At 65.6% G+C, this 50,125-nt stretch carries 43 protein-coding genes, 1 tRNA gene and 1 pseudogene; 31 read left to right on the plus strand and 14 right to left on the minus strand.

Features of this window, described 5'->3' with window-relative positions; genetic code table 11:
• Positions 1-17: 17 nt before the first annotated feature.
• Together cysK and VML93_RS27295 are read right to left on the minus strand one after the other, a co-directional pair.
• Positions 18-950 carry a cysteine synthase A gene (gene cysK, locus VML93_RS27290; RefSeq protein WP_325615377.1) on the minus strand — a complete coding sequence of 311 codons (933 nt, stop codon included), beginning with the start codon at positions 948-950 and terminating at the stop codon, positions 18-20.
• Between the two features lie 29 nt (positions 951-979).
• Positions 980-2,233, minus strand: a complete 1,254-nt coding sequence (locus tag VML93_RS27295; RefSeq protein ID WP_325615378.1) for a TQXA domain-containing protein — start codon at positions 2,231-2,233, stop codon at positions 980-982.
• 331 nt (positions 2,234-2,564) lie between these two features.
• Here VML93_RS27295 and VML93_RS27300 point away from each other — a divergent pair, with 331 nt between their 5' ends.
• On the plus strand, positions 2,565-3,488 hold the full coding sequence (locus tag VML93_RS27300) for a family 2A encapsulin nanocompartment shell protein (protein WP_325615379.1): 924 nt from the start codon (positions 2,565-2,567) through the stop codon (positions 3,486-3,488).
• Positions 3,475-5,358: a family 2A encapsulin nanocompartment cargo protein cysteine desulfurase gene (locus VML93_RS27305; protein WP_325615380.1), complete on the plus strand. Its 1,884-nt coding sequence runs from the start codon at positions 3,475-3,477 to the stop codon at positions 5,356-5,358. The genes VML93_RS27300 and VML93_RS27305 overlap by 14 nt, the downstream gene beginning before the upstream one ends.
• Before the next feature lies 1 nt (position 5,359).
• On the opposite strand, the gene VML93_RS27310 is transcribed toward VML93_RS27305, so the two are convergent.
• Positions 5,360-6,481 carry a YeiH family protein gene (locus tag VML93_RS27310; protein ID WP_325615381.1) on the minus strand — a complete coding sequence of 374 codons (1,122 nt, stop codon included), beginning with the start codon at positions 6,479-6,481 and terminating at the stop codon, positions 5,360-5,362.
• On the minus strand, positions 6,475-6,633 hold the full coding sequence (locus tag VML93_RS27315) for a hypothetical protein (RefSeq protein ID WP_325615382.1): 159 nt from the start codon (positions 6,631-6,633) through the stop codon (positions 6,475-6,477). Before VML93_RS27315 ends, VML93_RS27310 begins: the two co-directional genes overlap by 7 nt.
• A gap of 479 nt (positions 6,634-7,112) precedes the next feature.
• Between VML93_RS27315 and VML93_RS27320 the strand changes: the two genes are divergently transcribed.
• The 13 genes and pseudogenes from VML93_RS27320 (at position 7,113) to VML93_RS27380 (ending at position 20,730) form a co-directional block, all read left to right on the plus strand.
• Positions 7,113-7,880, plus strand: coding sequence for an ABC transporter permease (locus VML93_RS27320; protein ID WP_325615383.1), 768 nt, complete (start codon positions 7,113-7,115; stop codon positions 7,878-7,880).
• Between the two features lie 59 nt (positions 7,881-7,939).
• Complete coding sequence (locus VML93_RS27325) at positions 7,940-8,737, plus strand: ABC transporter permease (RefSeq protein ID WP_325615412.1); 798 nt, start codon at positions 7,940-7,942, stop codon at positions 8,735-8,737.
• 94 nt (positions 8,738-8,831) lie between these two features.
• Complete coding sequence (locus tag VML93_RS27330; RefSeq protein ID WP_325615413.1) at positions 8,832-10,016, plus strand: MCE family protein; 1,185 nt, start codon at positions 8,832-8,834, stop codon at positions 10,014-10,016.
• On the plus strand, positions 10,013-11,044 hold the full coding sequence (locus tag VML93_RS27335; RefSeq protein WP_325615384.1) for an MCE family protein: 1,032 nt from the start codon (positions 10,013-10,015) through the stop codon (positions 11,042-11,044). The genes VML93_RS27330 and VML93_RS27335 overlap by 4 nt, the downstream gene beginning before the upstream one ends.
• Positions 11,041-12,243 (plus strand): MCE family protein, encoded by a 1,203-nt coding sequence (locus tag VML93_RS27340; protein ID WP_325615385.1) that lies wholly within the window; start codon positions 11,041-11,043, stop codon positions 12,241-12,243. Before VML93_RS27335 ends, VML93_RS27340 begins: the two co-directional genes overlap by 4 nt.
• A 2-nt stretch (positions 12,244-12,245) precedes the next feature.
• Positions 12,246-13,604, plus strand: a complete 1,359-nt coding sequence (locus tag VML93_RS27345; protein ID WP_414686459.1) for an MCE family protein — start codon at positions 12,246-12,248, stop codon at positions 13,602-13,604.
• On the plus strand, positions 13,601-14,722 hold the full coding sequence (locus VML93_RS27350) for an MCE family protein (protein ID WP_325615387.1): 1,122 nt from the start codon (positions 13,601-13,603) through the stop codon (positions 14,720-14,722). The genes VML93_RS27345 and VML93_RS27350 overlap by 4 nt, the downstream gene beginning before the upstream one ends.
• Positions 14,723-16,192, plus strand: a complete 1,470-nt coding sequence (locus VML93_RS27355) for an MlaD family protein (protein ID WP_325615388.1) — start codon at positions 14,723-14,725, stop codon at positions 16,190-16,192. It begins immediately after the preceding gene.
• Positions 16,193-16,247: 55 nt separating this feature from the next.
• The gene (locus VML93_RS27360) at positions 16,248-16,856 is read left to right on the plus strand and encodes an Mce protein (RefSeq protein ID WP_325615389.1); all 609 of its coding nucleotides are present in this window, start codon (positions 16,248-16,250) and stop codon (positions 16,854-16,856) included.
• On the plus strand, positions 16,853-17,449 hold the full coding sequence (locus VML93_RS27365; protein WP_325615390.1) for a hypothetical protein: 597 nt from the start codon (positions 16,853-16,855) through the stop codon (positions 17,447-17,449). Before VML93_RS27360 ends, VML93_RS27365 begins: the two co-directional genes overlap by 4 nt.
• Complete coding sequence (locus VML93_RS27370; RefSeq protein WP_325615391.1) at positions 17,446-17,928, plus strand: CAP domain-containing protein; 483 nt, start codon at positions 17,446-17,448, stop codon at positions 17,926-17,928. The genes VML93_RS27365 and VML93_RS27370 overlap by 4 nt, the downstream gene beginning before the upstream one ends.
• A 24-nt stretch (positions 17,929-17,952) precedes the next feature.
• Positions 17,953-19,314 (plus strand): annotated as a pseudogene (locus tag VML93_RS27375) (MBL fold metallo-hydrolase); the annotation flags it as partial.
• Positions 19,315-19,392: 78 nt separating this feature from the next.
• Complete coding sequence (locus VML93_RS27380) at positions 19,393-20,730, plus strand: molybdopterin-dependent oxidoreductase (RefSeq protein ID WP_325615414.1); 1,338 nt, start codon at positions 19,393-19,395, stop codon at positions 20,728-20,730.
• 9 nt (positions 20,731-20,739) lie between these two features.
• Here the strand turns inward: VML93_RS27380 and VML93_RS27385 are convergent, their stop codons facing one another.
• Positions 20,740-21,339: a rhodanese-like domain-containing protein gene (locus VML93_RS27385; RefSeq protein WP_325615392.1), complete on the minus strand. Its 600-nt coding sequence runs from the start codon at positions 21,337-21,339 to the stop codon at positions 20,740-20,742.
• 398 nt (positions 21,340-21,737) lie between these two features.
• Here VML93_RS27385 and VML93_RS27390 point away from each other — a divergent pair, with 398 nt between their 5' ends.
• Both VML93_RS27390 and VML93_RS27395 read left to right on the plus strand, forming a co-directional pair.
• Positions 21,738-21,908 (plus strand): hypothetical protein, encoded by a 171-nt coding sequence (locus VML93_RS27390; protein WP_325615393.1) that lies wholly within the window; start codon positions 21,738-21,740, stop codon positions 21,906-21,908.
• Between the two features lie 82 nt (positions 21,909-21,990).
• Positions 21,991-22,548, plus strand: coding sequence for a hypothetical protein (locus tag VML93_RS27395; protein WP_325615394.1), 558 nt, complete (start codon positions 21,991-21,993; stop codon positions 22,546-22,548).
• Here VML93_RS27395 and VML93_RS27400 read toward each other — a convergent pair.
• Positions 22,545-26,678 carry a bifunctional nitrate reductase/sulfite reductase flavoprotein subunit alpha gene (locus VML93_RS27400; protein WP_325615415.1) on the minus strand — a complete coding sequence of 1,378 codons (4,134 nt, stop codon included), beginning with the start codon at positions 26,676-26,678 and terminating at the stop codon, positions 22,545-22,547. The two genes, VML93_RS27395 and VML93_RS27400, sit on opposite strands and share 4 nt — an antisense overlap.
• Before the next feature lie 338 nt (positions 26,679-27,016).
• Here VML93_RS27400 and VML93_RS27405 point away from each other — a divergent pair, with 338 nt between their 5' ends.
• Positions 27,017-27,484 (plus strand): LppP/LprE family lipoprotein, encoded by a 468-nt coding sequence (locus tag VML93_RS27405; protein WP_325615416.1) that lies wholly within the window; start codon positions 27,017-27,019, stop codon positions 27,482-27,484.
• Between the two features lie 16 nt (positions 27,485-27,500).
• Here VML93_RS27405 and VML93_RS27410 read toward each other — a convergent pair whose 3' ends face one another.
• A complete protein-coding gene (locus tag VML93_RS27410; RefSeq protein ID WP_325615395.1) occupies positions 27,501-29,438 on the minus strand; it encodes an acyl-CoA dehydrogenase in 1,938 nt (645 codons plus the stop codon).
• Between the two features lie 93 nt (positions 29,439-29,531).
• Between VML93_RS27410 and VML93_RS27415 the strand changes: the two genes are divergently transcribed.
• Both VML93_RS27415 and VML93_RS27420 read left to right on the plus strand, forming a co-directional pair.
• Positions 29,532-30,098 (plus strand): isoprenylcysteine carboxylmethyltransferase family protein, encoded by a 567-nt coding sequence (locus VML93_RS27415; protein WP_325615396.1) that lies wholly within the window; start codon positions 29,532-29,534, stop codon positions 30,096-30,098.
• 46 nt (positions 30,099-30,144) lie between these two features.
• On the plus strand, positions 30,145-30,867 hold the full coding sequence (locus tag VML93_RS27420; protein WP_325615397.1) for a VIT1/CCC1 transporter family protein: 723 nt from the start codon (positions 30,145-30,147) through the stop codon (positions 30,865-30,867).
• Here the strand turns inward: VML93_RS27420 and VML93_RS27425 are convergent.
• Both VML93_RS27425 and VML93_RS27430 read right to left on the minus strand, forming a co-directional pair.
• On the minus strand, positions 30,831-33,287 hold the full coding sequence (locus VML93_RS27425; protein ID WP_325615398.1) for an ATP-binding cassette domain-containing protein: 2,457 nt from the start codon (positions 33,285-33,287) through the stop codon (positions 30,831-30,833). The genes VML93_RS27420 and VML93_RS27425 overlap by 37 nt on opposite strands.
• Positions 33,288-33,397: 110 nt before the next feature.
• Complete coding sequence (locus tag VML93_RS27430) at positions 33,398-33,898, minus strand: MarR family winged helix-turn-helix transcriptional regulator (RefSeq protein WP_414686460.1); 501 nt, start codon at positions 33,896-33,898, stop codon at positions 33,398-33,400.
• Between the two features lie 118 nt (positions 33,899-34,016).
• On the opposite strand from VML93_RS27430, the gene VML93_RS27435 reads away from it, so the two are divergent.
• Positions 34,017-36,065, plus strand: coding sequence for an ATP-binding cassette domain-containing protein (locus VML93_RS27435; protein WP_325615399.1), 2,049 nt, complete (start codon positions 34,017-34,019; stop codon positions 36,063-36,065).
• Positions 36,062-36,913 (plus strand): energy-coupling factor transporter transmembrane protein EcfT, encoded by an 852-nt coding sequence (locus VML93_RS27440; protein WP_325615400.1) that lies wholly within the window; start codon positions 36,062-36,064, stop codon positions 36,911-36,913. Before VML93_RS27435 ends, VML93_RS27440 begins: the two co-directional genes overlap by 4 nt.
• Positions 36,914-37,003: 90 nt before the next feature.
• Here the strand turns inward: VML93_RS27440 and VML93_RS27445 are convergent, their stop codons facing one another.
• A complete protein-coding gene (locus tag VML93_RS27445; protein ID WP_325615401.1) occupies positions 37,004-37,450 on the minus strand; it encodes an Lrp/AsnC family transcriptional regulator in 447 nt (148 codons plus the stop codon).
• Between the two features lie 125 nt (positions 37,451-37,575).
• On the opposite strand from VML93_RS27445, the gene ddaH reads away from it, so the two are divergent.
• From ddaH to VML93_RS27465, 4 genes are read left to right on the plus strand one after another with little or no spacing between them, the layout of a single operon-like run.
• Positions 37,576-38,427, plus strand: coding sequence for a dimethylargininase (gene ddaH / locus VML93_RS27450; RefSeq protein WP_414686461.1), 852 nt, complete (start codon positions 37,576-37,578; stop codon positions 38,425-38,427).
• The gene (gene rocD / locus VML93_RS27455; protein ID WP_325615402.1) at positions 38,424-39,659 is read left to right on the plus strand and encodes an ornithine--oxo-acid transaminase; all 1,236 of its coding nucleotides are present in this window, start codon (positions 38,424-38,426) and stop codon (positions 39,657-39,659) included. Before ddaH ends, rocD begins: the two co-directional genes overlap by 4 nt.
• Positions 39,660-39,688: 29 nt before the next feature.
• The gene (locus tag VML93_RS27460; RefSeq protein WP_325615403.1) at positions 39,689-41,143 is read left to right on the plus strand and encodes an amino acid permease; all 1,455 of its coding nucleotides are present in this window, start codon (positions 39,689-39,691) and stop codon (positions 41,141-41,143) included.
• Positions 41,140-42,018, plus strand: a complete 879-nt coding sequence (locus VML93_RS27465; protein ID WP_325615404.1) for a universal stress protein — start codon at positions 41,140-41,142, stop codon at positions 42,016-42,018. The genes VML93_RS27460 and VML93_RS27465 overlap by 4 nt, the downstream gene beginning before the upstream one ends.
• Before the next feature lie 6 nt (positions 42,019-42,024).
• On the opposite strand, the gene VML93_RS27470 is transcribed toward VML93_RS27465, so the two are convergent.
• Genes VML93_RS27470 through VML93_RS27480 form a run of 3 tightly spaced genes read right to left on the minus strand, consistent with a single transcriptional unit; the run spans position 42,025 to position 45,021 of the window.
• Positions 42,025-43,344, minus strand: a complete 1,320-nt coding sequence (locus VML93_RS27470; protein ID WP_325615405.1) for a sugar ABC transporter substrate-binding protein — start codon at positions 43,342-43,344, stop codon at positions 42,025-42,027.
• Positions 43,341-44,162, minus strand: coding sequence for a carbohydrate ABC transporter permease (locus VML93_RS27475; RefSeq protein ID WP_325615406.1), 822 nt, complete (start codon positions 44,160-44,162; stop codon positions 43,341-43,343). Before VML93_RS27475 ends, VML93_RS27470 begins: the two co-directional genes overlap by 4 nt.
• The gene (locus VML93_RS27480; protein WP_325615407.1) at positions 44,149-45,021 is read right to left on the minus strand and encodes a sugar ABC transporter permease; all 873 of its coding nucleotides are present in this window, start codon (positions 45,019-45,021) and stop codon (positions 44,149-44,151) included. Before VML93_RS27480 ends, VML93_RS27475 begins: the two co-directional genes overlap by 14 nt.
• Positions 45,022-45,054: 33 nt before the next feature.
• On the opposite strand from VML93_RS27480, the gene VML93_RS27485 reads away from it, so the two are divergent.
• The 5 genes from VML93_RS27485 (at position 45,055) to VML93_RS27505 (ending at position 49,800) form a co-directional block, all read left to right on the plus strand.
• The gene (locus tag VML93_RS27485; protein ID WP_325615408.1) at positions 45,055-46,572 is read left to right on the plus strand and encodes a TldD/PmbA family protein; all 1,518 of its coding nucleotides are present in this window, start codon (positions 45,055-45,057) and stop codon (positions 46,570-46,572) included.
• On the plus strand, positions 46,569-47,942 hold the full coding sequence (locus tag VML93_RS27490; RefSeq protein WP_325615409.1) for a TldD/PmbA family protein: 1,374 nt from the start codon (positions 46,569-46,571) through the stop codon (positions 47,940-47,942). Before VML93_RS27485 ends, VML93_RS27490 begins: the two co-directional genes overlap by 4 nt.
• 39 nt (positions 47,943-47,981) lie before the next feature.
• The gene (locus VML93_RS27495) at positions 47,982-48,833 is read left to right on the plus strand and encodes a carboxymuconolactone decarboxylase family protein (RefSeq protein WP_325615410.1); all 852 of its coding nucleotides are present in this window, start codon (positions 47,982-47,984) and stop codon (positions 48,831-48,833) included.
• 643 nt (positions 48,834-49,476) lie between these two features.
• On the plus strand, positions 49,477-49,668 hold the full coding sequence (locus VML93_RS27500; RefSeq protein WP_325615411.1) for a hypothetical protein: 192 nt from the start codon (positions 49,477-49,479) through the stop codon (positions 49,666-49,668).
• Positions 49,669-49,726: 58 nt separating this feature from the next.
• A tRNA-Ile gene (locus tag VML93_RS27505) sits at positions 49,727-49,800 on the plus strand.
• 147 nt (positions 49,801-49,947) lie between these two features.
• Here VML93_RS27505 and VML93_RS27510 read toward each other — a convergent pair.
• A partial coding sequence (locus VML93_RS27510) for an ATP-binding protein (RefSeq protein WP_325615419.1) occupies positions 49,948-50,125 on the minus strand: 178 nt, incomplete at its 5' end.

Raw genomic sequence — 50,125 nt, forward strand, 5'->3', positions numbered from 1 at the left:
TATTGCTGCCAGCATGGTTAGTCGCTCAGGTTGGAGAACAGCACGGTGCTCAGGTATCGCTCGCCGAAGCTGGGGAGCACGACGACGATGAGCTTGCCGGCGTTCTCCGGACGGCGTGCCACCTCTAGAGCGGCCGATACGGCAGCGCCCGAGGAGATGCCGACCAGCAGCCCCTCCTCCTTGGCCAGGCGCCGGGCCAGGTCGATCGCGTCGTCGTTTTCGACGGCGATGATCTCGTCGACCAGGCCCAGGTCCAGCACCGGAGGGATGAACCCGGCGCCGATGCCCTGGATCGGGTGGGGTCCCTTCTGGCCGCCGGACAGTACCGGAGACGCTGCCGGTTCCACGGCGATGAATTGCGCCGATGGCTTCCGTTCCTTGATGACCTGCGCGACGCCGGTGATGGTGCCCCCGGTGCCGACTCCGGACACGAAGAAGTCGATCTTGCCGTCGGTATCGCGCCAAACCTCCTCCGCGGTGGTGACGGCGTGCACGGCCGGGTTCGCCGGATTCTCGAATTGCTGTGGTATGAAATACCGTTCGTCGGTCTTGGCGAGTTCTTCGGCTTTGGCGATGGCGCCCGTCATGCCCTCAGGGCCCGGGGTGAGTACCAGTTCGGCGCCGTACGCGCGCAGCAGCATGCGGCGTTCGATGCTCATCGTTTCCGGCATCGTCAGCACGCACTTGTAGCCGCGCGCGGCCGCCACCATCGCCAGTGCAATGCCGGTGTTGCCACTGGTCGGCTCGAGGATGATGGTGTCCGGCTTGATCAGGCCGGCCCGCTCGGCGGCGTCGATCATCGCCACCCCGATACGATCCTTCACGCTGCCGGCCGGATTGAAGGATTCGAGCTTGGCGACGACGTCGGCCACGGCACCGTCGGTGACCCGGCGCAGCCGGACCAGCGGCGTGTTGCCGATCAGTTGGGTGATGTTGTCAGCAATGGTCATGTGGGATCCTCGATGATCTCGGTACAGGCTCAGTCGGACTGCCAGGTGATGTCGAATTCGATGGCCACTTCGGTCGGCACCGTCAGGGCGACAGGTGTCAGTCGATGCGGCTCCCCTTCGAACGCCACTCCGGTCAGCACTCCTCCGGTCAGGTCATGCGGTGCTGTTGCAGTCATTGTCATTGCCGATGTGCCCGGTGCCGGATGTAGGTAAAAGTCCGTACCCGGTTCAACCACCGTATCGATTCTCACGCCGTCGGTGTCGACCAAGTGTCCTTCCGTGACGCTGAGCGTCAATGGGGTCGGCACTTGAAACGGTCCTATGAGTTCGGCTTCGGCGGTTGCATGAGTATCTATCAGCCGGGGTGCCTCGACATCGGCCAGGGCATTGTGTGCCCCCGCGAGTAGGTAGTTGTAGAGGTGCACCACTCGGTCGGCATTGCGGAAGTGACGGGTACCGGTCAGCCAGAAGTGGACATGGCCGATCGTCAGGTTGGCCGCGTCCGATGTGGCGATCAGGCGGTAGTAGCGGTAGCCGCGCCCGCCGCGACTATGGCTGCTGGCAGACAGAGTGCTGCCGACGCCCAGCGTGCGTTGGTACCGGTCGTTGCCCGCAGCGGCGGTCAGCTGCGATCCTGAGATATCGTGCCAGACAAGGCCATTGGCGGACTTTTGTAGCTTCAGTCCCACTGCGGCGTCGGACGACACGCACACCGAATAGCCGCCCAGTTGCGGTTCGCCGTCGAATTCGAACGTGATGGCCGGACCGGGCGAACGGCGCACTGCGGCAGGCACATTCAGCGCCCGGTTGTCCAGCGTCAAACCATTGGTGAAATACCAGATTGCGGCTTGGGCGCCGGCGATCGCTTCGTGTTCGGTGATGTGGGCCGGCCCCAGCGGATATCCGGCTTGGCGTAGCTGTTCGCTCAGTTGCGCGGTCGTGCGCATCGGGAAGGAATGGCGCAGGATCCAGTCCACCTCGGCTTCGCCGCCGCGGGCGTGCAGGTGCGGCAGTGCCGACCAGGTGGTCAGGCGGTAGCGCGACGGGTGGTGCGGGGCGATGCCGGTGAAGTCCAGCGAGTAGGCGTGCAGATTGGGGTTCAGCCTGATCAGGTCGGTGCGCGCGCTGGTGCCGTCGGTGAACACGATCCTGTCGACGGTGTGTGAGTAGGTGCCGCCGCGGTAGCGCGTCATCTGGGTGAGTTCGCTGGCTGGCCTGACGACGGTGCGTCGGCGGGTTGCCACCTGCGCGAACGCGCGGTCTCGTATGGACAACACGGTCATGGTTGTTGGTCTTCCTGAAAGAATGTGGCGAGTGCGCGTCCGGGTTCGCACCGGGCGGACTGGCAGTACCGCCCCTGAGCGGGCGAAGCGCGGCGATTTCGAGCAGGTCAGGAAATCAACAACAACAGCAACAACAACATTCCACGGCGAGGCAGCGCGAACGGACAAAGCGCACCTGTACGGCCTGTTGCATAGGCCCACTATAGGGCATGACGTCGTGAGCACCGTTCCGATTGATTCGGCGCACGCCTCATTTAAACCTTCGCGCGGGATCTAAGCTTGCGTAGGCTCGGCGCGCGCAGGCACTCCTGTTGGATACGGAAGGACCACGATGACATCACCTCAAACTGAGTCTCAGGCCCTCGGCGATCTCGCTGCCCGGCAGCTTGCCAACGCGACGAAGACCGTTCCGCAGCTTTCGACGATCACACCGCGCTGGTTGTTGCATCTGCTCAGCTGGGTGCCGGTGGAAGCCGGTATCTACCGGGTGAACCGCGTGGTCAACCCCGAGCAGGTCGCGGTCAAAGCCGAAGCCGGTGCCGGCACCGACGAGCCGCTGCCCGAGACCTACGTCGACTACGAAACCAGCCCGCGCGAATACACGCTGCGCACCATCTCGACGCTGCTGGATATCCACACCCGGGTCTCGGACCTGTACTCGAGTCCGCACGACCAGATCGCCCAGCAGCTGCGGCTGACCATCGAGACGATCAAGGAGCGCCAGGAGTTCGAGCTGGTCAACAGCCCCGAATACGGTCTGCTGGCGCAGGCGACTCCCGAGCAGACCATCCAGACGCTGGCCGGTGCTCCAACCCCCGACGACCTGGACGCGCTGATCACAAAGGTGTGGAAGACGCCGAGCTTCTTCCTGACCCACCCGCAGGGCATCGCCGCGTTCGGGCGCGAGGCCACTTACCGCGGCGTGCCGCCCCCCGTCGTGAGCCTGTTCGGTGCCCAGTTCATCACCTGGCGCGGGATTCCGCTGATCCCGTCGGACAAGGTTCCGGTCGAGGACGGTAAGACCAAGTTCATCCTGGTGCGCACCGGCGAGGAACGTCAGGGCGTGGTGGGCCTGTTCCAGCCCGGCCTGGTCGGCGAGCAGGCGCCGGGATTGTCGGTGCGGTTCACCGGCATCAACCAGTCGGCCATCGCGACCTACCTGGTCACCCTGTACACCTCCCTGGCCGTCCTCACCGACGACGCCCTCGCCGTACTCGACGACGTCGCTGTGGACCAGTTCCATGAGTACAAGTGAGTACCGCTCGGTAGACGCCGAAAGCGAACTGCCCGTCAGCGCCGCCGAGCTCGCGGCGCTGGCCACGCAGCTGTATGCGGCCAGCATCCGGCCGGGGCCCGATTCGCCGCCCCAGGCGGCGGCGGTCGCCCCACGCGGGAACGTGCCGGACACGACAGCGCTGACGTCAGCCGGCCGGACTGCCGTCGGCACATCAGACCCACTGCCGGCCCCGGTGCCGTTGATCGGCGCCTCGGACACCTACGTCCCGGCACCCACATCGCCCGGACCCGAAGCGGTCCCGCCGCAGGCGGCGCCGGTAGCACCGCGCGGAAATGTGCCGGACTCGACGGCGGCGCCGTCGGCCGCCTGGACGACCGCCGGTGTGGCAGATCCTTACCTGCCCCCCGATATCGCCGATCTGAGCGCGTTCGCGGTACCGACCGAGGGCATCGTGCCGACCATCCCGGGTGTGCTGGCCGGGGCGACGCCCACCGTCCCCGTCGCGCCACGGGGCTCGTCCCCTTCGTGGCTGCCCGAGGCGCCGGTCGTGCCCGACCTGGGCTGGTCTGCCGCGCCGCCGGCGGCCCCGGTCGGCGACGAGGCCAGCTACCACTTCCTCACCCCATCCGATCCGATACCCCAATTGCCAGACGAGCACGAGGTATTCGACGTCAACGCGGTGCGCGCGGACTTTCCGATCCTGAAGGAGACGGTCAACGGGAAGCCGCTGATCTGGTTCGACAACGCCGCGACCACCCAGAAGCCGCAGGTGGTGATTGACCGGCTGTCGTACTTTTATGCGCACGAGAACTCCAACATCCACCGCGCGGCGCACGAGTTGGCCGCGCGGGCCACCGATGCCTACGAAGAGGCCCGCGAGACCGTGCGGCGCTTCATCGGTGCTCCCAAGGCCGAACAGAACATCTTCGTGCGCGGCACCACCGAGGCCATCAACCTGGTGGCCTACGCGTGGGGCGGCAAGCATCTGGGGCCCGGTGACGAGATTGTCATCACCCACCTCGAGCACCACGCCAATATCGTGCCCTGGCAACTGGTTTCGCAGCTGACCGGCGCGGTCCTGAAGGTTGCGCCGGTGGACGAAGCGGGCAACCTGTTGATGTCGGAATTCGAGGACTTGCTGGGCCCCAAGACCAAACTTGTTGCGGCTACTCAGGTTTCCAACGCGCTCGGAACAGTGACGCCGGTCGAGAAGATCGTCGAGCTGGGCCATCGGTACGGTGCGCGGGTACTGATCGACGGCGCCCAGTCGATTCCGCATCTGCCAATTGATGTCTCGACGCTTGGTGTTGATTTCTTCGCGTTCTCGGGCCACAAGATCTACGGCCCCACCGGGATTGGCGTGCTCTACGGAAGCGAAGAGGCGCTGGCCGAGACGCCGCCCTGGCAGGGTGGCGGCAACATGATTGCCGACGTCACGCTGGAGCGTTCGCTGTATCAGGGGCTGCCCAATAAGTTCGAGGCGGGCACCGGCAACATCGCCGACGCCGTCGGGCTCGGCGAGGCGTTGCGCTACGTCGAACGGGTCGGCATCGAGCGTATTTCGGCGTACGAGCATGCGTTGCTGGAGTATGCGACTCCGCGCCTGGCCGACATCCCCGGTGTTCGTCTGGTGGGCACGGCTGACGAGAAGGCCAGCGTGCTGTCCTTCGTGCTGGCCGGACACGAGCCGCTCGAGGTTGGCAAGGCGCTCAACGCCGAAGGCATCGCGGTGCGCGCCGGCCATCACTGCGCCCAGCCGATCCTGCGTCGCTACGGTCTGGAGGCCACGGTTCGCCCGTCATTCGCGTTCTACAACACGTGCGAGGAGATCGACGTCTTCCTGCGGGCGGTGCGCCGGATCGCCGAGGGCGGCGCCAACGTCGGGTGAATTAGCTCACACCCCAATGTAATACGTGCGTGGTGAGCAGCACTATGCCCAGCGAAACCGTCGCGACGACGACCAGTCCGATGATCGCGACCACCAGCGGGCGCCATCCGGTGCGGGCGATCTGGCGGATGTCGGTGGTGAGCCCGACGCCGGCAAAGGTAAGCAGGAAAGCCCATTTCGACACGTTGGCCAGATTTGTGGTCTGCCCCTTGCTCAACCAGTGGGCCGTCGCGATCGCCGAGACGGCCAGGAAGCCCAGCACGAAATTGGGGAACTTCTGCCACACGAATGCGGCCTTGGCCTTGGCGCCGGGGGCGACTTCGTCGGCTTCCCCGCGCGAGGCCCAGTACAGCGCGAAACCCAGCACGACGAACCCGATCAACGCGTTGCGCGTCGACTTCACCAGCACCGCGATCTTGCCGGCATGATCGGAGAACAGGTAGCCGGTGGCGGTGGTTTCGGCGGTGTTGTCCACCGAAAGACCGGCCCACAGGCCGAATTCGTAATCGGTGAGCCCGATCGCGTGCCCAAGCGGCGGCAACGCGAACAGTGCGACCGCGCCCAGTGCCAGGATCGCGGCGATCGCGTAGCTGACGTCGGTGTTGCGCGCCCGGATCGCGCCCTTGGCGGCCACGATGGCCGACACACCGCAGATCGAGGTGCCGATCGCCAGCAGCGAGCCCAATTTGCCGGATAGCCCGAATGCGCGGGCAACGAGGATGATTGTGGTTCCCGCGATCGTCATATCCACCAGAATCTGGACCAGGCTGGTGGCGCCCAGTTTGACGATGTCACCCAGGACGAAACGTGAGCCCAGCGCGACGATCCCGACTTTGAGCCAGAACTGGTAGGTCAGCACCCCAGGGCGAAACACCCGATGCAGACCAATGGTGTTGGTGATGAGCAGCCCGATCAGGATGGCCCACAGCACATATTCGACATCGGGAACTCGCCAGTGTTCGTGTCGGGCAAGGGAATTCCACCAGATCTGGGCGTACTTTCCCAGCACGCCAACGACGACCAGCAGCAGGATGCCCGGCGCATACTCGATGGGCCGGGTGCTGGTGAAAGCGGTTTCGGCCGCTGCTTCGTCGGCTTCGATCGTGCTCACGCCGATCACCAAGGAATCCGCGGGAGCAGGTCGGCGACGGCAAGCGCGGCGATCAGACCGCCCAGCAGCGTCGCCCACGAGTCCTCACCGACCCGCGCCAGCCAACTCGACGGCTGCGCTGTTTCCGATTCGCGACCGCCCGGCGTCGGCGCGTTTTCAACCATGACTCGACCGCTCCTCTTGCAATCTGGCGACCCTCGGCGAGGTCACGCTCGGCTACCGAAATCGTTGCCTGTTCGACAAACTGGACCAAGTGATTAGATCCCCCTGAATCTAGATCGCTGTGCCTCGAGCGGGAAAGTTCAACCCGAGGTAAATCGCAAATGACGCCATTTCGTTCAGGCTGGACAAAAATCTTGCGGCGGCCTCGATTTCCCCTGTTAGATACCGTGCTCGGGTGGCTGTCATCGACCGAGTGCCACCGGTGTGAGCTGGACGGATGTTGCCGTGCGGCTAGATTTGTTCTGGGTGATCGCAACCCTGACGCCGGGCAGTGTCATGGCCGTAAACTGCGCATCCTATTAGGCGCACCAGGCAGCGAGGCAGGCGGAAATAGGCCAATAAATTAAAGGCGCGTTACACATATTACGAAAATGGGGGCCCGGATGAGTCATATGGGCAGCCGGCGGGCTGAGCGGAACGTATGAACGGCACGGCCATCGCCAAGCCCATGAACGCGCTGGGCCAATTCTTCGTGCTCAGCGTTGAAGCATTGGTGGTGATGGTGCGACGCCCCTGGGCGTGGCGCGAGATCCTTGAGCAAATTTGGTTCGTGGCCCGGGTCTCGATTTTCCCGACCATCATGCTGTCGATCCCCTACACGGTGCTCATCGTCTTCGTCCTCAACATTCTGCTCGTCGAGATCGGAGCCGGAGATCTGTCCGGCGCCGGTGCGGCCTTGGCGTCGGTGACGCAGGTGGGACCGGTGGTGACGGCAATGGCCGTCGCGGGCGCCGGCTCCACCGCGATGTGCGCCGACTTGGGCGCGCGCACCATCCGTGAGGAAATCGACGCGATGAAGGTGATCGGCGTCAATCCGGTTCAGGCCCTGGTGGTTCCGCGCATCATTGCCGCCACCTTCGTCGCACTGCTGCTCTACTCGGTGGTCGCGGTGACCGGATTGACCGGCAGCTACATCTTCGTGGTCTTCGTCCAGCACGTCACGCCCGGTGCCTTCATCGCCGGCATGACACTGGTCACCGGACTACCGCAGGTAGTGATTTCCCTGATCAAGGCGACCCTTTTCGGGTTGTCAGCCGGACTGATCGCCTGCTACAAGGGCCTGTCGGTGGGCGGCGGACCCACCGGCGTCGGAAACGCCGTGAACGAGACCGTGGTGTTCTCGTTCATGGCGTTGTTCTTCATCAACATCGTGGTCACTGCGCTCGGAGTGAAGGTGACCGCGAAATGACCGAGGCGACAAGCGACGCAGTCAGCGAGCCCCCGTGGCTCAACACCCTGGGTCCCAGGATGGTGGCCGCCACTCGCAGGCTGGGCGAACAGACCGCGTTCTTTGCGCAATCTCTGGCCTCCACCGGCGACGCGATACGGCGTTACCCGGGAGAACTGCTGCGGCTGATCGCCGAGATGGGCATGGGCGCAGGCGCACTGGCGGTGATCGGGGGCACCGTCGGCATCATCGGCTTTTTGACCCTGACCACCGGCGCCCTGGTCGCGGTCCAGGGCTACGACACCTTGTCCAACATCGGCGTCGAGGCGCTGACCGGTTTTCTGTCGGCGTTTTTCAACGTCCGCATGATCGCGCCCTGCACGGCCGGGGTGGCCTTGGCCGCCACCATCGGTGCCGGCACCACGGCTCAGCTGGGTGCGATGCGGATCAACGAGGAGATCGACGCCCTCGAGGTGATGGGCATCCGCTCGATCACCTATCTGGCGTCGACACGCATCATCGCCGGCATATTGGTCGTCATCCCGCTCTACGCCGTCGCCGTGCTCATGTCGTTCTTCGCGGCCAAGTTCGGCACGATCTACATCTACGGACAGTCGCGCGGCGTGTACGAGCACTATTTCTCGACCTTCTTGCGTCCCACCGACTTGTTGTGGTCGTTTTTGGCGGCGCTGACGATGGCAACGGGTGTGATGGTCGTGCACACCTACTACGGATTCACGGCGACCGGCGGGCCCGCGGGAGTGGGGGAGGCGGTCGGTCGTTCGGTGCGGTCGTCGATGATCGTCACAGCCTTTGTGTGTCTGATGATTTCGTTGTCCATCTACGGGCAGTCCGGCAACTTCAACCTGTCGGGGTGACCGGTTGACCCACGCAAGCGACAAGGCCGCCGGGGCCTTCCGGACCAACAAACCCCGCCGGGGAAAGATCGACCCGATCTGGTGGGCGCCCACAATGTTCGTCGTGGTCGCGGCCCTGATCGCGCTGACCGCTGCGTCGTTCTCCGGCACCTTCCGCAGTTACATCCCGCTCATGTTGGTGTCGGACCGGGCCGGACTGGTAATGGAAACCGGCGCCAAGGTGAAACTACGCGGCGTGCAGGTGGGCCAGGTGGCGTCGATCGGCACTGATGTGAAGTCGGCTCAGCTGCAGCTGAAGATGGACCCGGGACCGTTCAAATATCTGCCGGGCAACGTCGAGGCCGAGATCAAGTCGACGACGGCGTTCGGGTCCAAGTACGTCGACCTGATCGTGCCTGACCATCCCAGCACCGCGGCCTTGAAGCCCGGCTCGGTGCTGCACTCCCGCAACGTCACCGTGGAAGTGAACACGGTTTTCGAGAACCTGCAGTCGGTGGTCGCAGCCATCGACCCGGCGAAGCTCAACGCGATTCTGTCGGCGTTCTCGCAGGCGCTGCGCGGTAAGGGCGAGCGGCTCGGCCAGGCGATCACTGACGCAAACGGCGTACTGCTGGCCGTGAACCCCCGGATGTCGACGATCGGGCGGGACTGGCGGCTATTCGGTAAGACCGCGGCGGCGTATTCCGATGCGGCACAGGACATCCTGTCGATTCTCGACTCGGCGGTCACGCCCAGCGCGACCATCACCGCCAACCAGCAGGCGCTCGACACTCTGCTGTTGTCAGCGGTCGGCTTCAGCCAGGCCGGCATCAGCGTCATCGGCAACAACGAATCCAATATCGTGCGATCCGTCAACCTGCTCGAACCGACCACGGCGCTGCTGCGCACGTATTCGCCGACCTACACCTGCCTGTTCCAGGGTGCGCAGTGGTTTCTGGATCACGGCGGTCGAGACGCGTTCGGCGGCAACGGCTACTCGGTGATCCTGGATGCCGCCCTACTGTTCGGCGACGACCCGTACCGATTCCCTCGCCACCTGCCCAAGGTCAATGCCACCGGCGGGCCGGGGGGCAGGCCGAGCTGCGGATCGCTGCCCGACCCCAGCGCGAACTACCCGGTGCGTCAGCTGGTGACCGACACCGGTTGGGGGACTGAGCCGAACGAGATCCGCACCAATCTGGCGACCGGAAACCCTTGGTGGTCAAACTACTTCCCGACCACGAAGAATCCGCCCGGGCCGCCGCGTTACTTCTGGCGCGGGGGGCAGCCGCCGCCATGAGACGAAGAAGACTGTCCGCCGTCATCGCTCGTGTCGCGCTGTTCACGGCGGTCTGCCTGTTGTTCACGTTCACGCTCATCGCGGTATTCGGGCAGCTGCGGTTCGAGGACCGCACCGGCTACCACGCCTTGTTCACCAACATCTCCGGTCTGAAGTCGGGCAACTTTGTCCGTATCGCCGGGGTCGAGGTCGGCAAGGTCGGCGAGCTGACGTTGCATCGGGACGGCACGGTCACCGTCGACTTCGCGATCGACAAGGGCCTACGCCTCAGCGAGGGCATCAAGGCCGCCGTGCGCTACGAAAACCTGATCGGTGACCGCTATCTCGCGCTGGAAGAGGGCGCCGGGCCCCCGCGCCGGCTGGCGCCGGGCAGCACGATTCCGCTGGCGCGGACATCACCCGCGCTGGATATCGATGCGCTGATCGGAGGCTTCCGGCCACTGTTCCGGGCTCTGGATCCCGACCAGGTCAACGCCCTGTCCGGTGAATTGCTGCGGATCTTTCAGGGCCAGGGCGGCACCATCGCCTCGGTGCTGGCGCAGACCTCGACCCTGACCACGACCCTGGCCGGGCGCAGCGAGCTGATCGGCCAGCTGATCACCAACCTGAACACCGTGCTGCACACCTTCGCCACCCGCGACCACGAGTTCTCCGACGGCTTGGACAAACTCGCTGCGCTCGCGGAAGGCCTGGCGCAGCGTAAGACCGACATCTCCAACGGGCTGGCCTATATCAACGCGGCAGCCGGATCGGTCGCCGATCTGCTGTCCCAGGCGCGCCAGCCGGTCAAGGACGTGGTGCGTGAAACCGACCGCGTGTCCGGCCAAGTGCTGGCCGACCGCGAATATGTCGACAACCTGCTCAAGACGCTCCCCGACATATATCAGGTGCTGGCCAGGCAGGGCATGAACGGCGACTATTTCGGCTTCTACTTCTGCGACGTATTGCTCAAACTCAATGGCAGGGGCGGCAACCCGATCTACGTCAAAATGCTGAGCCAGCCCAGCGGGCGGTGCACGCCGCAATGACTCGATTCAAGATAGCGAAGCGAATCAACATCAAACCGCTGAGCCAGCGCAACCCGGTCATGGTGGGGTTGGCAGGTCTCGCGATCGTAGTCGCGGTGGTCGTCGCCGCCTTCGAGTACGACAAACTGCCATTCGTCACCGACACCAACGATTATTCGGCCTACTTCGCAGAAGCCGGTGGCATCAAAACCGGTAGCACGGTGCGGGTTTCCGGTATGGGTGTGGGTAGGGTCTCCGACGTCCGCCTGGACGGCACCAAGGTCCGGGTGGGCTTCACCGCCCGCAAGAACGTCGAGTTGGGCGACCGCACCGAGGCGGCAATCAAGACCGAGACGGTGCTGGGCGCCAAGATGCTTGAGCTCACTCCGCGGGGCGAGGGCCGGTTGACGGGCACCATTCCGTTGGAACGTACCCGGTCGCCGTACGACCTACCCGATGCGCTGGGTGACCTGACTACCACGATCAGTGGCCTGGATACCACCCAATTGTCCTCGGCGCTAACCACGTTGGCTAAGACCTTCAAGGAAACACCCCCGGATCTGCGACCCGCGCTAGAGGGTGTGGCCCGGTTCTCGGATACCCTCAACGGTCGCGACGAGCAGCTGCGCAGCCTGCTGGCGAATGCCAACAAGGTCTCGGGGGTGCTGGGCCGGCGCAGTCAGCAGATCGCCGGACTGGTGGCGAACTCCAACGCGCTGCTGGCCGCGCTGCTGGACGAACGAGATTCGATCGACGCGCTGATGAACAACCTCACCGCGGTTTCGCATCAGATCTCGGGACTGGTCAACGACAACCGAACTCAACTCAAGCCCGCGCTGGACAAGCTCAACGGTGTGCTCGAAATCCTGGACAACCGCAAGCAGGAATTGCAGGCAACGCTGCCCAAGTTCAAGCGCTATGCGATGTCGTTCGGCGAATCACTGGGTTCCGGGCCGTTTTTCAAGGCCTACGTGGCCAACTTGATTCCTGGCCAGATAGGCGGGCCGGTCGTTGACGCGGACATGTACGACCGGTTCTTGAATCCCGATGCCAAGTTGCCATCCGAGGCGGTGGACCCACCGACCGGATCTCCGCCCGTACCACCGCAGAACGCTCCGGTGCCGCTGTGGTCGCAACCGCCCTCACCCGCGCCCCCGCCGCCGCTTCGTTGGACCACCGGCCGGCTTGCGCCTCCGCCTCCCGATAGCGGGGGAGGGTGAGCATGAAACGGAACAACATTCGGATTGTGCTCGGCATCATCCTGGCAGCCACGTTGACGATCTCGTCGCTGATGGCGGTCCCGCGGCTGTGGAAAGACGTTGAACGGTATACCTATTCGGCCTATTTCACCGAATCCAACGGCCTGTTCGTCGGCGACGAGATCCGGATCCTCGGCGTCGGGGTCGGGTCGGTGGACAAGATCGAGCCGCAGCCCGGCGCAACCTTGGTGACCTTCTCCGTCGACAAGCAATACTCCATTCCGGCCGACGCCCGCGCCGCAATTCTGTCGCCGTCCCTGGTGACCTCGCGAGCCATCCAACTTGTCCCGGTTTACTCCGGCGGACCGAAATTGACTCCCGGGGCCTCCATCCCGCTGAGCCGCACCGCCGTGCCCGTCGAATGGGACGACTTCCGCAAGCAGCTGGAAAACCTCAGCGAAACGTTGCGGCCGACGACTCCGGGCGGCGTGAACACGCTCGGCGAATTCATCAACTCGACCGCCGATAACCTGCGGGGCACCGGAGACACCGCTCGCGACACCGTGATCAAGTTGTCCAAAGCGATTTCGGCGCTCGGTGATCACGCCGACGACATCTTCAGCACCGTGCGCAATCTGCAACTGCTGGTGTCGGCGCTGTACTCCAGTAGCGATCTGCTGGCCTCTTTCAACCAGAACTTGGCGAGCGTGACCACGGTGCTGTCGAACACGCCCAATGAAATCGCGAATGCATTGCAGGGCCTGGATGCCGCGTTGGCAGACCTGCGCGGCTTTGTCGCGGAGAACCGGGAAGCGCTGGGTGTCACGCTCGACCGGCTGAGTTCCGTCACCACAGCCCTCAACGACAGCCGGGGCGATATCAAGCAGATCCTGCATATTGCCCCGACGGTGTTCCAGAACTTCATGAACATCTACCAGCCGGCGCAGAGCGCGATGACCGGCATCTTGGCTTTGAACAACTTCGCCGACATTCCGCAGTGGATCTGCAGCGCAATCGAATCGGCCTCCCGTGCGCGCTTGGACCGGGTCTCGAAACTGTGCCTGCAGTATGTCAATCCGGTCATCAAGAACCGCATCTACAACTACATCCCGGTCGGCATCAACCCGTTCGTCGGCCCGCAAGCCCGGCCGAGCGAGATCACCTACAGCGAAGACCGGCTGCGTCCGGGCTATGTCCCGCCGGAGGGCCCGGCACCGGGCCCGCCGCCGGCTCCGGTGCCGGCCGGGCAGCCGATGCCTGCCGAGGCCCCACCGCCTGGCGAACCGCCCGCTGAGGCCCCGGCGCCCGCGGAGCCGCCGCCCGGCACTACCAGCCCGGGGCGGGTATTGCAGGATCTGATGCTGCCGGTGGGTGCGTCATGAGGCGCGCGATGGCCGCCGCGCTCTTCGTCGCGTGCATCGCCGCTCTCGCGGGATGTGAATGGCGCGGGTTGAATTCGTTTCGCCTGCCCGGCACCGCGGGTGGGGGTCCGGGCTCCTACACGATCCAGGCGCAGATGCCCGACGTGGTGACCATCCAGGAAAACACCCGGGTTCGGGTCAACGACGTGAACGTCGGCAATGTCACCAAGATCGAGGTGCAGGATTGGCACGCGCTGGTCACCATGCGCATCAACGGCGATGTCCGCCTGCCCGCCAACTCGACCGCTAAGCTCGGGCAGACCAGCCTGCTCGGCTCGATGCACATCGAACTCGCACCGCCGAAGGACGAGACCCCGGTCGGCGAACTCCGAAATGGATCGATCATCCCGCTGTCGCGCGCCAGCATGTATCCGACCACCGAGCAGACGCTTGCCTCGGTGTCGATCCTGCTCAACGGCGGCGGACTCGGCCAGCTGCAGGAGATCAACCAGGCGATAGCCAAGGCGTTCGCCGGCCGCGAAACCGACATGCGTAGTCTGCTCGGCCAATTGGACCAATTCATCGCCGGCACCAACGCCCAGACAGACGACATCATTGCCGCCGCCGAGAATCTCAATAACCTGGCCGGTCAGGTTGCCGCCAAGGATCCCGTTGTGGACAAGGCGCTGACGACGGTGCCCAAGGCGCTGGCGGTACTGGCGGAGCAGCGCACCAAGATCGCCGATGCGATCGATCAGCTGGGCAAGTTCAGCGCGATCGCGGCGGACACCATCCACCAGTCCAAGGAATCGCTGGTGGCCAACCTGCGCAACATCGCGCCGGTGCTGCGGTCTTTGGCCGATGCCGGCCCGGCACTGACCAAGGGTCTGGACATGTTGCTGACCTATCCGTGGCCGGCGTCTACCGCCAGGAATTGGTTTCGCGGTGACTACGCGAACCTCACGCTGATCGTCGATCTGACGTTGAGCCGCATAGACACCGGGATCTTCACGGGCTCGCGCTGGGAAGGCAACCTCACCCGGCTCGAACTGCAGTGGGGTCGCACCATCGGCATGCAACCCAGCCCGGCGACCGCCGGCAACCCGCTGACCTTTCCGTACCACAACGGGGGGTACTGAATGCTTCGGCTACATCGCAAGACCTGGATCCAGTTGGCGATCCTCACTTTGGTGACGATGTTGTCTTGTGGTGCAATGGCATTCAACTTCATGAAGCTCCCCGCGACATTGTTCGGAATCGGGGAGTACCACGTGACGGTCGACTTGCCGGAGTCGGGCGGGCTGTACCAGACCTCGGTGGTCACCTATCGCGGCACGGATGTCGGACAGGTCAAGTCGATCGACGTGACCGCCGCCGCAGTGCGTGCGGTGCTGGCAATGAAATCCCGCACCCCGGTGCCCGCAGACGTGCAGGCATCGGTGCACCGCCGCTCGGCGATCGGCGAGCAATACATCGAGCTGACTCCTCGGCCCGGGACGGGCGGCGAACATTCGCGGCCGCTGCGCGACGGCGACCTGATCCCGGTGGGGCACGTCGACGTGCCGGTGGACATCGGACACCTGCTCGACGTGACCAACCGTGCGCTGCGGGCGATTCCGCGTGACAACTTGCGCACGGTGATCGACGAGTCCAACCGGGCCGTCGGCGGGCTCGGGCCCGAGCTGTCCCGGATCGTGGACGGGTCGGCGGCGCTGGCGATCGCGGGAGGCCGGACCATCGACCCGCTTGCCAACTTGATCGACCAGTCCCCTCCAGTGCTGAGCTCTCAGGTGCAGACCTCGGATGCCATTGCCACGTGGGCGAATCGAACCGCAGCCATCATGGCGCAGTTCAAGGCGCAGGACGCTGCGCTGCGGGACCTGCTCACCCAGGGCGCGGCGGGCCTGCAGGAAGGGCACCGGTTGTTCGACCGGGTGGCGCCCGCATTGCCGGTGCTGTTGGCCAACATGGTGAGCCTGGGTGACATCGCTGTCGTCTACCGCCACGACATCGAGCAACTGTTGGTGCTATTTCCGCAGGGCATCGCGGCGATGTCGGCGATCATCGTGCCGAACTCCGGCACCAAGCAGTCCTACCGCGGCGCATATCTGGACTTCAACCTCAACCTCAACCTGCCGCCCCCCTGCACCACCGGCTACTTGCCGCCCAAGCAGCGCCGCTCGCCGGCCAGCGTGGATGCCCCGGACCGGCCGGCGGCCGACATGTACTGCCGGCTGCCCCAAGACTCCGAGCTCAATGTCCGTGGAGCGCGCAATATTCCATGTGAAACCAAGCCGTGGAAGCGCGCCCCCACCGTCGAACTGTGTGAGAGCGACCAAGATTATGTGCCGCTCAACGACGGATACAACTGGAAGGGCGACCCGAACGCCACGTACACCGGCCAGGGCGTCCCGCAATATCCGCCCGGCGCCGACCCGCGCCTACCACCCCCGCGGGGTACCGCACCGTTGCCTCCGCCGCTCGCGGTCACCACGTACGACCCCGCGACCGGCGACTACATAGCGCCCGACGGGCACCGCTACACCGAGTCCGACCTGGCGCACCCGCGGGCCAAGAATTGGCAGCAACTTCTGGTGCCGCCACCGTAAGCCTGCGAAAGCCTCTGCCAGATAACAGGACTCATCAGGAAAGAGAAGGAGCGACATGGCCGCCGAACCCGATACCCCCGACGCCGAAGAAACCAGTGACGTCGACGCGACCGCGGACGTCGAAGAGACTGACAAGAGTGACGGGGAAGAGCTCCCATCGCCGAAAAGGCGCACCCGCCGCCGGCTTTCGAGTGTCGGATGGGCGTTAGTGGCCACTGCCGTCGTGGTCGCCACACTGGCCGGGCTCGGCGGTTGGTATGGATTCCGCGCTTACCAAAAGCATGAAGCACAGACCCAGCGCGATCTTTTCGTGCAGACCGCTCGCCAGGGCGCGGTGAACCTCACCACGATCAATTACACCGAGGCGGAAAGTGACGTGCAGCGGGTTCTCGACCTGGCCACCGGAGCTTTCCGCGACGACTTCGCTAAACGCTCGCAGCCGTTCATCGAGGTGGTCAAGGCCGCGCGGTCGCAGTCGGAAGGCACGATCACCGAGGCCGGAGTGGAATCGCAGCGCGGCGACTCGGCTCAGGTGCTGGTGGCGGTCGCGGTGAAGTCGCGGACCGCCGTCGGCGAGCAAGAGCCGCGCGAATGGCGCATGAAAATTGAAGTTCAGGCCGTGGGCGACGGCGCCAAGGTGTCGAGCGTGGTGTTCGTGCCATGACCACACTCAAGGAACTCGCCGAAGTCGAAGAAGCCGACGCGGACGTCGCTGAAACCGACAGCAAGCCGACAACCAACGATTCCGACAGTGACGTGCCACCGGAACGCCGCCGGATCGCGTGGCCACGTCTGCTGGCCTACGGGGTGTTGCCCGGATTTGCGCTGGTGCTGGCGCTGGTCGTCGGATACGTCAAATGGCTGGACAGGTCCAACGACTTGGCATCGGCCCGCAGCGAATCGGTGCGAGTCGCCAGCGAAGACGCGGCCGCATTGCTGTCGTACCATGCGGAATCGGTCGAAAGAGACCTTGCTGGGGCGCGCGAACGGTTGACCGGCGACTTCAAGGACGCCTACACCGCATTGACCCGCGAGGTGGTCATCCCGGGTGCGAAAGAAAAGCACATCACGGCTCGCGCCAAAGTCACCGCGGCAGCATCGGTTTCGGTGACCGACAGCCACGCGGTGGTCCTGGCGTTCGTCGACCAGACGGTGACCATCGGCGAGGGCGCACCGACGGACACCACGCCCGTGCTGCGGGTCACTCTGGACAAGGTCAATGGCAAGTGGCTGGTTTCGCATTTCGACCCCGTATGAGCCGCCTGCTGCCCGCTGCCGTAATTCTCTCAGCGGCAGCCGCATTGGCAGTTCCGACGGCGCGCGCCGACAAAAAGCTCAACGACGCGGTGATGTCCGACGTCTACACGATTCAGCATCAGGTTGGCTGCACGAATGACGTCATCATCAACCCGCCACTACAACTGGCCGCCCAATGGCATGCAGTCGACCTACTCAACAATCGAAACATCAACGACGACATAGGATCCGACCGATCCAACCCGCAGGACCGCGCCAACGCGGCGGGCTTTCACGGCAAGGTTGCCGAGACGGTGGCAATCAACCCCGCGTTGGCCATCAGCAACCTCGAGCTGATCAAACTGTGGTACTACAACCCCGACTATCTGGCGATCATGCGGGACTGCGCCAACACCGCTATCGGCGTGTGGTCGGAAAACAGCCTGGACCGAACCGTGGTGGTGGCCGTGTACGGACAACCGGCCCCGCGTACCCGGTGACCGTCGCCGTCAGGAGGAAGGCACATGATCTTCACACAGCACTACCTGGCCTGTCTTTCGCACGCCTCCTATTTGATCGGGGATGAGACCACCGGCCGTGCGGTCGTGGTTGATCCGCGCCGGGATATCGACGACTACCTCGGCGAAGCGGCGCAGCACGGACTCGCTATCGAGCGGGTCATCGAGACACACATCCACGCCGACTTCCTCAGCGGGCATTTGGAACTGGCGGCTGCCACCGGTGCGCTGATCTCCTTCGGCGAGGGTGCCGATGTCGAGTTCCCGATCGAATTGTTGCGGGACGGTCAGCGAATCGCATTGGGAGAAGTGACACTTGAGATCCTCGCGACGCCCGGTCACACTCCCGAGTCGATCTGCATCGTGGTTTACGAGCACGCCGACGACGAGATTCCCTACGGCGTGCTCACCGGTGACACGCTCTTCGTCGGTGACGTCGGGCGTCCAGATCTGCTGGTCGCGCCGGGCGTGTCGGCGGAGGCACTCGCTCAGACCCTTTTTGCGTCCTTGCACGGCAAGCTCCTGAAGCTGCCCGATACCACGCGAGTGTTTCCCGCGCATGGCGCCGGGTCGAGCTGCGGTAAGCAGCTGTCGAACGAGACCAGCTCGACCATCGGCGAACAGCGGCAGACCAACTACGCACTGCAGACGATCGATGTGGACAAATTTGTCGCAGTCGTGATGAAGGGTCAGCCGGCGCGGCCGCGATACTTCGAGTTCGCCGCACACCGCAATCGCTCGGTACGACCGCTGCTGAACGAAAAGCCGTTGCCCATACTGGATATCGACGACGTATGCGAGCTCGCCCAGGCCGGTGCCATCCTCCTCGACGGCCGCGAACCGGCCGACTATGCGTACGGCCACCTGAGCGGTGCGGTCAACGTCGGCTTGCAGGGACGTTTCGCCGAGTGGGCGGGCAACGTGTTGTCACCAGACCGCGACATCGTGCTGGTCGGCGATGCTGCGCTGGCTCGGGAGAGCAAAATCCGCCTGTCCCGCGTAGGCTACGACCGGGTCGTCGGTCAACTACGCGACCTCGCAGAGGTTTTCGCGTTGCGGCCGGATCTCGTGGCGACCAGTTCACGACTGACCATCGAGCAGTTCGCCGAATTGCGCGGCCTCGAGCCTTGCCTGCAACTCGTGGATGTGCGCAGCCCCCAGGAGGCGGCGGCCGGCGCCATTCCGGGTGCGCTGGGAATGCCGCTCGCGGTCGTCGCGGATTCGATCGAAAGGCTTGATCGGACAGCACCAGTGGTCTTCTACTGCGCCAGCGGCTACCGCTCGATGGTGGCCGCGAGCATGCTGCGGGCGGCGGGCTTTGACGATGTATCGGACCTGGTTGGCGGATTCGGCGCCTGGCAGGCCGCGGGACTGGTCTCGTCGTGCGGCGACGAAGTCGAGGCCATCGGGGACGCGCCGCAAATCGGAGCACGCGCGGCCAAGAGGATGGTCGATGGCGGTGCGCTGTTGCTCGACGTGCGTGAGCCCGATGAGTGGTGTACCGAGCACGCGGCCGGAGCGGTGCTGCTGCCGACCGGTCGCGTGCATGCTCGGCAAGATGAGTTACCCCGCGACCGCCGGATCGTCGTGGTTTGCCGCTCGGGTGGCCGCTCGGCGGCGGTGACGTCGTCGCTTCGTCGATCGGGCTTCGACGCCGTCAACCTGGCGGGCGGCATGTGTGCATGGGCGGCGGCCGGCCTGCCGGTCGTGAGCCAGGGCGGAAACCACGGTCTGGTGATGCATCGCGAGGAACCACTGAACTGTGAGACCTCGCTCGCCGAGCTCATCGGCGGAGTCGTGATGCCTTCCAGCCACTTCTATATCCGTAACCACTTCACCACGCCGGTGCTGGATCCGGAGTTGTACGAGTTGGCGGTCACCGGAATAGTTAAGCGGCCGTTGCGTTTTGGCTTGCGCGATCTACGCGATATGCCGTCGCAGTCCCTCGTCGCAACCCTGGAATGCGCCGGCAACGGCCGCGCTAAATTCAACCCGCCGGTCGCCGGCGAACAGTGGCGTTTCGGGGCCGCGAGCACCGCCGAGTGGACCGGCGTACCGCTGGTGGAGATCCTGGACCGGGCGGGCCTGGCGGCCGCCGCCCATGACGTCGTATTCCGCGGTGCTGACGCGGGATTGGTCGAGGGCGCCACGGCGCCGGTGCGGTTCGAGCGCGCGCTGTCGGTCGACGATGCACGCGGCTGCGGTGCGCTCGTCGCTTACGCGATGAACGGTGAACCATTGCCGCTGCAGCACGGTCGTCCCGTCCGGTTGATAGTTCCCGGTTGGTATTCGGTGGCATCGGTCAAGTGGCTGACCGAGATCGAGGTCATCGACCATCCGTTCGAGGCGTTTTTCCAGACGCAGCGTTACAGCTACGAGTGGAAACGCGACGGCGCCATTGTCCGAGAACCCGTTCGCTTGCAGCGCGTTCGCGCGTTGATCGCCGAACCCACTGACGGCGCATCGGTGACCGGCGATGGGTTTGTCGTGCGGGGCGTCGCCTGGTCGGGCGCGGCGCCGATCGAACGGGTCGATGTCTCCATCGGCGAGGGCCCGTGGCGGCCGGCGCGACTCGTCGGCGAACGCCGTCGGCACAGCTGGCAATGGTGGGAACTATTCACGCATTGCGAGCGCCGTGCAGCCGGCTCGGCGACCGGAGGGGTCACGACCGTGCGGGCGCGGGCCACCGATCAGTCCGGGTGCACTCAGCCCGAAGAACCCGAATGGAATCGTCTCGGATACGGCGGCAACGCGATTCAGACGATTTCCGTCGTGGTCGAGTGAGCTGTCGGGCTAACCCACCTGCTCGGCGTGCTGTGCGGCGCTGAGATAAGCCAAGATCGTGGCGACGTCGGATTTCGCACCGCGGTTGTACGGCAACTTGGACAGCGCTGTGCCCATCGCGCAGGTGTTGCTGAGCGCCGCGAAGGTCAAGCCACCACCGACCGCGGCGGCCACCCATTTCAGTTGCGGCACGGCGATGCTGCCCAGGACCGAGGACAACACAATCGATCCGGCGACCAGGCGCACCTGACGCTCGAGGTCCCAACGCTGCACACCGCGGTCGACCGCGAAGCCTTGCCCCTCCCAGTCGATGATTCCGTTCTCGAGAACACGCCCGCCCGTCAGTCCGGCGTTTCGCAACAGCGCCTGAGCCCGCGTTGAGCGTTGACCCGAGCGGCACACCAGCACGACGTCGTCCTGGTCGAGGTGCTGCGCGATTTCGGGACCGTGCTTATCCAGCAGGTCGAGCGGCACGTTGACGGATCCCGCGATGTGCGCGGTCTCGAATTCTGCAGGCGTCCGCGCGTCCACAACGCGTGGTGTTGTGGACGACTCGAGCAGCTTAGGGAGCTCTCGTGAATTGATGGCGTCGGCGGCCGGTGCATTCATTGTTTGCTCCCGTGTTGAGTGACCCTCCGTGTATCACTACCCGGGTTGTGGCTGCGACCATTGAGTTTGCCTCAGGATGAATTTTTCAGCGACGCGTCCCACCACGCTTCTCGTCGTTGCCGTAGGTGTGCCACCGGTTCCTCGTGGGCAACCGTAATGCGGCGGAAACATCGCACACCCGCAGCCGAAACATCTTCGTCGCACTATGCAGTCAAGTGGTCGCGCACTCGAGGAGGGATGTTCTCGTGGCTCGGGAGTGTGATGATGCAGGTCCGGACGCCGTGAACACTGACTGCCCGTTGCAGTGCTGGCGGCGCCCTGGCAACGCAACTGACAACGCGGCGAGTGGCCAGACGTGGGCACGTGACCACGTCGATTGGGCAGGTTTACCGGTCAACTTGGACTTCGCTTTCTCCCAGCAAAAGTGCGACAGCGTGTACGCGCAGCACATGATGCGCAAGCGTGGCGCCCAGCTGTGGCGGTGGTTGCCGAAGACCGCGAAGGTGTGCGTCTGCGAGGCCTCGGCCGAACACCTCGACACCGACGCGGCAAGGGACTACGCGCGCTAATCAGGCGCCGGCCGGCGGGACCGCCTGAGCTCAGAGCACGCCGTGTCATCGCTTTGAGCGTTTGCGGTGGGACGATTTGCCGATGGACCAGGATGACGGTGAGAAGCGCCGGTTCGTGGCACGCGTCATGACCGCCAAGCACTCCACCAGGCTCATGCTCCCGTTCATTGTGGCGGGGTTGGCACTTCTCGCGGCTGTTGCCATGGTGACTTCGAAGTTTCCCGCCGCAATGGAAAGTGGCGTGGCCCCGGCCATCTTCGCAGTGCTGTTGTTGGGGCTGGGCATCGCGCCCATCCCGTATCTGAACCGCGCTCGCAAAAAAGAGCTCGTCATTTCTGTCACTCCCGACGGACTGACGGTCGATCGGTGGCCAGACGATGTCTTTCCCTTTGGTGATGCTCGGCTGGGCCAATGGACTCGTCGCGGTGCATCGGCGACCACAGCTCTTCACCTGCAATCCGGCAGGCACCGCTTTGTCGTGGGCCGAAGCGAGCTATCGGCTCGTCGCGTCACTCCCGGACTACTGCCCGAAGCGCCGCCCGTCGGGTGGGCCCAACCTGACGCAGCTATGAGCGGCCGCGACTTCGATGAGCTTGTCGCTGTGGTCGTCCGCCGACGTGAGTTAGGCCAATCGCCCTAGTAGACGTCCCGGTGGTAACGCTTGTCGGCGCTGAGCGAGCGGACGTACTCCTTGGCCGCGTCGCGGTCGAGGTTCCCTTGTTCGGCCGCGATGTCGCAGATCGCGCGGTCGACATCCTTGGCCATCGGGTCGGCGTTGCCGCACACGTACAGCTGTGCGCCGTCTTGCAGCCATTGCCATAGCCGGGCACCGCGGTTGCGCATCAGGTGCTGCACGTAGACCTTCTCGCGCTGGTCCCGGGAGAACGCTAGGTCCAGTTCGGTGAGGAAGCCGTCGACGCGCATCTTCTCGAGCTCGTCGCGGTAGTAGTAGTCGGTGGCGGCGTGCTGCTCGCCGAAGAACAGCCAATTGGGTCCGGTGTGGCCGAGCGCGCGACGCTCCTGCAGGAAGCCGCGGAAGGGCGCGATCCCGGTTCCCGGGCCGATCATGATCATCGGGGTGTGCGGGTCCCTGGGGGGCCGGAAATTGCTTGATGACCGCACGTAGAGCGCAATCTGATCGCCGGGGGAGCGGTCGGCGAGATAGGTGGAGCACACTCCCCGGCGGGGGACGCCCTGGAAGTTGTAGCGCACCGGCGAGACCGTCAGGTGGACTTCGCGCGGGTTCTCCTTGGGGCTGGATGAGATCGAATACAGTCGCGGCTGAAGCGGTTTGAGCACGGTCAGCCACTCGTCGACGGAGGCTTTGACCGGCGATTGAGCGAGCAGGTCGACGGACTGGCGGCCCCAGGTCCAATCGGAAAGTGCGCGTTTGTTCTCCGGCTTCATCAATTCGGTGAGCTCGGCGTCGCCGGTCCGATGTTGCACGAACCGCAGCAGGTCGGGGCTGATGTGAGCGATCTCGAATCGTTCGGTAACAGCGTCGCGCAGTGACATCGATGTCATCACACCGTGCTCGGAGACTTCCACCGGGGTCTGGCCGTCCAGTCCGGTGACAGCCAGCCATTCGTCGACCAGCCGGTCATTGTTGCGTGGCCAGACACCGAGAGCGTCGCCGGCCTCGTAGCTCACGGTCTGTTCGGGAAGATGAAACACCAACTGCCGCACGTCTTTAGCCGACCTGGGCCGGCTCAGAGTGGTGTTGCGGAGCATGCCGGTGATCAGCGGGTGCTTCTTGGAGTACATGTGTGTCGCTGGTCGGCCGGCCGGACGGGGTGGGGACGTGAGCGCGGTGGGTGCGTCGCTGCCGTCACCGACCAACGCGGGTGTGCCGGTCAGCGTTTCGACAACCGCGCTGAGCCACCCGGCCGCGGCGCCGTCGTAGTCGGGCTCGCAGTCGACCCGGTCGACGATGCGGGTGGCGCCGAGCTCGGCGAGCCGCTTGTCGAGTTTGCGTCCGTGGCCACAGAAGTCGTTGTAATTGGAGTCGCCCAGCGCCAGAACGGCGTAGCGCATGCAAGTGAGTTGCGCTGCGCCGCCGGCCGTTAGCGCCCGCCACAGCGCGGTGCCGTTGTCAGGTGGTTCGCCGTCCCCGGTGGTGCTGGTGATCAGCAGCATCTCTCGTGTGGTCGGCAGGGCTGCCGGCGGGAAGTCGTCCATACTGTGCAGCGCGACCGGCAACCCCGCTTCACCCAGTTGCGCGGCGACATGCGTGGCGAGCTCTTCGGCGTTGCCGGTCTGCGAGGCCCACAACACCACGATCGGTGCGCGCGTGGCTGCCGCTGGTTCCTCGCTGCTGGACACCGCATCCGGCCGGGATGTGTCGGTGCGGGCGAACATCCCCGCCAGCAGACCATCCACCCACTGCCGGGTGGCGGAATCGAATGGGGCGCTGAGCGGCAGGGTGGGCACCCCGGGCGTGCGGCGCCCGACTTCCGAACGGAGCCCGGCCAGCAGTCCCACCAGATACGCGCGACCGAGCGGACCGAACTGCGGCGCCGGTTCGTTTGCGATGCCGAGGATTTCGGCGAGGGCATCGACCTTGGCCAGGCGGGTTTCCGGCTCGTCGGCGGCGGGTTTTGCGGTGTGCGACGCCGGTTTGACGACAGCGACTTTCGTCAGCGTGACCGCGCACGCTTTGTACTCCGGTTGGCGCGAGATCGGATCCACGGCGTCGTTGGTGACCGCGTTGATGGACAAGTATTCGCCGAAGACGTCATTCCAGTGGAATGGCGCAAAGCAGTCGCCGGGCCGCACCCGGTCGGTGACCGCGGCGGGCAGCACGGCTCGCCCACGGCGGGAGGCGATTTCGACAAAATCGCCATCGCGGATCTGCAGTCGGGCGGCGTCGTCGGGATGAATTTCGACGAACGGCCCGGGGTTGAGCTTGTTGAGTTTGGCGACCTTGCCGGTCTTGGTCAGTGTGTGCCATTGATGCGGCAGCCGGCCGGTGTTGAGCACGAACGGGTAATCGTCGTCCGGCATCTCCTCCGGCAGCAGGTGCGGGCGGGCGAAGAACACCGCGCGACCACTGGCGGTCGGAAAGGCCAACCGGGGCACGCTGCCGTCCTCGCGGACCAAAAGCGACTGGCTGACCCCGTCATTGAGGTAACGGATCGGGTTGCGGTCACTCGCGCCGTCGGGTGGGCAAGGCCACTGCAGCGGTGCCTGCCGCAGCCGGTCATAGCTGGCACCGCGCAGGTCGTAACCGGTCGTCGGGTTCCAGAACTGCTTGATCTCCTCGAAGACGTTGGCTGCGCAGTCATAGCTGAACCAGTCTGAAAACCCCATCTCGCAAGCGATTCGGGCGATGATCTGCCAGTCCGGTAGTGCCTGGCCCGGCGCCTCGACGGCCGCCTGGAACAGCGTCAGGTTGCGCTCGGAATTGACCATCACCCCGTCGGACTCGGTCCACAGGGCGGCCGGCAACAGCACGTCGGCGTACTCGCTGGTCTCGGCCTCCAGGAACGCGTCCTGGGTGATCACCAGCTCGGCTCTCCCTAAACCGGCCAGCACCGTCTTGCGATTGGCCACGGTGGCAACGGGATTGGTGCAGATGATCCAGCATGCCTTGATCTGGCCGTCGGCCATCCGGGAGAACATATCGATCACGCCCGCGCTGATGTCGGTGCGCACCGACCCGCGGGAGATGCCCCACCGATCTTCCACGAATTCGCGGTCGTGAGCTGACAGCACCGAGCGCTGACCCGGCAATCCTGGCCCCATGTAACCCATTTCGCGGCCACCCATCGCGTTGGGCTGTCCGGTGAGTGAGAAGGGGCCGCTGCCGGTTCTGCAGATCGCGCCGGTGGCCAGGTGCAGATTGCAGATCGCGTTGGTGTTCCAGGTACCGTGGGTGCTCTGGTTGAGTCCCATTGTCCAGCAGCTCATCCAGTTCGCGGCCTCGCCGATCCAGCGGGCCGCCGTGCGGATGTCTTGCTCAGGGATGCCGGTGATTTCGCTGACCTTGGCGGGAGTGTATTGGCCGACGAAACTCGGTATTGCCTCCCAGCCTTCGGTGAACTCGGAGATGAATTCGGCGTCGGTGTGCCCATTCTCAATGATCAAGCGCAGTAGACCATTGAGCAGCGCGAGGTCGGTTCCAGGTGCGATCTGCAGGAAGAGGTCGGCCTTTTCGGCGGTCGCGGTGCGGCGCGGGTCGACGACGATCAATTTGGCGCCCGCCTTGACGCGGTCCATCATGCGCAGGAACAGGATTGGGTGACAGTCGGCCATGTTGGAGCCGATGACGAAGAAGACGTCGGCGTGGTCGAAGTCCTCGTACGAGCCGGGCGGTCCGTCTGCACCCAGGGACAGCTTGTAGCCAGAACCTGCAGCGGCCATGCACAGTCGTGAGTTCGACTCGATCTGATTGGTGCCGATGAACCCTTTGGCCAGCTTGTTCGCCAGATACTGTGCCTCCGTGGACATCTGCCCCGACACATACAAGGCGACGGCGTCGGGACCGTGTTGGTCGATGATCGCTCGCAACCGCTTGGCGGACTGGGCTATCGCCTCGTCCACGTCGACCGCCTCGGGCGGCTCGCCGCGGTCGGCCCGCAGGTACGCCGATTCCATCCGGCCCGGGGCGTTGAGCAGGTCCACAGTGGTCGTGCCCTTGGTGCACAATCGGCCAAAGTTGGCTGGGTGAGCCTTGTTTCCGCTCGCCTTGGCGACGTGACGCCGGCCACTTTCCGGGTCGGTCGTGAGCTGCAACACCATGCCGCAGCCGACACCGCAGTAGGCGCACATGGTGTGCACGGTGCTTCTGCCGGGCCGGTCAGCCACACCTACCTCCCCTCGGATGCGCAACGGGCGGTCTGCGCTGAATCGTGCGACAAAGATGTTTCGCCGCCGGGTATCCGAGGTTTCCTCCGTTTTACGGCTTCCTCGCAATGGCCCCGGTGTGCTGGTGAAGTGGCGGGGAAATACTCCAGCCGACCTAGGTTTTCGCAGGTCAACGTCGACCGGTCGCTACTATCACGCTACCGGCGCTACCGCGCGATCGCCGACCAGAACTGGCATTCCGACTAAACCAGTGGGACATTCACAGTGTTCGTTAAGCTCGTCGGGTGCGTCGTCGGCTGGTGGTGACCCTGCTGATTCTGCTGGTTTCGGGTTGCGGCTCCGAGCCGCACAAATCGTCGGCGCCGCCGGCCGAGACCTGCAAGAGCTCCGACGGACCTACTGCCGACACGGTGAAGCAGGCCATCGCTGCGGTCCCGATCACGGTTCCGGGTTCGATGTGGGTGGAAATCGCACGGGGACATACCAAGAAGTGCCGGTTGTATTGGGTGCAGATCATCCCGACCATTGCCGACGAGTCGACTCCCCAGCAGCTGTTGTTCTTCGACCACAACACACCGCTGGGCTCACCGACTCCGAATCCGAAGCCCTACATCACGGTGCTGGCGCAGACGGATGACACGATCACGGTTCAGTATCAGTGGCGGAAGGGCAAGGATGAGCCCTGCTGTCCCAGCGGCAAGGGCACCGTGAAGTTCCAGATCGGAGCCGACGGCAAGCTGCGGGCGCTCGACTCGATCCCGAATCAGTAAGTGTGGCTCGGCGGGCCTAGCCGGACAGATTCTCCGGGTGCAGCATCTCTGCGTAACGCAGTGGCTCCGGGATGCCGAAGCCGTCGACCAGTGTCTTGGCATGCGGGCGCAGCTTGCGGCACCGATCGTTGATACCCCGGGTGACCGCCTTGGCGCGCTCGGTGGACAGGTAGGTGTGTTCGACGTACCAGGCCTTGTCTTCCTCGATCACCGACAGGGCATACAGGTCGCACATGAGTCCCAGCAGCTCGCGGGCCTCCCGGTCCGGGCACGACTCGATCCCGGCGACGAAGGCTTCCAGCACTACCCGGTCGATGTGCGCGATCGCCGCGTGCAGCACGTGATCCTGCACCGCGTTGAACGCGTCGAATGCCGACATCTCTTTGGATTTGCGTTGCAACCGGCGCGCGACCGACGACAACAGATAGTTCTCGCGCTCCTCGAACATGTTGACCTGGGTACCGCGGTTGAACAGGCTGCCCTCTTCTTCGCTGTCCTGCCTGGAATCCACGATCCGCTGCATAATCGCCTCGGCCGCAGTGCGTTTCATCACCCGTTCACCAACTGTGTTGGCCGCGAACCGCACCCACTCGACCGGGCTCATGCTTTTGATGTCGTCGGCGTAGGCGGTGAGCAGTTCCTTGGCCACCAACTGGGTCAGCACGTGGTTGTCGCCCTCGAAGGTGGTGAACACGTCGGTGTCGGCACGCAGTGCGATCAGCCGGTTTTCGGCCATGTAGCCGGCGCCGCCGCAGGCCTCCCGGGCCTCCTGGATCGCCCGGCTGGCGTGCCAGGTGTTGGCCGCCTTCAGCCCGGCGGCACGAGCTTCCAGCTCGCGCTGCTCATCGGCATCCACGACGTCCGATGTCTGCAGGTCGTGGCACTTGGACACCAGCTCGTTCTGCGCGAACTGCAGCGCGTATGAGCGTGCTATCAACGGGAACAGCCGGCGCTGGTGCACCAGGTAGTCCATGATCAGCACTTCACCGTCGTCGTCAGGTGAGCTGAATTGCTTGCGCTGCAACGCATATCGGGTCGCGATGTCCAACGCCACGTGCGCCGCGTTGCCGGCGCTGCCGCCCACCGTGACCCGGCCCCGGATCAGCGTGCCGATCATGGTGAAAAAGCGGCGGTTGGCGTTGTCGATCGGCGAGTTATAGGTGCCGTCCGGTTCGACGTCGCCGTACTTGTTCAGCAGGTTCACCCGCGGAACCCGGACATGGTCGAACATGATGCGGCCGTTGTCGACGCCGGGCAGGCCGCCTTTGTAGTGGCAGTCCGACGTCGTCACACCCGGCAGATCATTGCCGTCGGCGTCGCGGAGTGGCACCAGTAGACAGTGCACGCCTTGGTTGACCTGCTCGCCGTTCTCGGTGGTGATCAGCTGCGCGAAAACCGCTGAGATAGTGGCGGTCTCGGCGGCCCCGCCGATGTAGTCCTTGCGGGCCGTCGGGGTGGGGGAGTGGACGACGAACTCTTCTGTTTCGGCGTCGTAGGTCGCGGTGGTCTCCAGGGACTGGACGTCGCTGCCGTGTCCGGTCTCGGTCATCCCGAAGCAACCGAGGAGGTCGAGGGTGATGATGTCCTTCACGTACGCCGCATGTCGCTCGGTGCCCAGGTTCTCGACGGCGCCGCCGAACAGGCCCCACTGCACGCCTGCCTTGACCATCAGCGACAGATCCGACATCGCCAGCATCTCGATCATGGTGATGGCCGCACCGACGTCGCCGGTTCCGCCATGCTCTTTGCGAAATCCCTCGTCGGAGATTCCGGCGCCGGCGATGAGCTTCATCTGCTCGGCCACTTTGGCGCGCGCGATCACCGTGTTCGGGGTGTAGTGCGGGCGGAACTGTTCGTGGTTCATCCTCTCTCGGGTCTCGTTCTTCACGTCCCGCCAACGCCCGTCCAGCGCGTTGCGCAGATGATCGGCAGTGCTTGTCATATTCGGCGCCATAACCCGACCGTAACGTGCCGCGAGCAGACGCAAAAGCACCCGACCCGCCGAGTGTGCGGGTGCTGTCGCGTCTGCTCGCGCAAACTAAATGGCGTGCCGAACCATCTAGCCGCTGCCCTGGTCGTCGTCCTACTGGGCACGGTGCTGAGCCGAGTTCTACTGCTGCGCCGAACCGGTACTCGGGCAATGCATTTCGGAGAACTCGACAAAACCGACTTCCTGATACCGCCGGTGGCGTTGTTCTACTTCCACACGGTGTTCGCCGCCTCCTTCGGTTGGCCTCTGGTTAGCAGCCAGCGATTCTTCCGATCCACGGCCATCGCCTGGGTGGGGGTGGGGCTCTGCCTGGTCGGTGTGCTCATCCTGGTGCTCAGCCTGGTGTCATTCGGCAACAGCTTTCGGGTCGGCATCGATGTCGACAAACCCGGCCGGCTGGTCACCACGGGCATTTTCGGGGTGAGCCGCAATCCGATCTATGTCGGCTTCTTTCTGTTCCTGGTCGGTCAGTTCTTGGTATTTCCCAACTGGATTCCCCTCTGCTATCTGGTTGGCGGCGCCCTGCTGTTCCATCGCCAGGTGTTGCGGGAAGAAGAATTCATGCGACAGCGGTACGGCCCGGAATATCTCGAGTACTGCAGCCGCGTCCGGCGATACTTGTAACGTCTGCTCGCGCAACATAGGTGACTGCCCGCGTTTAGATGAGCTCATGGCATCGTCAGCAGCGAATGATCCCAAACCGGATTACGACGTCGGGCACACCCATCCGGATATCAGCGGCGGCTGGCTGCGCGCGGCCACCTTCGGCGCGATGGACGGCCTGGTCAGCAATACCGGCCTGATCGCCGGCGTGGCGGCCGCCAGCAGTCCGCATGCCGTGACGGTCAGCGGCATCGCCGGCCTGCTGGCCGGTGCGTTCTCGATGGCATTGGGCGAATACACGTCGGTGACCACCTCCAACGAGCAGATCGAATCCGAGGTCTACGTCGAGCGCCGAGCCTTACGCACCCGCCCGCAGGCCGAGCGAGCCGAACTCGTCGACACGCTCGTCGCGATGGGCATGACCAAGGAAACCGCCCAGACCGCGACCGACGAGATCCACCGCGACGAGAACCGCGCGGTCAGCTTCCATCTGGTACGCGAGATCGGCTTGGATCCCGCCGAGAAGCCCTCGGCCCGACTGGCCGCGAGCGCGTCCTTCGTGATGTTCGCGATCGGCGCGGTGATTCCGCTGATCCCGTACCTGCTCGGCTACGGGTCATTGACGGCGGGTCTGGCGTGCGGTGCCGCCGGCCTGCTCATCGCCGGTGGTCTGACCGCGCGGTTCACCCGCAAACCGGTGTGGTGGGCCGCCTCCCGGCAGTTGCTGCTCGGTGCGGCCGCGGTCGCGGCGACCTACCTGGTCGGATTGCTGATCGGAGCGTCCGCGTGACCCGTGCCAGGGCGACCGGTGCGGGTCTCGCGTTGGGGCGGGAGCAGCCGGTACAGGACGAACGCTGCCCACACCACGCCGAAGAAGACCAGTACGACCATGTCGAACACCCACCAACCCGAATAGTGCGTCCACATCTGGGCGTTGGCGGCAAGCGGGTCGACTCGGTGTAGATCAACGGTGGACGCCGACGCGGCGAATCCCCACTGGGCCGGGACGAACCACGAGACCTGGTCGTAGCCCCAGGTGCCTACCAGCGGAACCAGCCCGCCGGAAAACAGCAGCGATGCCAGGATCACCGGCAGCAGCAGCAGCAAGACCTCGCGCAACGAGTTGCCCAGCGTGGACACCGCCAGCCCGATGATCGCCGAGACGACGGCTGTGGTGGCCACGGCCAAGTACAACTCGACGTCGGCATTGTGCAGCAGGACAGCGCCGTGCACGGGCCCGCCTTTTAAGGCGATGACGATGGCGGTCAGCACGGCTGACAGGACGGCCGCGGCCACACCGAAGACGATCAGCTTGCCGAGCAGATAGGCCGGCGTCGACAGCCCGATGGCCTGCTCGCGCCGGAAGATCCGGCGTTCCCCGACCAGCTCGCGGATGGTCAGGGCGCTACCGATGATCACCGCGGCGATGTTGAGGACGGCCAGGATTTCGATCGCTTCATGCACGTTGGGGCTGGGCGGGGTAGACCGGGCGAAACCGGAATTGCCGGGAATCAGCGCTGTCAGCGCGCCCAGTGCGACCGGCAGCATCAGCAGGAAGGGGAAGTAAATGTGGCTCGCGAGCAGCAGTCGGACTTGGCGGCCGGCAACGAACCGGATCTGCTGGCCGAGGGTGAGGGGGGCCGGCGGCGGCAGAGGTGCAGCCGCGGGAGGGGGCGCCGACGGCTCGGGTTGCCGGGACAGATGGGCGCGATAGGCGCCATGGGGATCGGAGTTCAGCCGCGCGAAGATCTCCGACCAGTCGGTGGTACCCATCGCGGACGCGATCTGCGTCGGCGGACCGGCGAAGGCCAACGTGCCGGTCGGGGCCAGCAACAACAGCTCGTCGCACAGATTCAGGTCGATCGATGACATCGCTACCACCACGACGCACCCGATGTCGGCTTGCCGCCGCAGCATCGTCAGCACGTGGTACGCCTGCGCCGCATCCAGCCCGGCGCCCGGCTCGTCGACCACGAGCAGCGTTGGCCGGCTGATCAGTTCGATCCCCATCGACGCGCATCGCCGCATCTCGGGTGGCAGTTTGCCGATGCGGGTCTTGCGGTGCGGGGTCAGGTCGAGCTCGTCGACAACCTGGTCCACCACCCGACTGCGGTGATCGGCCGAGGTGTCGGGGGGCAGCCGCAGCTTGGCGGCGTAGGTCAGCGCCCGTTCCACCGTGAGCCGCGGGTGCACCCGCTCGTCGCGCGGCACTATCCCGATCCGGGTATGCGTCGACTCGTGCACGTCGTGGCCGTCCACGGTGATCGTGCCGGAGCTGGGTTCCCGGACGCCGCTGAGTACGTCGAGCAGCGCGGAGTTGCGTGCGGCCGACGGGCCGACGATGGCGGTCAACGTTCCCGGACGCGCTGCGAACGACACGTTCGTGAGCAGGTCGTGCCCCGCGACGCTGCCGGCGGTCAGCCCCACGCGGTATGCCGCCACCCCGTCCGTGCGGGCATCGGATTTCAGCGGCAGCCGGAAGGTCGAACCCGGTTGGGTGGGCCGGGGTTCGGGTTGGGCGGGAGGCGGTGGGCCCGGGGCCACGGTCTGCGGCGGCGTGGCCGGCGGGGGCTCCGGTGGCGCAGCGGGCGGTGGCTCCGGCGGCGCGGGGGGCTCTGGCGGCGCAGGTGGGGGCTCCGGTGGCGCAGCGGGCGGTGGCTCCGGCGGCGGCGCGGGCGGCGACGCCATCGGCGGCAACGGGATCGGCCCGGTCGGCGACTCCGTCGCAGGCTCGAGTTGGATTGCGCGCATTCTGTTGGTGGGCTGCTCCGTCGGGGGCAGATGCTGTGGCGCAGGAGGGTCCGGCGCAGCGGGCTCCGCCGCGACGGGCGGGGTCGCCGGCTCAGGGGCCGGGTCTGGCGGTGGCGGAGGTGTAGGGGTTGCGGGTCTGACGTAGAAGGCCAGCCGCGGACCCTGCTGCGGATCACCGATCGTGATCTGCAGACCGTCGTGGATGTCGACCGTGGCCACCCGGACGCCGTCGACGACGAGGCCGTCGCCACTGCTATCGATGGCCACCCAGCGAGTGTCGGCGAAGCGGAGCACCAGTCCCTCGGGCGCCGTCTTGCCGCTCCCATCGGCGTCCAGTCGGATGTGGCACTGGCTGCCGGAACCCACCATCACGTCGGGGCCGGGGGAAAAGACGTAGGTCGTGGACCCGACCAGGACCGTCAACGGGGAGGCTTGGGAAGCGGAAGCCTCGGGCCGCATTGCCGCCACCTTTCAGTTGAGGCCCCCAGTTGAGCCGCCAGACCACCTAGTGCGATTCAAGTGTCTACCCGCTGGAGATGGTCTAGCCACCGCCGGCCGACCTTTGCTGGTCAGAGCGTGTTGCGACGTGGCGCTGCTGCGGAATTCTCGAGCAGGCGGCGCAGCACCTCGACCGCGTCCGCCAGCACCTGGCGATCGGCCGGATCGAGCTGCGCCAGCTGCGGTTCGATAGCGGCGGCACGGTCGACCCGGACCGCGGTGAGCGTGCGCATCCCTTCGGGCGTGATGCGGATTCGGACAGCCCGGGCATCGCCGGGGTCGACGGTTCGGGAGACCAGGCCGGCGTCCTCGAGCCGACGCACCTGCGTGGTCATCGTCGGCTGCGAACAGTGGTCGACGGCGGCCAGGTCTCCGATTCGTGCTTCACCGTGGGCTTCGATCGTGGCCAGCAGCCTGGCCTGCGCCGATGGCAATGGCATCTGGATGCGCTGCGTGGCCAGTCGATTGAGTCGCGCGACCACGGCGAGCAAGTCCGCTCCCAGGCCCGGCGGGGGCTGGGTGTTTGCGGCGTCAACTACGTCCTCGTGGTTGGCGGGAGCGGACGAATTCATGCACCCATCGTTGCATAGCTTTGCTATGCGAGACCAATCGCCAATACCGTTGCGCCAAAACTTGCATCGCGCGGTGCGCTGCGCGGGCATACCGCTGCGGCCTGGCACAATCGATGAAGTGATCGCCCCGGACCCTCCCTCTACGCGCCATCGGGGTGGAGCGCTGCATCCGGGCGAACTGGCCCAGGCTTCGGTCATGGCGGCACTGTGCGCGGTGACCGCGATCATTTCTGTCGTCGTTCCCTTTGCCGCGGGCTTGGCGTTGCTGGGCACCGTGCCGATGGGGCTGTTGGCCTACCGCTACCGGATGCGGGTCCTCGTCGCTGCGACCGTTGCCGCCGGGATGATCGCCTTTCTGATCGCCGGGCTGGGCGGCTTCATGGCTGTCGTCAACAGCGTCTATATCGGCGGGCTGACCGGACTGATCAAGCGCAAGCGCCGGGGCACACCCACGGTGATCGTCTCGGCGCTCATCGCCGGCGTCTTCTTCGGCGCGGCGAACGTGGGGGCGCTGGCCGTGATGTCCAGGCTGCGGCACCTGATCTTCGCCGCGATGACGGCAAACACCGAGGGGACGGCGTCCTTCCTGACCCGGGTGCATATGGGGGGCCTCGCGGCGGGCTTGAAGCGGTATTTCGCCATTGGCATGCATTACTGGCCGTGGGTGCTGGGCGTCTATTTCGTCATCATGGTCCTGATCGTGTCGTTGATCGGGTGGTGGGCGTTGTCGCGTGTGCTGGAGCGGATGCGCGGTATCCCCGACGTCCACAAGCTGGACGCCCCGGCCACCGACGGCGACCCCGACGTTCCGGTCGGGCCGGTGCCGGTGCGGCTGGACAAAGTCCGCTTCCGCTACCCGGGCGCCGCCCAGGACGCGCTGCGCCAGGTCAGCCTGGATCTGCGGGTCGGCGAACATGTCGCGATCACCGGCGCGAACGGCTCCGGCAAGACCACGCTGATGCTGATCCTGGCCGGCCGGCAACCGACGTCGGGCACTGTCGATCGTCCCGGCACGGTGGGTCTGGGCAAGCTGGGCGGCACGGCGGTGGTGCTGCAACACCCGGAGAGCCAGGTGCTGGGCACCCGGGTCGCCGACGACGTGGTGTGGGGGCTACCGCCGGGCACGGATGTCGATGTCGACCGTTTGCTCAGCGAGGTCGGCCTCGAGGCACTGGCCGAACGCGACACCGGAAGCCTGTCCGGCGGCGAACTGCAACGCCTTGCCCTGGCCGCGGCGCTGGCCCGCGAGCCCGCGATGCTGATCGCCGACGAAGTCACCAGCATGGTCGACCAGCAGGGCCGCGACGCCTTGTTGAAGGTGCTGTCGGGGCTGACCAAACGGCACCGGACCGCGCTGGTCCACATCACCCACTTCAACAACGAGGCGCAGTCCGCGGACCGCGCGATCAACCTCAGCGATTCACCGGACAACACCGACATGACCGAAAAGGCGCACACGCCGGCGCAGCCCGTGTCGGTGGATCACGGCCGCAGCGCCGCCGCACTCGAAGTGATCGGCGTCGGTCACGAATACGGCAGCGGCACACCGTGGGCCAAGACCGCACTGCGCGACGTCAGTTTCGTGGTGGAGCAGGGCGACGGGGTGCTGATCCACGGCGGCAACGGCTCGGGTAAGTCGACGTTGGCGTGGATCATGGCGGGGCTGACCGTTCCGACAACCGGCGCCTGTCTGGTTGAGGGGCGGCCCACCCACGAGCAGGTCGGCGCGGTGGCGTTGTCGTTCCAGGCGGCCCGGCTGCAGCTGATGCGCAGCCGCGTCGATCTGGAAGTGGCTTCGGCAGCCGGCTTTTCACGGCGTGACGAAGACCGGGTGGTCGCCGCGCTGAGCGTCGTCGGATTGGATCCCACCCTGGCCAAGCGGCGCATCGACCAACTCAGCGGCGGCCAGATGCGTCGTGTGGTGCTGGCCGGGCTACTGGCCCGGTCACCGCGGGCGTTGATTCTGGACGAGCCGTTGGCGGGGCTGGACGCGGCCAGCCAGCGTGGCCTGCTGCGGCTGCTCGAGGACCTGCGCCGCGAACGGGGTCTGACCGTGGTCGTCATTTCCAATGACTTCGCCGGGCTGGAGGATCTTTGCCCGCGAATCTTGCACCTGCGCGGTGGTGCCGTTGAGCCGATGCCGGCCGCGGCGGGAGGTGTGTCGTGACCGCGATCTCGACGTCGGAGCGCGGGGCGAACAAGCGCCCGTCTCGTCCGGTGGTATTGCTGGTTCCGGTGCCTGGCAGGTCCACCATCCACGACCTGTGGGCCGGCACCAAACTGCTGGTCGTTTTCGCCTTTTCGGCGCTGCTCTCCTTCTATCCCGGATGGGTGACGATCGGGTTGGTGGCGGCCCTGGTGACTGCGGCGATCTGGATTGCGCGCATTCCGCGCGGCGCGATGCCGTCGGTACCGCGCTGGCTGTGGATGCTGCTCGCTTTCGGGTTTGTCACCGCGGCGCTGGCGGGTGGCAGCCCGATCGTCTCGCTGGGCGGGACCCAGGTCGGCCTCGGCGGAGCCTTGAACTTCCTGCGGTTCACCGCGCTGTCGATCGTCTTGCTCGCGCTGGGCGCGATGGTGTCCTGGACTACCAACGTCGCCGAAATCGGTCCCGCCATAGCGACTTTGGGCCGGCCGCTGCGACTGCTCCGGATCCCGGTCGACGAATGGGCGGTGGCTTTGGCGCTGGCGCTGCGTGCCTTCCCGATGTTGATCGACGAGTTCCAGGTGCTCTACGCGGCTCGCCGGCTACGGCCCAAGCGGATACCGAGAAGCCGCAAGGCCCGGCGTCGGCGACACGCGTTGGAGCTGATCGACTTGCTTACCGCCGCAATCACCGTCACGCTGCGGCGCGCCGACGAGATGGGCGACGCCATCACCGCCCGTGGCGGCACCGGTCAGCTGAGTGCCAATCCGAGGCGACCGAAACTGGCGGACTGGGTGACGCTGGCGATCGTCATCGTGGCCGGCTGTTCGGTTGTGACGATCGAGACGATGTTCCACCTCGCCCGTTAGGGCCGCTCGCGACGCTGCGAGCGTCCGTATGTGTACGGCGACACGCTGGCATCCGCGTACATTTGCGGTCGCTCGCGGCGGCCGCAGGAGTTAGGGCCGCACCCGGTCGATCAGGTTCGACAGCACCACGATGCTCTCGCTGCGCTCGATGTCGGCGCTCGACCGGATCCGCTCCAGCGCCGCTTCCAGATGCCGCATGTCGCGCGCCAGCACATGCAGGATCGCGTCTGACGTGCCGGTAACGGTTGCCGCGCTGACCACTTCGGGGATGTCCACCCAGGCTGCCTGCAGCTGATCGGGCGCGATCCTGCCGTGGCAGAACACCTGCACATACGCCTCGGTGTTCCAACCGAGCGCATTGCGGTCGACGACAGTGGTGAAGCCCCTGATCACCCCGCTGTCGAGCATCCGGTCGACGCGACGCTTCACCGCCGGGGCGGACAGGTTCACCTTCTGCCCGATCTCGGCGAAGGTCGCCCGCGCGTGCTCGGCCAGCTCGGCCAGGATGCGCTCGTCGGTGTCGTCTAGTCGTTCCATGGGCTTCCTCTAAGCACTCTGACGCAATAGATCGCTATTTATGCGACTTTAGCGCAATAAATACATGCTGGACACGCAACAGCCGACGTTTGATTGTGCCACAGCGTCAAAATATCGTTGATTTCATGTCGGACTTCTTTGTCGCCGCGCATGCGCCTCCGCTGCAACACCGGGTCCGCACGGCCCGCACCCGCCGGTATGCGATGACCCCGCCGGCATTCTTCGCCGTCGAATACGCGATCAATCCCTGGATGGATACCGGCACACCGGTCGACGTCGACGTCGCGTTAGCGCAGTGGGAGCAGCTGCACCTGACCTACCTTCTGCTGGGCCACACCGTTGAGCTGGTCGAGCCCGTGCCCGGGCTGCCCGACATGGTGTACGCCGCCAACGGCGGGTTCATCGCCAACGGCATTGCCGTCGTCGCCAGATTCCGATTTGCCGAGCGGGCCGGCGAGTCGAAGGCCTACTCGAGGTGGATGTCGTCGGTCGGCTATCGCCCCATCTCGACCCGCCACGTCAACGAGGGACAGGGCGACCTGCTGAAGGTCGGCGAAATGGTGTTGGCGGGCTACGGTTTTCGCACCGATCGGCGTGCTCACGCCGAAATCGCCGCGGCCCTGGGGATGCACGTAATCTCCCTCGAATTAGTGGATCCCCGCTTCTATCACCTCGACACCGCGCTGGCCGTTCTCGACGACGAGACGATTGCGTACTACCCGCCCGCCTTCAGCGCGGCCGCCCAGGCGCGGCTGCACGCGCTGTTCCCTGACGCGATCGTGGTCGGCAGCGCCGACGCCTACGTGCTGGGGCTCAACGTCGTCTCCGACGGACTTCGTGTGGTGCTGCCCTCGGCCGCAACAGGTTTCGCCGCACAGCTGCGTGCGGTCGGCTTCGAGCCGGTCGGCGTCGATCTGTCCGAGCTGCTCAAGGGCGGCGGCTCCGTCAAGTGCTGCACGTTGGAGGTACACCGGTGACGATTCTGGACGCCATACCGACCTCGAACGAAGCCGTGACCGCGATCGAATTGGTCGAACGACATGCGGCACACAACTATTCGCCGTTGCCGGTGGTAGCGGCAAGCGCGCAGGGCGCGTGGATCACCGCTGTCGACGGTCGGCGCTACCTAGACTGCCTGGCCGCTTATTCGGCGGTCAACTTCGGCCACCGCAATCCCGAGATCACCGCGGCCGCCCACGCCCAACTCGACACCGTGACGCTGGTCAGTCGTGCCTTCCATTCAGACCGTCTCGGCCCGTTCTGCGCCGCGCTGGCCGAGTTGTGCGGCAAAGACCTGGTGTTGCCGATGAATTCGGGGGCCGAAGCCGTCGAGAGCGGGCTCAAGGTCGCCCGCAAGTGGGGCACCAAGGTCAAGGGCGTCCCTGCGGGCCAAGCCAATATCATCGTGGCCGACAGCAACTTTCATGGCCGCACCATCAGCATCGTCAGCTTCTCGTCCGATCCGGTGGCACGGGACGGATTCGGGCCGTTCACACCGGGATTCCGCTCGGTACCGTTCGGCGACGCCGGCGCGTTGGCGCGCGCGATCGACGAGAACACCGTCGCGGTGCTACTCGAGCCGATCCAGGGCGAGGCGGGCATCATCGTCCCTCCCGACGACTACCTGCCGGCCGTCCGTGCGCTGTGCAGCCGGCACAACGTGCTGATGATCGCCGACGAAATCCAGTCCGGGCTGGCCCGCACCGGCTACACCTTCGCCTGCGACCGCTGGGGCGTCGTCCCGGACATCTACCTGCTCGGCAAGGCGCTGGGCGGCGGGGTCGTCGCGCTGTCGGCAGTGGTCGCAGACCGCGAGATCCTCGGGGTGCTGCAACCCGGCGAACACGGGTCGACGTTCGGTGGCAACCCGTTGGCCGCGGCCGTCGGCACCACCGTGGTGTCCATGCTGACTCGGGGAGAATTCCAAACCCGCGCCGCCGAATTGGGCGCGCATCTGCACAAACGCCTGCGGGGACTGATCGGCGACGGTGTGCTCGCCGTGCGCGGCGTGGGGCTATGGGCCGGCGTCGACATCGAACCGGCGCTGGGCAGCGGCAAGGAAATGAGCCTGAGGTTGGCCGACCGCGGGGTGCTGGTGAAAGACACCCACGGTTCGACGTTGCGGTTCGCGCCGCCGCTGGTGATCACGGCAGAGGAAATCGACTGGGCGGTTTACCAGTTCGCCGCCGCGTTGGGCGAGGCAGCATAATCAGCTGATCTCAACCAACGGGAGGTGCAATGACCGCCCCTTCGATCAGTCTGAGGCAACAGTTGTTCAGGTGCCGCCCAGTGGGCGGCGCTCCTGTCGCTCACGGGGCCGCAGACCACCTCAAGCGCGGTATCACCACGTTCCAGCTGACGATGTTCGGAGTCGGCTCCACGATTGGTACCGGCATCTTCTTCGTGCTTTCGCAGGCGGTGCCGCAAGCCGGGCCGGGCGTGGTCGTCTCGTTCATCATCGCCGGCATCGCAGCTGGGCTCGCCGCCATCTGCTATGCCGAATTAGCTTCCGCCGTGCCGGTTTCGGGTTCGTCGTACTCCTATGCGTACACCACGTTGGGTGAGGCCGTCGCGATGGTTGTCGCCGCCTGCGTGCTACTGGAATACGGAGTGGCCACCGCCGCGGTCTCGGTGGGCTGGAGCGGCTACGTCAACAAGCTGCTGAACAACCTGTTCGGATTCCAGGTGCCGCATGCGTTGTCGTCGGCGCCGTGGGACGCCCATCCGGGCGTTGTGAACCTGCCGGCGGTCCTGCTGATCTGGATGTGCGCACTGCTCCTGATCCGCGGTGCCAGCGAATCGGCGAAGGTCAACGCGATCATGGTGCTGATCAAGCTGGGCGTGCTGGGGATGTTCGTGATCATCGCGTTCACCGCCTACGACGCCGATCAGCTCAAAGACTTCGCTCCGTTCGGTGTCGCCGGCATCGGTTCCGCGGCAGGGACGATCTTCTTCTCCTATATCGGCCTTGACGCCGTGTCGACCGCCGGCGACGAAGTGAAAGACCCGCAAAAGACCATGCCCCGTGCGCTGATCACGGCGCTGGTAATCGTCACCAGCGTCTACGTGCTCGTCGCGCTCTCCGCGCTGGGCACGCAGCCCTGGCAGAACTTCGCCGGGCAGGAAGAGGCCGGGCTGGCCACCATTCTGGACAACGTCACGCACGCGCAGTGGCCCAGCACCATTCTGGCCGCGGGTGCGGTGATCTCGATCTTCTCGGTCACGCTGGTCACCCAGTACGGCATGACCCGCATCCTGTTCGCGATGGGTCGCGACGGACTGCTGCCGCCGCGATTCGCGACGGTGAATACCCGCACGATGACCCCGGTGAACAACACCGTGATCGTCGCGACCGTGGCGTCGATTCTGGCGGCCGTCGTACCGCTGGACAAGCTGGCCGACATGGTGTCCATCGGCACGCTGACCGCATTCATCGTCGTTTCTGCCGGCGTGATCATCTTGCGGGTGCGCCAACCCGACCTGCCCCGCGGGTTCAAGGTGCCCGGCTATCCGGTGACGCCCGTCCTGTCGATACTGGCGTGCGGATATATCCTGGCCAGCTTGCATTGGTACACCTGGCTCGCGTTCAGTGGATGGGTCACGGTGGCGCTCATCTATTACTTGGCCTGGGGCCGTCATCACAGCGCGCTAAACGACCAACGACCCAACGAACCCATGAAGGAAGTGACGTGACCGTCGTCGTCGGCTACCTGGCCGGCAAGGTCGGGCTGTCAGGGTTGCACCTGGCGGTGCGCGCGGCGCGGACGCTGGAAACCTCGCTGACCGTGGCGACCATCGTCCCCAGGCCGTGGCTGACACCTTCGCTTGCCCGTGTCGACGCCGAATATGAGCAATGGGCGGAGCAGCTGGCCGCCGAGTCGGCCGCAGAAGCCCAGCGCTACCTGCGCAAATTGACCGACGGGATCGAGGTCACCTACTCCCATCGCGCGCACCGGTCGGTCTCTGGCGGGCTGATCGAGGTCGTCACGGAAGCCCAAGCCCAGGTCCTGGTGCTGGGATCGCTGCCCAGTGCCCGGCGTGGGCAGGTGGTAATCGGGTCGACCGCCGACTGGCTGTTGCACTCCTCGCCGGTGCCGGTGGCGATCAGTCCGCGCGGATACCGCGCCCACGCCGGTAGGTTGACACGGCTCACCTGCGCCTATTCGGCCACCCCGGAGTCGGTCGAGGTGCTGCGCCGGTGCGTCGAGTACGCGCGGCGGTTCGGGGTGCCGGTGCGGGTGCTCACCTTCGCGGTTCGCGGCAAGACGATGTACCCGCCTGAGGTGGGTCTGAACGTCGAGGATTCGATTCTGGACGCGTGGGCGTCGCAGGCGCGAGAAATCCTGGAAAACCTCAAGACTGACGGCATCGTCGGCAAAGATGTTGCACTGCAAGTGGTTACCGGCAGAACCTGGGCTCATGCGCTGGCCGCGGCGGACTGGGAGGACGGCGAGGTCCTGGCGCTGGGCACCCGACCGCGCGGCGACATGGCCAGGGTGTTCCTGGGCTCGCGCAGCGCCAAGATCATCCGGCACAGCCCGGTGCCGGTGCTGGTGTTGCCCGGTTAGCGCCGGCTATCGACGGGCGGCCGCGTTGGCCGCCGCCTGAGCCCGTCGCAGCAGTACCGCGATATCGCCGCGGCCCAGGAACATTTCGTCGAAATAGGATTGCAGGGCCTCGTTGCCGGCGGCGAAGCCGGCGCCACCGGGGGCCGGAATCCGGGGGCCTTTGAGCACGGCGAAGAAAGGTGTCACGTCGACGCCCCTGGCGGCCCAGTAGTCGAAGTAGACCGGCTGGGCTGAGCGCACCGCAGGAATGGCGGCGCCGAACCGGCCCAGGTAGGCATTGCCCTCCCGGCTACCCATCCAGGCCAGTACCTGACGTACCGCATCCGGATGTCTGGAGGCCGAATTGCCAGCCGCGGCAATACCGTTGGTGACGCTCACCCGGCCTTTGGGTCCGGCCGGCAGCATCGCCACAGCCCAGTGGAAGCGGGCATCGCGGGCCACCGGCGCCAGGCTGTAGGTGCCGGATTGGAACAACGCCATCCTGCCGGCCAGAAACTGGTTGCGCGAGAAGTCGCCGTTGCCGTTGGTATCCGACGCCGGCGGCGCGACGTGGTCGTCGTTGATCAGAGAAACCAGATAGCGAAACGCGTCTGCCGCGGCGGGATTGTCGAACGCGAATTCGTCGCCACGCTGGAACACCCCGCCCGCCGAGCCGATGTAGTTGAGGTAGATGGCCTGCGGGTCGTTGCCCGCGTTGTACCCCCACTGCCGGACCCGCCCGGCGTCGAAACCCGGTGTGCCCGCGGCATGCCCATCGGCGTCGAGAGTGAGCCGGGCCAGCATGGGGCGCAACGTGTCCCCGCCGTGCGGGCTCCACCGCAGGTCGTTCAGCGCGGCCGGATCGACACCGGCCGCACCGAGCAGGTCCGCGTTGTAGAACACGGCGATGCCGGCGTCGGTCAATTGCGGCACACCCCACAACACACCGCCGCGGGTGAACTGGTCCACCACCGCCGGTTCCCAGTCGGGGGAGGGATCGATTTTCATCAACCGGCCGCTGTCGGCGTAGGCGGCGAGGTAGGCGTTGGACAGCCAGAAGATGTCGTCGGCGCTGTCGCCGGCCACATCGGTGCGCAGGGTGTTGAAGTACGTCGAGTAGGACACCAGGTCGATGTGCACTTCGATATCGGGGTGCGCGCGGGTGAATGCGTCGAACGACTCCCGGTACGCCGCGGCGATCTGGTCGCCCCAGAGTCGCACCTTCACCACGGTCTTGCCGCCGCGAGGTTCACCCGACCTGCCCAGCAGCACCGCCGTCGTCGCCAGCAGCGCCGCGACGAGGGTCAGCGCCACGGCCATCAGCGTCGAGAAGCGGGGCCGGCTCATTTGAGCCCGGAGACGACGATCGAATCGACGATATGCCGTTGGGACGCAATGAAAAGCGTGATCAGCGGCACGATCGCGATCGTGGTCGCCGCCATCACCAGCGTCCACTGGGCGTTGAAGCGGGACTGCAGATCGGCCGTCGCCACGGTCAGCACCCGCCACTTGTGGCCGCTGGTGATCACCAACGGCCACATGAAATTGTTCCATTGCGACACCACGGTGATCAGCGTCAAGGCGGCCAGCACCGGCCGGCTGGACGGAATCACCACGTGCACGATGACGTCCAACGTGTGGGCGCCGTCCAGGCGCGCGGCGTTGATCAAGTCATCGGGGATCATCCGAAAGTGCTCGCGCAGCAGGAAAATCGCGTAAGGGGAACCGAACATGAAGGGCAGCACCAAAGCCCAGAAGGTGTTGCGCAGGCCGAGCTGGGCCATCATCAGATACAGCGGCACGACCGTGACCGTCGCCGGAACCATCAGGGTGGCGATGTAGACCCAGAACAGCACGTCGCGTCCGGCGAATTGCAGCCGGGCGAACGCATAGGCCGCCAGCACCGAAAAGGTCAACTGGCCCAACAGAATCACCGCGGTCATCAACGCCGTCACCACTGCCGCGCGGCCGAAGCCGGCGTCGCCCAGATGGGCGTAGTTGTCCAGGGTGGGTGGCCGCGGCAATTGCAGTGGCGTGCCGGTCGCGAACTGGTGCGCGGAGGTGAACGAGGTCAGCAACCCGAGCAGGAAGGGGGCCAACGTGATCACCGCGCCGACCACCAGGCCGGCGTAGATCATCGCGGCGGAGGCCCTACGTGAGGTCATAGCTGATCCGCCGCCGGAAATACAAATGCTGAACGATGGTCACGCCGACGAGGATGACGAACAGCAGCACCGCCATGACCGACGCCCGCCCGATGGCCGCCGCACCGAACGCCTCGGCGTAGATGCGGTGTGCCACCAGGTCGGTCCGGCCCGCCGGCCCGCCGTCGGTCAGCGCGTAGACGGTGTCGAAAACCTGTGCTGTGCTGACGATTCCGGTGACGAGGACGAAGAACATCGTCGGCCGCAGCATCGGCAGGGTGATGCGCCAGAACCGCTGCCAGGCAGTGGCGCCGTCGGTGCGGGCGGCGGCGTGGATGTCGGCCGGGATGGCCAGCAGGCCCGCCAGGAAGGACAGCGAGGTATAGCCGACGTTGGTCCAGATGATGACTGCTGACACGACGGGCAGCGCGAGACTGGGATCCGAAAGCCATTCGATGCGGTGTCCCAGCACGGTGCTCACGGCGCCGTCGGTGGGGGCCAGGATCCAGCGCCACAACACCGCGATCGCCAACGGGGCACAGATCCAGGGCAGCACGTACAGCGTGCGGAAGACCCCGGTGCCGGGCAGCTGACGGGCCAGCATCGTCGCGGCCAGCAGTCCGAGGACCGTCTGCGCCGGGACGACGATCAGCACGAAGATGGCGGTGACCACGAGCGAGTTGCCGAAGTCGGAGTCGGCGAACACCGAGCGCCAGTTGGCCAGCCCGACGTAGTGCAGCGGGCCCAGCAGGTCCCATCGGTAGAGGCTGAGCCAGACCACGACGAGGATCGGCAGCAGCAAAAAGGCGACCACGCCGAACAGACTCGGCGCGAGCAGGGCATACGCGAGAGTGGTGGATCGGCGTGGCGCGTCGGCCATGGATGTATTAAAGCGGGTCGTTACGGTGGACTGGTGACACCGAACCGGGGGATCGATGCCGACTTCCTGGGCCTGCCGCGCCACGAGCTGGCCGATGCCGCGCTGTCGGCGGCAAAAGCGGCCGGCGCCAGCCATGCCGACCTGCGGGTTCAGCGCACCAGCACGGAGATCATCCAGCTGCGCGACGGCGAGCTGGAAACCGCGGTCATCAGCCGGGAAGTCGGCTTGGCCGTCCGGGTGATCGTTAACGGAACCTGGGGTTTCGCGTCGCACGCCGAGCTGGCGCCGTCCGTCGCCGCCGAGACCGCCCGCCGTGCGGTGCACGTCGCCACCACGTTGGCGGTGCTGAACGCCGAACGGGTCGAGCTGGCGCCCGAGCCGATCTACAGCGACGCCACCTGGGTGTCGAACTACGAGATCGACCCGTTCACCGTTGCAGCGGCCGAAAAGATCGCCGTGCTCGAGGACTACTCCGGGCGGCTGCTGAGCGCCGACGGCATCGACCATGTGTCAGCCGGATTCACCGCCGCCAAGGAGCAGACGTTCTACGCCGATAGCTTCGGATCATCGATCACCCAGCAACGGGTGCGGCTGCTGCCGACGCTGGAAGCGGTAGCCGTCGACGCCGCGGCCGGCAGTTTCGACTCGATGCGCACGCTGGCGCCGCCCGCCGCGCGGGGTTGGGAGGCGGTGGCCGGCGACGAAATCTGGCACTGGACAGACGAACTCGCCCAACTGCCGTCGCTGCTGGCCGAAAAGGTCAAAGCGCCCAGCGTGACACCGGGCCCCAAGGATCTGGTGATCGACCCCACCAACCTGTGGCTCACTATTCACGAATCCATCGGCCACGCAACCGAATACGACCGTGCCATCGGCTACGAGGCCGCGTACGCCGGAACGTCGTTCGCCACGCCGGACAAACTCGGCATCATGCGTTACGGCTCACCGGTGATGAACGTGACCGCGGACCGCACCGTCGAATTCGGTTTGGCCAGTGTTGGTTACGACGACGAAGGGGTAGCCGCACAACGCTGGGATCTGGTGCGCGACGGCATGTTTGTCGGCTATCAGCTCGACCGGGTGTTTGCGCCGCGACTAGGGCAGCCCCGCTCGAATGGATGCGCGTATGCCGACTCGGCTCATCACGTGCCAATTCAGCGGATGGCCAACGTGTCGCTGCAGCCGGGTTCTGACGACCTCAGCACCGCGGACCTGATCGCACGGGTCGACGACGGCATCTACATCGTCGGGGACAAGTCGTGGTCGATCGACATGCAGCGCTACAACTTTCAATTCACCGGCCAGCGGTTTTTCCGCATCCGCGACGGCCGCCTGGACGGTCCGCTGCGCGACGTGGCGTATCAGGCCACCACCCTCGATTTCTGGAATTCGATGGAAGTCGTAGGGGGCCCGTCTACCTGGCGGCTGGGCGGCGCGTTGAACTGCGGCAAGGCGCAGCCCGGCCAGGTTGCCCCCGTCAGCCACGGCTGCCCGTCCGCGCTGTTCCGGGGTATCAACGTGCTCAACACCCGTACCGAGGGCGGCCGATGATCACACCGCAGCACGTCGTCAACATCGTTCTGGACGAGGCGGCGAAATCTCGGCGGGCCGACGAGACCATGGTGCTGGTCACCGACCGGATCGAAGCGACGTTGCGCTGGGCAGGCAATTCGATGACCACCAACGGGGTTTCGGTGAGCCGCAGCATTGCGGTGATTTCTATTGTGCGCCAGGGTGATAGCGCATACATCGGCACAGTGGTGTCCGCCGAGGTGGACCCGTCGGTGCTCCCCGGGCTGGTGCTGGCATCCCAGGAAGCGGCGCGCTCCGCGCCGGAGGCCGGTGATGCCGCACCACTGCTCGCCGATGCCGGCGCGCCGGTGGACTGGGATGCGCCGGTGGCCGGCACCGGCGCCGAGGTGTTCGCCGACGTCGCCGGCTCACTGAGCCGCGGGTTCCGTGGCACCGACCGGCTCTATGGGTATGCGCACCACAGTGTTTCGACGACGTTCCTGGCGTCGTCGACCGGGCTGCGTCGGCGCTACACCCAGCCCACGGGTTCCGTGGAGATCAATGCCAAACGGGGTGACGCCAGCGCGTGGGCGGGTATCGGCACGCCCGATTTCGTCGATGTGCCAACCGATTCGCTGCTCGACGACCTGGCGATCAGGCTGGGGTGGGCGGCGCGGTCGGTTGAACTGCCGGCCGGGCGCTACGAGACGATCATGCCGCCGTCGACAGTGGCCGACATGATGATCTACCTGGTGTGGAAGATGTCCGGCCGAGCCGCGCAGGAGGGCCGGACCGCGTTCTCGGCCCCCGGCGGTGGGACCCGGGTGGGGGAGCGGATCACCGAGCTGCCATTGACGCTGTTCTCCGATCCGTTCGCCCCCGGGCTGGCGTGCGTGCCGTTCGTCGCGGTGAGCAACTCCTCGGAGACGGTGTCGGTTTTCGACAACGGCATCGAAATCAGCCAGGTGGACTGGATTCGCAACGGGGTGATCAACGCGCTGGCCTATCCGCGCGCCACAGCCGCCAAATACGACGAGAAGGTCGCCGTGGCCGCCGACAACCTGGTGATGACCGGTGGATCGGCCGATCTGGCCGACATGATCGCGGGCACCGAGCGCGGCCTGCTGCTGACCACGCTGTGGTACATCCGCGAGGTCGAACCGACCACGCTGCTGCTCACCGGACTGACCCGCGACGGCGTCTATTTGATTGAGGATGGCGAGGTAACCGCGGCAGTCAACAACTTCCGGTTCAACGAGAGCCCACTGGACCTGTTACGGCGCGCCACCGAAGCCGGTGTCAGCGAGAAGACCCTGCCCCGGGAGTGGGGGGATTGGGCCACCCGTGCGGCGATGCCGACGCTGCGGGTACCGGACTTCTACATGTCGTCGGTGAGCCAGGCGCAATAGCCGTTTGCCGGTGGGCTGGACGCGTTCTACCGTGGATCGATGGCGGCTCCGGTTTCGGTTCAAGAAGATCAGCTGACGCGGTTGGTCGCGCTTTCCAGCGGTCGTATTACTGCACTGGTCCGGCAGGTGTGCGCCCAGGCGCTGTCGCTGCCGCCGTTGCCCGCCGAGGTCGCGGTGCAGGGGCCGGAGTCGGAGGCCGAGGCCGTCGTCGCCGAGTTTGCCGAGCAGTTCAGCGCCGATGTCACCGGGATCACTGGCGATCAGCGGTCGAGGCTGTTTAAGCAATTGGGGGACAGCACCTTTGGTGTCGTCGTGGCGATGTACATCGCCGACTTTGTGCCGCGGATGAGAGCCGGGCTGGAAGCGCTGGGTGTCGGTTCGGAATATCTGGGATGGGTGCGCGGGCCGGTGGAGTGGGATCACAACACCGATGTGTCGGGCGCGGTGTTCGACGACTTTATGCCGGCGGTCGCCCGGATGCGCGGGCTGGACCCGGTCACCTCCGAGCTGGTCCGGCTGCGCGGCGCGGCGCAGCACAACTGCCGACTGTGCAAGTCGCTGCGCGAGAGCACCGCACTCGACGCCGGGGGTTCGGAGACGTTGTATGACGAAATCGAGCGCTTCGAGAACTCGGAGTTTTTTGATGATCGCGTTAAAGCAGCGCTTCGGTATACGGATGCGTTAATTTGGACCCCGGCGCACCTCGTCGCCGATGATGCCGCCGAGGTGCGTTCACGCTTCTCCCAGGTTGAGGCCGTCGAACTCACCTTTGACATCATGCGTAACGCCAGCAACAAGATTGCCGTATCCCTGGGCGGCGATGCGCCTCGCGTGCAGTCTGGCACTCAGCGATACTTGCTCGACACCGACGGCCAGACGGTGTTCAGCTGACCGGAGGTTGGAGGGCCACATGTCACATCCAAGCCAAGGGCGGGGCGACGAGAGCGTGCCTCGCGGTGACCAGCCCACGCAGATGGCGCCCACGGGCTGGCAGCCGCCCGGTCAACCGGCGCAACCTCCGCAGCCAGGAGCGTCCCCGCCGCCGTACGGTGCCCCGCAGCATGGCGGGCCTCAATATGGCGCCCCGCAGTACGGTGTCCCGCAATACGGCGAGCAATACGGCGAGCAATACGGTGCCCCGCAGTATGGTGCCCCGCAATATGGCGGCCCGCAGTATGGAGCTCCGCAGTACGGGGCCCCGCAGTATGGAGCGTCGCAGTATGGAGCGTCGCCCTCGCCATATGGCGCCCCGCAGTACGGGGGGTACCCCGCTCCCGCCGTCGGCGGCTACGACGTCGCCCGACGCCCGGGCACCGTTACAGCCGCTGCGGTCATCGGATTTGTGTTTGGCGGGCTTCTCATTGTGTTCTGCCTGCTGGGCCTGATTGGACTTGCTGCTACTTCCGACACCATCAGGAACCGATACGGTTCGGGACTGCTTGCAGTCACTTTCGTGATTCTTTTGGTGAGACTTGCGATGGGTGGCCTGTACATCTGGGGTGGAGTCCGCGCCTTGCGGGGCCAGGGTAGGACAATGCTGATAGTTGTTTCGGCGATCGAACTCGCTCTCGCCTTGATTGGGCTAGTCGTCAGGGTCGGTGGCACGTCCAGCACCGGACTGGTGGGCGTGATCATCGACTTACTTTTCGTCGCGCCGATCCTGATATTGATCCTGCTGCCGGCCAGTGGGAACTTCTTTGCGGCCCGACGCGCCGGGCGGACCTAGCAGGCGGTGTGCTCGGCCACGCCGCGACGTGCGACCATGGTGGCCGCATCGCATCCTGGGGGCGGTAGCTCAGTTGGTTAGAGCCGCGGACTCATAATCCGTTGGTCGCGGGTTCGAGCCCCGCCCGCCCCACGTCAGAGGCTGTTTTTGCCGTCGCCGACTCAGCCAACAACCGCGTGGTGAAGTTCGCGGCCGGGGCCACCCAGGTCGTGCTGCCGTTCACCGGCCTCAACAACAACTACGGTAGTAACCTGCCGTTGAGCCGCACTCGGCACGCGTTTACTCCGCCGGGGCGGCATCCGCGGCGGGCGTCTGCAGCGGCAGCAGCACGATGAACCGCGTATCGCCTGGCACGGACTCCACCCGCAGATCCCCGCGATGGTTCTTGACGACGATGTTCCATGCCAGATCGAGCCCGAGGCCGGTGCCTTCCCCGAACGGTTTGGTGGTGAAGAAC

The sequence above is a fragment of the Mycobacterium sp. genome (assembly GCF_035499775.1).
Classification (GTDB): Bacteria; Actinomycetota; Actinomycetes; order Mycobacteriales; family Mycobacteriaceae; genus Mycobacterium.

Bases quoted from the DNA above. Each gene is read 5' to 3' on its own strand.
- cysK (WP_325615377.1), bottom strand. From the start codon at position 950: ATGACCATTGCTGACAACATCACCCAACTGATCGGCAACACGCCGCTG.
- VML93_RS27295 (WP_325615378.1), bottom strand. From the start codon at position 2,233: ATGACCGTGTTGTCCATACGAGACCGCGCGTTCGCGCAGGTGGCAACC.
- VML93_RS27300 (WP_325615379.1), top strand. From the start codon at position 2,565: ATGACATCACCTCAAACTGAGTCTCAGGCCCTCGGCGATCTCGCTGCC.
- VML93_RS27305 (WP_325615380.1), top strand. From the start codon at position 3,475: ATGAGTACAAGTGAGTACCGCTCGGTAGACGCCGAAAGCGAACTGCCC.
- VML93_RS27315 (WP_325615382.1), bottom strand. From the start codon at position 6,633: ATGGTTGAAAACGCGCCGACGCCGGGCGGTCGCGAATCGGAAACAGCG.
- VML93_RS27320 (WP_325615383.1), top strand. From the start codon at position 7,113: ATGAACGGCACGGCCATCGCCAAGCCCATGAACGCGCTGGGCCAATTC.
- VML93_RS27325 (WP_325615412.1), top strand. From the start codon at position 7,940: ATGGTGGCCGCCACTCGCAGGCTGGGCGAACAGACCGCGTTCTTTGCG.
- VML93_RS27330 (WP_325615413.1), top strand. From the start codon at position 8,832: ATGTTCGTCGTGGTCGCGGCCCTGATCGCGCTGACCGCTGCGTCGTTC.
- VML93_RS27335 (WP_325615384.1), top strand. From the start codon at position 10,013: ATGAGACGAAGAAGACTGTCCGCCGTCATCGCTCGTGTCGCGCTGTTC.
- VML93_RS27340 (WP_325615385.1), top strand. From the start codon at position 11,041: ATGACTCGATTCAAGATAGCGAAGCGAATCAACATCAAACCGCTGAGC.
- VML93_RS27345 (WP_414686459.1), top strand. From the start codon at position 12,246: ATGAAACGGAACAACATTCGGATTGTGCTCGGCATCATCCTGGCAGCC.
- VML93_RS27350 (WP_325615387.1), top strand. From the start codon at position 13,601: ATGAGGCGCGCGATGGCCGCCGCGCTCTTCGTCGCGTGCATCGCCGCT.
- VML93_RS27355 (WP_325615388.1), top strand. From the start codon at position 14,723: ATGCTTCGGCTACATCGCAAGACCTGGATCCAGTTGGCGATCCTCACT.
- VML93_RS27360 (WP_325615389.1), top strand. From the start codon at position 16,248: ATGGCCGCCGAACCCGATACCCCCGACGCCGAAGAAACCAGTGACGTC.
- VML93_RS27365 (WP_325615390.1), top strand. From the start codon at position 16,853: ATGACCACACTCAAGGAACTCGCCGAAGTCGAAGAAGCCGACGCGGAC.
- VML93_RS27370 (WP_325615391.1), top strand. From the start codon at position 17,446: ATGAGCCGCCTGCTGCCCGCTGCCGTAATTCTCTCAGCGGCAGCCGCA.
- VML93_RS27380 (WP_325615414.1), top strand. From the start codon at position 19,393: ATGGTCGATGGCGGTGCGCTGTTGCTCGACGTGCGTGAGCCCGATGAG.
- VML93_RS27385 (WP_325615392.1), bottom strand. From the start codon at position 21,339: ATGAATGCACCGGCCGCCGACGCCATCAATTCACGAGAGCTCCCTAAG.
- VML93_RS27395 (WP_325615394.1), top strand. From the start codon at position 21,991: ATGGACCAGGATGACGGTGAGAAGCGCCGGTTCGTGGCACGCGTCATG.
- VML93_RS27400 (WP_325615415.1), bottom strand. From the start codon at position 26,678: ATGTGCGCCTACTGCGGTGTCGGCTGCGGCATGGTGTTGCAGCTCACG.
- VML93_RS27410 (WP_325615395.1), bottom strand. From the start codon at position 29,438: ATGGCGCCGAATATGACAAGCACTGCCGATCATCTGCGCAACGCGCTG.
- VML93_RS27420 (WP_325615397.1), top strand. From the start codon at position 30,145: ATGGCATCGTCAGCAGCGAATGATCCCAAACCGGATTACGACGTCGGG.
- VML93_RS27425 (WP_325615398.1), bottom strand. From the start codon at position 33,287: ATGCGGCCCGAGGCTTCCGCTTCCCAAGCCTCCCCGTTGACGGTCCTG.
- VML93_RS27430 (WP_414686460.1), bottom strand. From the start codon at position 33,898: ATGAATTCGTCCGCTCCCGCCAACCACGAGGACGTAGTTGACGCCGCA.
- VML93_RS27445 (WP_325615401.1), bottom strand. From the start codon at position 37,450: ATGGAACGACTAGACGACACCGACGAGCGCATCCTGGCCGAGCTGGCC.
- ddaH (WP_414686461.1), top strand. From the start codon at position 37,576: ATGTCGGACTTCTTTGTCGCCGCGCATGCGCCTCCGCTGCAACACCGG.
- VML93_RS27460 (WP_325615403.1), top strand. From the start codon at position 39,689: ATGACCGCCCCTTCGATCAGTCTGAGGCAACAGTTGTTCAGGTGCCGC.
- VML93_RS27470 (WP_325615405.1), bottom strand. From the start codon at position 43,344: ATGAGCCGGCCCCGCTTCTCGACGCTGATGGCCGTGGCGCTGACCCTC.
- VML93_RS27475 (WP_325615406.1), bottom strand. From the start codon at position 44,162: ATGACCTCACGTAGGGCCTCCGCCGCGATGATCTACGCCGGCCTGGTG.
- VML93_RS27480 (WP_325615407.1), bottom strand. From the start codon at position 45,021: ATGGCCGACGCGCCACGCCGATCCACCACTCTCGCGTATGCCCTGCTC.
- VML93_RS27490 (WP_325615409.1), top strand. From the start codon at position 46,569: ATGATCACACCGCAGCACGTCGTCAACATCGTTCTGGACGAGGCGGCG.
- VML93_RS27495 (WP_325615410.1), top strand. From the start codon at position 47,982: ATGGCGGCTCCGGTTTCGGTTCAAGAAGATCAGCTGACGCGGTTGGTC.
- VML93_RS27500 (WP_325615411.1), top strand. From the start codon at position 49,477: ATGCTGATAGTTGTTTCGGCGATCGAACTCGCTCTCGCCTTGATTGGG.